Source organism: Streptomyces ovatisporus (genome assembly GCF_042653885.1).
GTDB classification, from domain to species: domain Bacteria; phylum Actinomycetota; class Actinomycetes; order Streptomycetales; family Streptomycetaceae; genus Streptomyces; species Streptomyces ovatisporus.
Genome location: NZ_JBHSFH010000011.1, coordinates 57,672 through 115,342, shown reverse-complemented (window position 1 = coordinate 115,342; position 57,671 = coordinate 57,672). Strand labels below are relative to the sequence as shown.

Genomic DNA, 57,671 nt, shown 5'->3' with positions numbered 1-57,671 from the left:
TTCACGCAGCTCGGCGTCGGCCGCATCGGCCGCATCACCGGTGACGGACAGATCGACGAGGTGCCGCTGCCCGGCGGGCCCGCCACACGTCCGCACGGCATCACCGCCGCCGCGGACGGCGGCTGCTGGTTCACCGAGTGGGGTACCTGCCGCATCGGCCGGATCGACGCCGCCGGGCGGGTGGCGACGTACGAACTCCCGCACGGCGTCAGCGAACCCCACGGGATCGCGGCCACCGGAGCGGACACGGTGTGGGCGGCCATGGAGAGCGGTGCACTGGTGAGGCTCACCCTGAACTGACCGCCCCGGAAGCGCAGTTCCTTCCGGGGCGGTCAGGTGCGTCAGGGCGTGCCGGTCGCGACCGCGCGCTCGCGGCGCACCACGGCGGCGGCCCAGCCGCAGGCCAGCACGGCCGCGACCGCGGTCAGGGTCAGGGCCGTGCCGAAGCCCTGGCCCGAGCTGCCCAGGGCGATGCCGGACAGCGCGAGGCCCACGGCTCCGCCCAGCTGCTGGCTGGAGTTGACCAGGGACGCGATGACGCCGGAGGACTGCTCGTCCGCGCCCTGCGCCGCGGCCGTGGTCGCCGCCGGCAGGCCGGCACCGACGCCGAGGGAGAACAGCAGGATGCCGGGCAGCAGTCCGACGTACGAGAGCCCCTCGGCCGCGGCGAACGCGAGCAGCAGCGCCCCCACCGCGGCACTCGCGCAAGCCGCGGTGAGCACCCGGCCCGCGCCGAACTTGACCGTGACCCGCTCGCCGCACTTCACGCCGGCCAACGACCCCAGAGCGAACGGCACATAGCCGAGTCCCGCCATCAGCGGCGACCACCGGAGCCCGTTCTGCAGGTACAGCGTCAGTACCAGGAAGCCCTGGAAGGTGGCCGCGCAGAGCAGCACGCCCGCGATCAGTGCCCGGGCACGTGCCGGAGCACTGAACACCCCTTTGGCGACCAGCGGGTTGGCGGAGCGGCGCTGGTCGGTGACGAACCCGGCGAGCAGCACCAGCGACAGTGCGGCGCAGCCCCCGGTCACGAGAGGACGGTCGCCGCCCTCGACGGACAGCAGAGCGTAGACGAGCAGCGCCAGACCGAGCGTGAGCAGGGACGCCCCCCGCCAGTTCAGCGGCTGCGTACCGCGTGCGGTGTGGACGCCCCGCAGCAGCCGGGGCAACAGGCCCAGCGCGAGCGCCGCCACCGGCAGGTTGATGAAGAAGATCCAGGGCCACGACACGAACTCGGTGATCAGGCCGGAGAGGATCAGCCCCGCCAGGGCGCCGGTCACCGCAGTCGCACCCCAGGCCGCGAACGCCTTCGCCCGCGCGGCCGGTTCACTGAACACCAGCGTCAGCAGACCGAGTACCGCGGGTGCCACCAGAGCCGCGCCCAGGCCCTGAAGGGCACGCGCCGCGATCAGCTGCCAGGGCTCGACGGCGAGCCCGCTGAAGAGCGAGGCGGCCGCGAACACCGAAGTGCCGACCATGAACGTGCGCACGAGGCCGTAACGGTCGCCCAGGCGTCCGCCGAGGACGAGGAAGCCGCCGAAGGTCAGCATGTAGGTGTTGATCACCCACACCAGGGAGGGGCCCGAGAAGCCCAGGTCCTGCTGGATCGTGGGCAGGGCGATGTTGACGACGTTGTCGTCCAGGGTCAGCAGCAGCTGCGTCAGGCAGAGGATGGTCAGCACGGCCCGCGGTCGCGAGGTGTTCGCCTGTGTTGCTTCCTGTGACGTGCTCGTCATGGATCTCAGCGGTCCTCTCGTGGACGGATGGTTACGGGTGCGGGCGAGGGCCGAAGAGGGGCGCGGCAGCACGGACAGGGGCCGTCGCGGCGGTCGCCCGCACGAGCCGGAGGGCACGGGGGAGACACGGCGGCGCCGCCTTCTGTGACGGCACCTCGCGCTGGGCGGAGGCGCTCACGGAGCGGCAGCTCGCGGGCGGGGACCGCAGTAAGGGCATAGAGCTGAGTACTCGCTTCGGCGTGCTGGAGCCGGCACGGGAAGCGTCCCGCGACGGACAGGTACCGGGCGCCGGGACGCGGGGCCTGCAGACCTGGAAAGTGCTCACAGTCTGTCATATCGCTGTCACCGGGCTCCAGTTGGCGCCGGGAAGGGGGCACTGGTCAGCGTCGTCCCGTGCGCGTCGGCGGCCACCGCGAACGAGCCGTCGCGGCGCAGCGTCCCGGCCCACGTCCGGACCTCGGCGTCGCCGTCCGGTCCCGGAGTGACGGACACCCGCACGGTCAGGCCCCGCCGGACGGCCTCCGCCACCGCGTCGGCGAGCGCGCTCCGCGGTGCCGGTCCGTCCCCGCCCGCTCCGGTGGGCGCCGCGGCTGCGGCCGTCCCGGCGCCGTCGGCGCGGTCCGTGACGTCCGCGAGCCGGGCGTGGTCGACCTTCCCGTTCGCCGTGACCGGGAGGGCGTCGGTGAGCACGAGGCGCTGCGGCACCATGTACGAGGGCACGGACTGCCGCAGCGCGTCCAGCAGTTCGGCCCGCACCGGCCCGGCGTTCCGGGCCAGCGCCCCGGGCGTCAGCGCGACGTACGCCATGAGCCGGGGGCGCCCGTCGGCCTCCCGCACCACCGAGGCGACGGCACGCCGCACGGCGGGGAGCCGGTCCAGTACGGACTCGATCTCGCCCAGTTCGATCCTGTGCCCCCTGACCTTGACCTGCCGGTCCTTGCGGCCCAGGAACTCGATGGTGCCGTCGGTCCGCCACATGCCCAGGTCACCGGTGCGGTAGACGCGTTCGCCCAGCTTCTCGTGGACGGGGAACCTGGCCGCCGTCTGCTCCTCGTCGCCGGCGTATCCGCGGGCGAGTCCCCGGCCGGCGATGTGCAGTTCGCCTTCGTGGCCCACCGGCAGCGGGCGTCCCTCGTCGTCCAGGATGTGGAAGAACTGGTCGCGCAGCGGGCGGCCGTAGGGAATGCTCCGCCAGTGCTCCGGAACGTTGCCGACCGGATGGCAGATGGACCAGATCGCCGCCTCCGTCGCACCCCCCGCGCTCACCACCTCCACCCCCGGCACGAGGGCGCGCAGCCGGTCCGGCAGCGTCACCGGGATCCAGTCGCCGGACAGCAGGACGCAGCGGAGCGAGGCCAGTTGCCGGGCCGCGGCCGCCGGATCGGCGTCGGCCAGGTCGAGGAGCATCTGCATCAGGGCCGGTGCCGTGTTCCAGAAGGTGACGCGGTGCTGCTCGATCAACTCCAGCCAGTGCTGCGGGTCCTGCTCGCCGCCCTGCTCGGGGAGGACCAGGGCCCCGCCCGCGCCGAGTACGCCGAAGACGTCGTACACGGACAGGTCGAAGCTCAGCGCCGACAGGCCGAGCACGCGGTCCTGCGGGCCGATGCGGAGCCGGTCGGTGATGTCGTCCACCGTGACGCGGGCGGCGGCGTGGTCCACGACGACGCCCTTCGGCTCCCCGGTCGAACCCGAGGTGAAGATGATGTACGCGGGGGAGCCGGGGTCGCCGCCCGGCACCCCGGCGGGCTCGTCGAGGACGCCGGTCCCCTCGCCGTCCGGGCCCCGGCCCAGGACCAACGGGGCCACGCCGCCGGGGAGTTCGGCGGGACTGCCGGGCGCGACGAGGGCGTGCGCGATACCGGCACGGCGGCACACCGCCGCGATCCGCGTACCGGGCCAGGAGACGTCCACCGGGACGTACACGGAGCCGTGCTGCGCCACGCCCGTCACCGCGGCGATCTGGTCGAAGCCCTTGGGCAGCACCACCGCGACCGGGCTGCCCGGCCGCACGCCCGCCTGCCGGAGCAGCCCGGCGACGTGCCCCGCACGTGCGGCCAGTTCGCCGTGGGTGAGGGCGGCCGAGGAGTCGAGCAGCGCGGGCGCGTGCGGGGTGCGCTCCGCCGCGGCCCTGAGCGGGCCGTCGAGCAGCGGTCCGGCGTCGGGGAACGGGCGTACGGTCAGCGGTTCCTGGAAGGCGAAGGTGGGGTCCCAGCCGAGGTCGGTCCGGCGCCATGCCTCCCGGTCGCCGGCCAGGAGCGAGACCAGCCGTCCGAAGGCGGTGCCGAGTCCCGCCTCCAGCGGCATGTCGCCCGGCGCGCCGGGCCCGCCGTACGACGCCCAGCGGGCGCCCGGCCGGGTGGCGGTGCGGTCCAGGACGAGGCTCAGGACGGTGCGGCCGGCTCCCTCGGCTCCCTCGGCGCCGGGGGCGCCGGGGTCCGGGCGCAGCCGGAGCCGGGCGGCCGCTGCGCCGGGCCGCAGCGCGGCGGCCGGTCCCGGAGCCACGGCCCGCAGGTCCCGCGCGTACGCGGCGAAGCCGGCCCAGTGCAGCACGTCGGGCGCCGGGACGCGCACGGTGTCGCCGGCCGGCTGTTCGACGGTCACCTCGAGTACGCCCGTGCCGCAGGTCCAGCGCGCGGCGGTCAGCGCGACGGCCGCGAACAGGGCGTCCTCCTGGGCGAGTCCGTGGCCCCCGGCGTGTGAGGCGAGGCGTGCCAGGAGGCTGCTGCCGAGCGGCGTGACCGGGTCCGGGGCGGGCGGGACGGGCGACGGCAGGGTGCCCGGGCGGGCGAGCAGCGCCGCGAGGGACCGCACCGAGCCGCCGCCCAGCAGCCGGCGCACCGACAGGTCGGCGTTGCCGGATTCGCGGAGCCGCTGCCGCAGCAGCGTCGCCGAACCGGGCTCCAGGCCGAGCTCCGTCAGGGGGCGGCCGGTGTCGATCTGCCGTGCGTCCACGCCGAGGACGGAGGCCAGTTGACCGGTCAGCAGGTCGGTGGGGGAAGGGGAAGTCACCATGCCTCCAGGGCGGTGGGTTCGTGGGGTCCGGACGGACGCGGCCCGGCCGCCGCGGCACCCGCCAGCGCCCGGTCGGCCTCCGCCGCGATCACCGCGGCCGTCTGCTGTGGCCGGTCGGAGAAGTAGAAGTGGTGGCCGGGCAGCAGGCGCAGACCCAGGAACGCGGGGCTGAGCCCGGCCCAGGCGGCCAGCCGCTCCGGCGCGACGAGCGGGTCGTCCCGGCCGCCGAGCACCGACAACGGCACGGGCGGCAGCGGGTCCCGCACGGCGGGACGCCAGGTCTCGGCGACCTTCAGGTCCGCGCGCAGCACCGGCTCCACCAGCGCCCACAGGGCGTCGTCGTGCAGTACGGCGTCCGGGGTGCCGCCGAGCAGCCCGACGGCCCGGCGCAGCTCGGCGGAGGGCAGCAGGTGGCGCCGTACGCCGCCGCCGTCCGTGCGGGGGACGCCGCGGGCCGACATCCCCAGCCAGCGGGGCAGGGGCAGACCCGCGCTGTGCATCCGCAGCGTCAGGTCATGGGCGAGCAGCGCGCCCATGCTGTGGCCGAAGAGCGCGAACGGCCGGTCCAGCCACAGCAGCAGTTCGTCGAGGAGCCGGGCGACGAGGGCGGCCGGGTCCTCCAGCGGCTTCTCGTGACTGAGCCGGCCCCGGCCCGGCGCGTCGACCAGGCAGACCTCCCAGTCCGCGGGCAGTGCCCGGGCCAGCGGACGGTAGGTCAGATGGGACCCGCCGGCATGGTGGAACACGAACAGCCGCAGCCGGGGCTCGGCCACGGGACGGGGACGGCTGACGGCACCGGTCACGGTCACTGCTTCCCGGCGGACACGACCGCCCTCGTGCGGACGTGCGAGGCCCGGGGTTCGTCCGGGCTCTGCCGCACGGTGCCGCGCCGTTCCCGCTCCCGCACGATCTGCCGCACCATGCCGGTCAGGACGGTGCCGCCGCCGATCTCCACGAACCGCGGCGGTTCTCCCACGGCCTCGTCCAGCAGGTATTCCACCGACTCCGTCCAGCGCACCGGGTGGTCGATCTGGGCGGTGAGGGTGCCCGCCAGCTCCTCGGACCGGTACGGGCGGCCCGTCCGGTTGGCGATCACCGGGAACCGCGGGGCGCGGAACGGCGTCGCGGCGAGCAGCGGGCCCAACTCCCGTGCGGCGGGGCTCATGTGCGGCGAGTGGAACGGTCCGCTCACCGGCAGCCTGCGGGCCGTCCGGGCCCCCGCGTCCTCCAGGATCAGCTCCATCATCTCCAGGTCGTCGCGCGGCCCGGCGAGCACCAGCTGGTCGGGGGTGTTGAGGTTGGCCAGGTGCACGGACTCGAAACCGGAGCGGTGCAGCAGGAAGCGGAGCAGTGTCTCCTTGAGGCCGATGACGACGCTCAGCCCGCCGCCCGTCACCGCGGCCATCGCCTCCGCCCGCGCCGCCACGAGCCGCAGCCCTTCGGCGAAGGTGAACACCCCTGCGGCGGCGAGGGCGTTGTACTCGCCGAGGCTGTGCCCCAGGGCCGCGTCGGGGTCGCGCTCCTCGTCCCGCAGCGCCCTGTGGGCGAGGGCGTTGACCACGTAGACGGCCGGCTGTGTGTAGCGCGTGTCGTCCAGCTGCCCGTTCCGGCCGCCGGTCAGGCACAGGTCGCGGATCGAGTAGCCCAGCACCTCGTCGGCCTCGGCGGTCAGTTCGGGGAAGCGCTCGAACAACTCACCGCCCATTCCAGGCCGTTGACTTCCCTGGCCGGCGAACATGTGCACCGTCGTCATGCGGGGTCCTCCGTACGCGCGATACGGGCGGCGAGCAGTCCGGCCAGGTCCGCCGCATGGTCGTGGGAGAGCAGGCTGATGTGGTTTCCCGGGATCTCCTCGACCGTCACGCGGGTGCAGTGGTCCTCCCAGCCCATGGCACGGCGCGCGTAGTACGTGTCCGAGGCGTCGAAGGAGCTGCCCCGGCCGAAGTCGGTCTCGGCGGCCCGCAGGACGAGCAGCGGGCCCGGGTAGGGCCCCGGCCGGTACGACTCGACCGCGCCGAGCGTCTCTCGCAGCAGCGCGAAGGGGTCCGGTCCGTCGCTCCCCATCCAGGCGGCGACCTGGGCGAGTTCGTCGAGGTACTCGTCCGGTGCCAGCCCGGCCACGGCGTTGCCGGGGCCCACGCCGTTCTCCGCGCCGGGTGCCGCGCCGTTCTCCGCGCTGTTCTCCGCGCCGGGGTCCTCCGCTGTGGCACGGCGCGAGCGTTCGTACGCCTCGACCTGCTGGAGGAAGCTGCCGTCAGCCGTGGTGTCGGTGGTACGGCCCGTCGGGGCCGCGGCGTCCAGCATGACCACGAGGTCCGGTGCCCGCCCCTCGTCGCGCAGCACCCGCGCCAGTTCGTAGGCGATGATCCCGCCCCCGGAGAACCCGCCGAGGACGATCCGCTCGCCCTCGGCAGGCCGCGGCAGGGCCTGCGCGTAGTCGCGGGCGAGTTCTTCCACGGTGCGGGGCGGTACCTCGCCCGGCAGGGCCGTGCGCACGTCCTGGATGCCGACGAGGCGGGCGGGGCCGCGGAAACGCGCGGCGAGCCCGCCGTAGCAGGCGATCTGCCCGCCCGGCGGGTGGACCAGATACATCGTCACCGGGGAGGCGTCCTCGTCCGGCTCCGGGTCGCGCAGCGGTACCAGCGGCGTCGCCGCGTCCCGGCCGGCCGACGGTGCACAGGTGCGCCGCTCGGCGACGAGCGCGGCCAGTTCGCCCGCCACCGGGTTCCGGACCAGGTCGCCCAGCGTCAGCGCCGGCGCCCCGTGGGCGGCCAGGGCCTGCAGCAGCCGGACCGAGAGCAGCGAATGGCCGCCCAGGTCGTAGAAGTTGTCGCCCGCCTCGACCTCCTCGACGCCCAGCACCTCGCGGAAGACCGCCCGGACGACGTCGGCGTCCCGCCGCGACGCCGGCCAGGACACGGTCCCGCCCGAAGCGGTGGCCCCGGGCGCCCCGCGTGGCGCGACGCGGGGCAGCTCCGCGTCGTCGATCCCGCCGACCAGGTCCCCCACCGTCAGCTCGTCGGGGGCGTCGGCGAGGCGGCTCAGACACCGGCCCCACAGCTGCGCCAGCCGTTCCGCGTCCGCCGTGCCGACCCGGCTGCCGTCCGCCACGAACTCGGTGACGAACATCCCTGATCCGCGGTGCGCGATCGCGGTCACGGCGTATCCGGTACGGGCGCCCACCGCGGTCGGCACTCCCACGTCGCATCCGGCTGCGGCGAGCCGCTCGCCGACGCCGCCGAGGGACGCCGGATAGTTCTCCACCACCAGAAGGCTGTCGAACAGCGGCTCGCGGCTGGGGAGCCGGGCCCATTCGTGGACCTGGCCGGCGCTCACCCACTCGACGTCCTGCAGGTCGAGCGCCGCCTCACGGGCCTGTTCGAGGAGGGCGGCGACGCGGTCGCCGGGGTCCACCGCGAGATCGAGCGGCAGGGTGGTGGCGAGCATCCCGGGGATGCCGCGCACCCCTTCGGGTCCGTCGGCACGCCCGGACAGCGTCACGCCGAGCCGGGGCCGCCGCGCTGCGCCGCCGCCGGCGCAGCGCCACAGCAGCGCCGCCCACACCGCTTGCAGCACGTTGCTCTCCGTCGCCGCGTGCTGCGCCGCCCACACCCGCAGCGCGTCCATGGTCGCCGCCGGCAGCTCGGTGCGCGCCTGCGCCGGCTCCGCTCCGCCGGCGGGCGCCGCGTCGGAGCCGGCCGGACGGGGCGTGCCGGGCAGCAGCGCGGCGGACGTGCCGTCCAGTCGGCCGGTGAAGTAGGCGCGCGCCCGGTCCTCGTCGCGGGCGGCGACCCACGTGGCGTGGTCGCGTGCGTCGGGCCGGTGCGGCGCCGTCTCCTCGGGGTCGGTGCCGTCCAGGTACGCCTCGTAGAGCTGCTCCAGCAGCAGCGCGACGCTCCAGCCGTCGAGGAGAGCGTGGTGGAAGGTCATCAGGATCCGGTGCCGGCCGTCCTCCCGGCGCACCGTCAGGCGAAGCAGCGGCGTACCGGGGGAGAAGCCGCGGTCGCGCTCGGCCCGCACGACCTCCTCCCACGCGGTGCCGTCCGCCTGGTCCGGGCCCTCGTCGGGCAGCCAGGTCAGCGGTGGCGCATCGTCCGGGGAGGCGGCGAGGCGGGGCGTCATGCCGTCCACCACGCGGGCGCGCAGCACGAGGTGACGCCGCATCAGCACCTGCCAGGCGCGGCTGAACCGGTCGGCGTCGAAGGCACCGCCCCACCACCAGTGGAACTGCTCCACGTGCTGACCCGGCACGGACGCCGCGAGGGCCTCCGCGACCACGCCGAGCTGCTGCGGGGTCAGCGGCCAGTCGACGGTGCCGGGTGCCGCCGCACCGGTTGCCTCCTCCGCCGGCACGTCACCGCGGCTCTCCGGCGCGGGACCGGGCGTCGGCGCGTCCGCGTCGCGTGACGCGGCGAGTTCGGTGAGGACGCCGCGGACCTGGGAGCACAGCGCGCGCACGCTGTCGCCGTCGAGGCCGTCGCTGGGCGAGGGCGACCAGACGACGCCGAACCGCAGCCGTCCGTCCCGCACCACGGCGTACAGCTCGGCGGGGTGCAGCCGCGGCGCGCCGGAGGCGCGGTTCCCGGCGGGAGGAGCGGCCGGCGCGAGCAGGTCCGAGTCCACCAGCCGGTCGGTCTGGCCGAGGTAGTTGAACGAGACGAGGGCGGGCGGCGCCGCGGTCAGCTCGTCGCGGACGGCGTCGTCGGGCGACAGCGCCCGGTACGTCAGGAAGCCCGCATGGGCGGTGCGCGCGGCCAGCGCCGGCGCCGTCTCGCGCAGGTACGCCTCCGGTCCGGCTTCCCGGGGGCCGCTGAGCACCACGGGTTCCACCGCGGTCAGCCAGCCCACGGTCCTGGACAGATCGGCCCCGGAAAGCACGTCGGGGCCCGGTTCGGACGCGCTGTCCGGACGGCCGTGCGTCTCCACGTCCAGGGTCACCAGACGGCAGCCGCGCCACCGGGCGAGGGCGAGGGCCACCGAGCCGGTGAGAACGGTGTGCACCGGCAGGCCGAACCGGTGCGGCACGTCGGTCAGGAGCAGCCGCGTCTCCTCCTCGCCCAGGGTGAACTCCTCGTGCCTGGCACCGCTTTCGGACCCGGGCGGTACGGACGCGAGCAGCCCGTCGCACTCGTGCCGGACCTGCACCACCGACTGCCAGTAGGCGGCGCCCCGGGGGTCACGCGCGGCCTCGGCGAGCAGCGCGGCCCAGGCGCGTTCCCCGGTCGCCTCGGCGGGCAGCCGGGGCAGTTCGCCCACGGCGAGTGCGCCGAGGGCGGCGTCGAGGTCGGCCAGGACGATGCCCCACGAGACGGCGTCCATCACCAAGTGGTGTGCCGTCAGGCGCAGTTCGCCGCCTTCGGAGGTCCCGTCGCGCACCAGCAGCGCCCGCAGGACGCGGCCCGCGGCCGGGTCGAGACCGCGCTGCACGGCCTGCCACTGCCGCTCTGCCTCGGTCTCGTCGCCGTCGACGACCGTGAGCATGTCCTGTGCGTCCCGGCCCGTGGGCGCCGAGCCGGGCCGCACCCGGTGTCCGGCTCCGGTGGGCTGGACACGGCAGGTGAGCGCGGGGTGGGCGTCGGCGATGCACTGCAGGGCCAGCCGCAGCAGCAGCGGATCGACGGGACGGCGCAGCCGCACCGCGACGGACAGGTTCCAGTGCTCGCGGCCCGCGGTGATCCGCTCGAAGAACCAGGACTGCACCGGGGACAGGTCCGGCGCTGTCTCCACCGCGGGTGCCGCGGGTGCCGCCGGGGACCCGGCGGGCCGTGCCTCGCCGTCCTCCCCGGCCGCGTCCCCCTCGGCGGCGTCCTCGGCGCGCCGGGCCGTGAGCAGCCGGGCCAGCGCCCTCGGCGTCGGGTTGCGGAACACGTCGCGGGCGGAGAGCCGGTGACCCGCCTTGCGCAGCCTGGTGACGAGTTGCACGACGACGATCGAGTCGCCGCCGGCGGCGAAGAAGTCGACCTCGTCCGCTCCGGTCGCGCCGGCTTCCGGCCCGGTCCCCGGGAGCAGCGCCGACCATCCCTCACGGCACGCGGACAGGACGTCCTCGTCGGCGGTGCTGCCGGAGCCGCTGGTGCCGCTGGTGCCGCCGGAGGCGCTGGCGTCGTCGTCCGAGGCGGCGCAACTGCCGGTGCCGTCCGAGGCGGCGGACGTGCTGACGGAGTCGGCGGAGCTGCCGCCGGAGACCGAGCCCCCGACGCCGTGCGGCTCCCCGGGCGCGGCACCGGCCGTGACGGTCCGCAGCGCACCGGCGAGCACCTCGGCCACCGGCTCCCCGGGCCGGGCGGCAAGCGCCCCGGACACGGCGATGATCTCGTCGGAGATGCGTACCGCAGAGGCCCGGTCGAACCGCTCCCGGTCGTACTTCAGCTGTCCGCGTATCTCGCCGCCGCGCTCCACCAGCGTGAGGTTGACGTGCCCCACGCCCGGCTGCTGTATCCCCTCGTCGATCTGTGCCCTCAGCCCCGGAGCCACGTCGCCGTCCGAGTCGCCGTGCCAGTGCTGGAAGGCGAAGGGGCAGGTGAACGGGGAGCCGTCCTCGGGGTCCGGCTCGTCGTCGAGGAGTTCGGCGATGCGGGGGAACGGCAGGGCCGCGTGGTCGAGACAGGCGGTGAGCTCTGCGCGCACAGCGCGGACGTAGTCGCCCGCCGCCACCGTGGTGCCGGTGTCTCCCGCGGGCAGCGGGGAACGGACCGGCAGCATGTTGGTGAGATATCCGACGGTGCGGTCGAAGCGCGGATCGTGCCGCATGGCCGCGGGGGTGCCGACGGCCAGCCGCCGCTGGGGGTCGTGCCGTCCGAGGACCAGCAGGTACGCCGAGAGCAGCACGGCGAACACACTGGTGCGGGCCTCCGCCGCGAAGGACTGCAGCGCCGCGGTGCGCGCGGCGCCGAACTGCACCTGCACGTGGCCCGGTTCCCGGGTACGCACCGTGGTGCCGGGCCGGTCGAAGGGCAGCACCGGTGCTCCGGTCACCCCGCCGACCCGCTCGCGCCAGAACTCGGTGAGCCGTTTCCCGCCCTCGGCGGCGTCTGCGGCGCGGTCGGCCGCGTAGACGGCGAAGGGCGCCCCCGCGGGCGGGAGACCGGCGGGCGCGTCCTCCGTGCCGTCAGTCGGTGCACCGGCAGCCTCGCCGGCGTCAGCCGCCCGGTACAGCCCCCACAGATCCTGCAGCACCACCACCGACGAGTGGCCGTCGAAGACCAGGTGGTGCACGACGAGGAGCAGATGGTGGTGGTCGGGGGCGTGCGAGAAGAGCACCGCCCGCAGCACGGCCTGCTCCAGGTCGAGCGGCCGGGCCGCCTCCTCCGTCACTGCCTGTGTCCGGGCCTCCGCGGACGTGTCGGCGGCCACTCTCTCGCGCACTTCGAGGCGCGGCGCGTCCGGGGCGGGGGCGAGCACCGGGCCGCCCGGCTCCCCCGCCACCCGGGTCGCGAGAATCGGGTGACGGCCGGTCAGCGCATCGAACGCCCGGGCGAGCCGGGCGGTGTCGAGCGGACCGCGCAGCTCCACCGCGACGGGGATGTCGTACAGCCCGGCCTCGGGGTCGAGACGGTGCAGGAACAGCAGGCCCCGCTGTTCCGGGGTCAGGGGGATTCCGGCCCGTTCCGGAGGTGGCGCGGTCGCCTGGGTACGGTCCTCCGGGCCGGCGCTTCCGCCCTTGCGCAGCAGGGACTTCAGCAGCTCACGCTTGGCCTCGACGGAGCCGTCTGTGGTGCCGTTGGTGAAGGTGCTCGACGGTGCGCTCATGTCTCCTCGGCGGATCGGGGGGCGGCGGCGTGCCGCGCCAGCAGGGCGTCCAGAGTGGATTCGTCCAGGGAGTCGATGTCCTCGTCGGACAGTGCCGGCGGGTCCGCTGCCGGTCCGCCGGTTCCCGGCCCGAAGGCGGACCGGGCGAGGACTCCGAGCACGGGCTCGGCGTAGAGCGCCGTGAGCGAGGGCGCACGGCCGCCCTCCGCGGCGATCGCGTGTGCGATCCGCACCAGGCGCAGGCTGTCCACGCCCAGGGCGATCAGGTCGGTGCTCTCGTCGAGCTGCCGTGCGTGTACGCCGGTCTCCCGGACCACGATCGCGACGAGCCGCTCCAGGGCCCGGGTACCGCCCGCCCGGCCGTCCGGCGTCCCCGTCACGGGGGACCCGCCGGTGACAGGGCCGGTGTTCGACGCGGCGGACGCGGCGGCCGTGGTGGACGTCGCGGAGGTGGTGGGCGCGGCGGCCGTGGCGGCCGTCTGCGGGAGGACCCCGGCAGCCGCGGCAGCCGCCACCGGTTCCGGCGCGCTGCCCACGGGCGCTGCGGGGCCGGTGGTTTCGGAGGGGACGGGAGTGGCGGGCAGCGCGGCACGCAGCGGGGCGACGCTCTCGGCGGGCCACGGCGCGTCCGCACCGTCCAGCCATCCCGCGGGCAGCTCCGGCTGCGTACCGGTGCCGGTGTCGTCGGCGCGTACGAACAGGCCGCCGCCCGGTGCCGTCACGTGTCCGGCCGCCTCCGCCGCCAGGGTGTGCAGGGCCCGGACCGCACCGTCCCCGGTGGTGGCCACCACCGCGGCCCGGCAGCTCCGTGCCCGGCGACCGCGGCGCAGGGCGGCGCCGACGGCGTGCAGCGGTGGCTGTTCGCGGTCCAGGTGCTCGGCGAGCTGCCGGGCGTGACGGGCCAGCTCCGCGGGCGCGTCCGCGCTGAGCGCGAGTGTCACGGGCCCGGCGTGAGCCCGGGCGGGGCCGCGACGCGGCGGTGCTTCCAGCACGACGCTGACGTAACCGCCCGTTCCGGCGAAGCTGTTGAGCAGCACCCGACGCTGAGCCGGCCAGGGCTCCACGTCCACGACGAGCCGCACCCGGCCGCCGCCGGCCGGCGGCGCCGAATCCGCGGCCACCGTCGGCAGCAGCCGGTCCTGCCTGAACTGGGCCAGGACCTTTGCCAGTTGGCCGAAGGCCGAGGCCGCCTCCATGTGGCCGAGCGATCCCTTGACGGAGCCGACCGGTACCGGCTGCGTTCCTTCGCCCTCGCCGAACACCCGTCCCAGCATGTCGAGTTCGAGGGCGTCCGCGAGCGCCGCACCCGTCGCCGACGACTCGACGTACCCGATGTCCCCGGTGGTCACTCCGGCATCGGCCAGTGCCGCGCGCACCGTCTCCTCCTGGAGCTGCGGGCTCGGCATCCCGTAGGCGCGGGTGGTGCCCGAGTGGCGGCAGGCCCCGCCGCGCAGCACCGCGTGCACCGGGTCCCCGTCTGCCAGCGCCCGCTCCAGCGGCTTGAGCAGCACGGCTCCCACACCTTCGCCCGGTATCCAGCCGTCCGAACGGCCGGAGAACGGACGGGAGTCCGCGGACTCCGCGAGCAGGCCCGCGTCAGCGAGGAACTGGAGGTGCGAACCGTCGAGGACGAGATTGACGGCCGCCGCGACGGCGGTGCTGCACTGCCCGCCGCGCAGCGCCCGCAGCGCCGCCTCGACCGCGGCGAGGCCCGAGGCGCAGCCCGCGTCGACGACCAGGCTCGCGCCGTGGAAGTCGAACGCGTGCGAGATGCGGTGTGCGAGGCCGGTCGACGTCGGTTCGGCCATCGGACCGCCGCCCGTACCGGCCCCGCCCCGCCCGTGGTCGTGCCACATGGCACCGGTGAACACGCCGACCGGACCGGCCGCGGACAGCTCTCCCGGACGTACCGCGGCGTTCTCGAGGCAGCCCCGTACGGCGGTGAGCAGCAGGTGCTCCTGCGGGTCGACGGCGGCGGCCTGGTCCCGGGGGATGCCCGACTCCGCCGGTTCGTACGCCGACACATCCGGGAGGTACGCCCCCACAGTCGCGCCGCCGCAGCGGGTGGTGGGCGCGGGCGACGGCTCCCGTCCCGGGGGTGGCGCGCCGATGGCGCTGCCGCCGCCGGCGAGCAGCCGGCCGAGCCCCGCGACGCTGTCGGCCGGGTCGGTGCCCGGCAGCAGACCGGCGAACCCGATGACGGCGACCGCGCCCTGCGGCACCTCGGACGGCCTGCCGCCGTCCTGGTCCCGGCCGGGAGCCGCCGCCGTGGTGGCCGCTCCCGTCACGTGGCCCCGGCCGGGGACGGTGGCCGGGAGGCCGTCGGTGTCCGTCCCGGCGGTGGTGTCCGTCCCGGCGGCGGTGTCCGTCCCGACGGCGGCGTCCGTGCTCGCGCCGTCCGGGGCGTCGTCCTCCCCGGGCAGCGAGCCGCCCCACAGGGACACCACGAGCTCCTGGCCGTCGTCGAGGCCGAAGTGCTCGCGCACCGACGTGAAGTCCATGTCCCCGATGGGGCACAGCCCCATCCCGAGCCTGTCCGCACGCTCGATGGCGGCCTGGCACATGTGGCCCGCCTCCACGGCGGTGTACCGCCGGCCCAGCGCCCGGCCGTACGCGGGCTCGATCGCCCTCGGTGTGGAGACGAGGAGGAAGCCGACGGCCGCGCTCTCGAACAGCGGCCGGTTGTACCGGACTTGGGACTGCTCGTCGAGCACCGCACCGTCCGCGAGCGGGACGAGGGCGCGTCCGGCCGGGTCCAGGTAGTACACGCCGGCCTCGACGCCCGACACCCTCCCGGGCTTGACGTACACGTACACCTGCACCGGGTAGAAGCCGCCGGCGGACGGATACGGGCGGCGCGTGCCGTGCTCCGGCCCCAGCTCCGTGAACGCGGCGGCCAGCAGGGAGAGCCGGCGCAGCGACAGCGGGTCCGGGGAGAATTCGCGCACCGAACCCGCGGCGGCGGGCAGGCGGCGGTCGTCCGCCAGATCGAGCGGGAGACGGGGATGCGTGGCGGCGAACCGGCGCAGAGAGCGCCGCTCCGCCTTGAAGGCGGCCTTGGCCTCCGGGTCGAGAGCGACGCTCACGTCCGGTGCGCCGTCGTCCGCACCGGGCTCGGCGGTCTGCTCCTCGGGTCCGGCGAGCCCCTCGGCCACGCCGCGTGCGCTCGGCCGGGTCACCAGCAGATCGACGGGCACCCTGGCGCCGTAGCGCTGTTCGATCGCCCTGGCCAGGCGGATCATCGTGAACGAGGTGGCGCCGAGTGCGAACAGGTCGGCGTCCGGGTCCACGGAGGCGCAGCCGAGCAGCGAGGCGGCGATGGCGGCGACCGCCTGGCTGCCGGGGCCGCCCGTGGACGAGCCGTCCTCTCCCGTCCCGGGGCGTGCGTCCTCCCCGGCCCGTCCGGCGTCGCCGCCCGCCTCCTCCGCTTCGGCAGGCGTGCACCGCGCGTCCGGCTCGCTGGCGTTCGCGGTCCCGTCCGGCGTGGCCGTGCCGGTGACGCCGCCTGTGGGGGCATCCAGCAGGCGGGTCGCCGCCTCCCGGTCGAGCTTGCCGTTGGCGGTGAGCGGCAGCGCATCGGTGAAGACCAGCCGGGACGGGATCAGATGGGCGGGCAGCGTACGCGCCAGCCGGGACCGCAGCTGCGCCACGGGCACCGGTGGCGCGCCGTCGCCCTCACCCACGCACACTGCCGCCAGCTGCGGATCGTCGCCCGTCGGCCCGCGCCAGGGCAGCACCCGGGCCTGTGCGACGCCCGCCTCCGTCAGCAGCGCGGCCTCGATCTCGCCCGCCTCCACCCGCAGTCCGCGGATCTTGAACTGGTCGTCCTCGCGCCCGAGATAGTGCAGGACGCCGTCGGCGTCGACCCGTCCCAGATCACCCGTGCGGTACAGCCGCGACGCACCGTCCCGCGCGGACGGCGGCAGCACGAAGCGCCGCGCCTCCTCCTCGGGCCTGCGGTGGTAGCCGAGGCCCACCGCGGGGCCGCCGACGCAGATCTCCCCGGGCTCCCCGGCGGCCACGGGCCGCAGTCCGGCGTCGAGGAGATGGATGACCGTGTTGTCGATGGGTCCGCCGAGCGGCACGTCGGTGCCCGACCAGCCGGGCGGAACCGCCCAGTGCGTGACGTCGACGGCCGCCTCCGTGGGGCCGTAGAGGTTGTGCAGCTCGACGGCGGGCAGCACGCGCTGGAAGGTACGCACCGTGGGGGCGGGCAGCGCTTCGCCGCTGGCCAGGACCAGCCGCAGGGTGTCCGCCCGCCCGGCCGCGGGCTCGTCCAGGAACAGCGAGAGCATCGACGGCACGAAGTGCGCGACCGTCACGCCGTTCTCGCGGAACCACCGCGCCAGATAGGCGGGTGAGCGGTGCCCGTCGGGCCGTGCCACCACCACGGCGGCCCCGGCCAGCAGCGGCCAGAAGAACTCCCAGACGGAGACGTCGAAGCCGTACGGCGTCTTCTGCGCGACCCGGTCGTCCCGCCCGAGCCGGAACGTCTCCTGCGCCCAGTTCAGCCGGTTCGACACTCCCCGGTGGGAGTTGGGGCAGCCCTTGGGGACGCCCGTGGTTCCGGAGGTGTAGATCATGTACGCGGGGTCCTCGGGTCCCGCGCCGGAATCCAGCGGGCCGTCGTCGTACGTCCGGTAGGCGTCACCGGTCGGGTCGAGGGTCACCACCGGTGCGGTGACGCCGTCCAGGTTCGCGCGGCAGCGCGCGTCGGTGAGCACGAGCGAGGCCTCGCAGTCCGAGGCGAGCAGCCGGGTGCGGGCCGGCGGGTTGGCCGGGTCGAGCGGTACGTACGCCCCGCCCGCCCGTACCACCGCGAGCAGCGCCGTCACCAGGTCCGCCGACCGCTCCATGTGCACGGCCACCCTGTCGCCCGCGTTCCGCACGCCGCTCGCACGCAGGAAGCGGGCGAGCCGGGCGCTGCGGGCGCCGAGTTCGCGGTAGCTCAGCTCTGCCTCCTCGGACAGCAGGGCGAGCCGGTCGCCGTGCGCGGCGAAGGACCGCTCCAGACGATCGGCGAGCGTCAGCTCCGGGGAGAAGTCACGCGCCGGGCCGGACAGAGGAGACTGTCGGGCACCGTCGGCCGTCCCGCTCCCGCTCCCGGACGCGGTCGCGTGGGCCGCGCCGGGACCGGTCCCCGCGAAGCTGCCGCCGGCGAGCTGCCGCAGCGCCTCCGCGTAGTCGGCGAAGAGGGAATCGAGCAGACCCTCGGGCAGCGAGCCCTCGCGCACGTCCCACTGGCAGACCAGGGTGTCCCCCACGAACATGGGCACGTGGTCGACGGCCACGCCGGAAGTGCGCGACTGGCTGTGCTGAAGCTCCACACCGGCCAGGCCGTCGGGCCGCTCGGCCGGAAGCCGCGTGAAGACCACGGGGAAGGGCGGGACGGCGCCGGGGTGGCGCTGGGAGCGGGCACGGGCCGCTGCGAGCCCGTCGGCGACAGCCGACCTGTCGAGGTCGGCCCGCAGCCGTTCGGCCACCGCCCGCACCCGCGGCCCGAACTCGCCGGGCAGCGTGTCGTCCACGACCAGCCAGCTCAGCCGGGTGAAGTCGGTGACCAGCCGCCCGGCGCCCGGCGGCTCGGCGGGCCGGTCCCAGGAGACCACCACGACGGTGAACGGCTCGCCCTGCGCGCAGGCGCGGCGCCAGACGTCGCAGTAGACCGTCAGCAGCACGACGTCGAGCGGCACCCCCCAGGCGTCGGCCCGCTCCTGGAGCGCACGCCAGCGCGGTACGTCGAGACGCCGGTGCTCGCTGCGGGCCGTCGCCGGCACCGGCGCGCGGCGGGCGGGCGCCGGCCCGTCCGGCACGCCGGCGAGGCGGACGTCCCACGCGGCGCGCGCCGCGTCGGCAGCCGGGCTGCGCAGCGCGCGCTCACGGGCCCGCAGGAACGCGGCGAACGGGGTGGGCGGCGCGCCGAGCACCTCCTCGGGCGATTTCCCGGCGTGCAGTCCGAACAGCTGCTGGAACAGCAGGGCCACGGCGCGGGCGTCGGCCACCAGGGCGTCCAGCAGTACGTGCAGGACCACCGAGCCGTCCGGCAGCGCACTGGTCTCCAGGTGCCAGAGCGGGCCCCCCTCCAGCGGCAGGGGAGTGGCGGCCAGCCGGGAGCGCCGTTCCGACTCGGCGCGCCCGGCCTCCTGCGGGGTCAGATGCGTCAGGTCGTGGTGGGGGATGCGGGGGAGGGAGGTGTCCTGCGGCGCGTCCCGCAGCGTCAGCGTCCCGTCCTCGGCGATCTCGGCGCGCAGCGCGGGGTGGCGCCGTACGAGCAGCCGCCAGGCCTCGCCCAGGCGCCGCACGTCCGGCTGGAGCAGCCGGAACTCCTGGTGCACGCGGGTCTCGCCGTCGACGCCGGGCTCCGTCATGCGCCCCACCAGGTAGGCGGTCTGCAGCGAGGTCAGCGGCAGTCCGGCGGCGGCCCCGCCGCCCTCCGTCCCGTCCGTCCCGTCCGTCCCGTCCGTCGCGTCCCTGGCATCCGCGACGGCAGAGCCGTCACCGTGGGCGCCGTCGCGCACGCTGTCCGCGGACGGACCGGGGGTGCCGCCCTCGGCCGCGCCGAACAGGGCGGCCACGTCCGTCACTTCCGCCATCTCGTCGGAGGCCAGGCCGGCCAGGGTGTCCAGCGCCTTCGACATCCGCATGGCCAGTTCTTCGGGCGCACCGCTGCCGAGTGCGTCCTCGTCGTAGTCGAGGCTGAGGTGCAGCTCTCCGTCGATCTCGTGGGCCACGCATTCGAGCCACACACCCGGCGTACGGGTCCGGCCCGCCGATGTGCTCGCGGCGGCGGCCCAGGCCCCGTCGTCCTCGTCGCCGTCGCCGCCTCCGAGGGTGCCGAGCATGCTGGTGAAGACGAACGGCGGGGCGCCCGGACCGTCACCGGCGTGCGCGGCCCGCTCGCGCAGTGCGCGCACCCCGCTGACGGAGCTGCGCTCCAGGTCCGCCCAGAGCTGCCTGCGCACCGCCCCGACCAGTCCGGACAGGGACCCGGCGGGCGGCGGCGCGAGGAAGACCGACGTGGACACGAACGGGCCGACGACGCGCGGCACATCGGGATGCAGCGGCAGCCGGTTGTACGTGGTGATCACCAGCGGCACCGGGTCCTCGGCGCCTGCCTGCGCACCCGGCACGACGTCCCGCAGCAGGCTCCCGAACAGGGTGAGCAGCAGGGCGGACGGGGTGGCCCCCAGGACCGACGCATGCCCGGTGACCCGCTGCCAGCGGTCTGCGGGCAGCCGCAGCGAGCGCCGTCCCCGCTCGGCGGAGCGCTCCGCGTGCTCCTCCCGTCCGCCGGCGGGGTCGCCCTCCGCCCGGGGTACGGGCACCCGCACCCCGGAGAGCTTCTCCCGCCAGTAGGCCAGGGCGGCCTCCGTCCTGGCCGGGTTCTCGCGGGCGCGCACCGCCTCGACGTACTCGCGGAAGCCGAAGACCGGCGCCGCCGGGACCGGCCCTCCGCGGTACAGGACGTACCAGCGGCGCAGCAGCAGGGGCACGCTCGGCCCGTCCACCACCAGCTCGTCGAGGGCCAGATGCACCCGGGCACGCCCGGGGAGCCAGGCCACCTCCACGGCGAACAGCGGTCCGGCGTGCACGTCGAAGGGCGTCTCGTGGACGCGCCTGCGCAGCCGCGTCAGTGAGTCGTCGGCCGTGCCCGGCCCGGACGTTCGCAGGTCGGTGACGGGAAGCCGGTACCGGGGCACCTCGGGGCGGATCGTCTGCCGTCCGTCCGGCAGGATCCTGGCGCGGAGCATCCCGGTCTCGGCGACCAGCCTGTTCCAGGAGTCCTCCATGGCCGCCAGGGCGTCACGGCCGTCCCCGTCCGTGAACGGGACGTCGAACTCGACGTAGATCCTGGCGGCCGAGTCGGGCTCCAGGAACCGGCCCACGTAGTAGGCCTCCTGCATGTCCGTGAGCGGGAAGGCGTCCTCCGGCACCGCAGGTCCGGCGCCGCCGGACGCCACCGGTGCCGGGGCCGCGCTGTCGGATCGGATCGGCTGCACTGCGGCTCCTCAGGAGTGGTGGCGAGGGTGATCGGAGGACAGGGCCGGGGCGCCGGGACCGGTGCCCGCGTGGGCCGCCGGGGCGTCCGTCGCGCCGATGCGGGAGGCGATCGCGGAGAGGGGGGCCTCGCCGCCCAGCAGGTCCAGCGGCAGCTCGACGTCGAACTCCTCCTCCGCCGCGAAGCGCAGGCTCATCAGGTTCAGCGAGTCCATGCCCAGCTCGATCAGGGAGTTCTCCGGATCGATATGACGCTGCGGGTCGGGGATACGGCCGCGCACCAGGTCCAGGAGACGCGCGAGGACGTCGTCGCCGCGGCTGTCCCGCGTGCCGTCGTCGCCCCACGCCGTTGCCGGTGGTGCGGGCGCCGCCGCTGTCTCAGGTGCCGCCGCGGGCTCCGGTATTTCCGGTGTCTCGGGACGCGCCTCGTGGGGCAGAGGGTCCACCGGCGGTGCGGCCGGGGGGACCGGCGACTCGACGGGGGCGGCGGGGGCGGCGGGGGAGGGCCCGGCCGGAGCGAGGCCGTCCGGGACCGTCGCGTCCACCCAGATCCGGCGGCGCAGGAAGACCGACGGAGGCAGGGACACGACCCGTCCCGCCGGGAGCAGCGTGTTCCACCGCACGGGCACGCCCTGCGCCCACAGCCGGCCGACCCGCTCGTGCTCGCCCGACGTCCAGAGCGCCCTGAGGTAGTCGCGCAGCGCCGCGTCGTCCGCGAACGACTCGGCATCGGCGGTGTGGGCCCGAACGTCGTTGACGTGCACCCCCGCCGGGAGCCGCGCACCGGCCGTGGCCCCGGCCGCGGCCACCGCGGCCAGCGCGTCGGCCAGCTCCCGCACGGTGAGCGCGGTGCAGGCCAGGCGGCAGGGCTGTCCGGCCCGGCCGCTGCGCAGCGTGTAGGCCAGGTCGTGCAGATCCGTACGGGGCCCCGGCCCGCCGGTGTCGTCGAGCCAGGCCGCCAGCCGCCCGGCCAGTGCGGCCAGATGCTGCGGGCTCGGCGCCTGGAGCAGGATCAGTGCCGCCGCATCCCCGGAGCGGGCCGCTCCGGAGGGTCGCGGGGCGCCGTGCCAGGCCGGGGCGTACTCCTCGACCACGGCGTGCGTGTTCACCCCGCCCGCGCCGAAGGAGCTGACGCCCGCCCGGCGCGGCACGTCGGAGTCCCCCGGTCCGCCGGGTCCGCCGGGTTTGCCGGATTCACGGGGCGCGGGCCACGGGGCGTGCCCGGTGGCCAGCGCGAACGGTCCCGCCGTCAGGTCCAGTGCGGGGTTGACCGTGTCGGCGTGCAGCGTCGGCAGCAGCTCGCGGTGGCGCAGTTGCAGCACGGTCTTCGTCAGTGCCGCCAGCCCGGCCACGGACTCGCCGTGCCCGATCTGCGACTTGACCGACCCGAGCGCGATCGCCCCCGTCGCGGCCCGCTCGCCGAAGACCTCGGTGAGCGCGGCCACCTCGATCGGGTCGCCCAGCTCGGTGCCGGTGCCGTGCGCCTCGATCAGGCCGACGGTCGAGGGGTCCACCCCGGCCTGGTCGAGCGCCCGCCGGAGGACCCGGACCTGCGCACGCGGACTGGGCGCGGTGTAGCCGTGCGAGCGTCCGGCGTGGCCGACGGCGGTGCCGCGGACCACCGCGTACACCTGGTCGCCGTCGACGAGCGCCCGCTCCAGTGGCTTGACGACCACGGCGCCGACGCCTTCACCCGGCCCGAAGCCGGTGCCGCCGCTGCCGAAGGAGCGGCAGCGGCCGTCGGGCGAGAGGAACCCGAACTCCCGCAGCAGCAGCAGACGGGAGGGGTGCAGGTACAGGTTGACGCCTCCGACGAGCGCGGCCGCGCACTCCCCGCGCTCGATGGCCTGCGCCGCCAGGTGCAGTGCGGTCAGCGACGAGGAGCATGCCGTGTCGACCGGCTGGCTGGGGCCCCGCAGGTCGAGCAGGTACGACACCCGGTTCGCGATGCTCCAGTAGTGCCCGGCGGGCACGGTCCGGTTGCCCCGGCCCCAGGACTCGACGCCCACCTTCTGGTAGTCGCTGGAGGTGACGCCGACGAACACCCCGACGCTGCGCGGCTCGCCCGAGTCGTCCTCCAGGGCGTCGAGCCGCTCACCGAGCGCGCCGGCGTCCTCGAGCGCCTCCACGGCGGTCTCCAGGAACAGCCTTTCCTGCGGGTCCACGAGCGCGGACTCGTACGTGCTCAGGCCGAAGAAGTCCGGGTCGAAGCGGTCGACGCCGGTCAGGAAGTGCCCGTGCACGTCGTCGGCGGCCGACGGAGTGTTCCAGCGGTCCTGCGGCACCGGCCCCGCGGTGTCACGGCCCTCGCGGAGGTTGGCCATGAACGCGGCGAGATCGGGGGCGCCGGGGTAGCGGCCGCTCATACCGACGACGGCGAGCGCTCCGGCGGACTGCCGCGGCTTCGCGCCGGCCGCCGGGTGGGCCGCGCCGGGCGCCTGGGCCGTGCCGACCGGGTCCGGGTCCGGACCCGGGGCGGACGGAACGGGTTCGGTACCGGCCGCCCGAACCTCGGCGCGAGCCGTGGCGGGCTCCCCCCGGTCCGTACGTTCGGCGACCAGCACGGCCACCTCGTCGAGCGAGTCGGCTCCGAAGATCTCCGTGGGCTCCACCCGGGCGCCCGACTCGGCGAGCCTGGCGGAGAGAGCCCGGAGCGTCAGGGAGTCGAAGCCGAGGGTCTGCAACGGCTCCGCCATCCGCACCGCGCCCTCCGGCACACCCGTCACGTCGGCCACTGCCCGCCGTACCAGGCCGGAGGCCGCGCGGCCGGACGCGGCGACCGGTGCCGGCTGTGCGGGCTGCACGGGCTGTGCGGCCGGCACCGAGGCCGGCGCGGACGGCGTTCGTCCGGCCTTTGCCCCGGGGTCCCCGGAACCCCCGGGACCACCGGAACCACCGGAACCACCGGGACCACCGGGGCGGCCCTCAGGCCCGCCGGAGTGCAGGACCGCGGCCGGAGGGCCGAGGACGGCGAAGGTGTCGAGCGACTTCTCCCAGCGGGCCCGCTCCCCGTGGAACACCGCGACGGCGGGTGCCGCGTCCGGCAGGCGCAGGAGCGCGTCGAGCGCGGCGAACCCGGGCCCGGCGGGCAGCGGTTCGGCACCGGTGCGTTCACGCATGGTGGTCAGCACCGCCTCCGGAACCGACATGCCGCCGTCCCGCCACAGCGGCCAGTCGACGGACAGCGTCCGTCCGGAGCGTTCGCCGCGTGCCACGGCGTCCCGCCGCTCCTCCGCGAAGCCGTCCAGGAAACCGTTGCCGGTCGCGTAGTCGGACTGGCCGAGGTTGCCCACGGCCCCCGACAGCGACGCGTACAGCACGAAGACGTCCAGGTCGAGACCGGCGGTCGCCGCGTCGAGCGCACGCGCGCCCAGCGCCTTCGGCGAGATCACGGTGTCCGCGTCCGAGGGCCGCTTCTTGACCAGGTAGGCGTCCCGGAGTGTGCCGGCGGCGTGGAACACCCCGTGCAGCGCGCCCTCCGTGGCGAGGATGCCGGCGACCAGCGTCCGTACCGCGGCCGCGTCGGCGACGTCCACCGACACGTAGCGCGCGGCCGTCCCGAGGTCCGCGAGCACCGCCCGGTCCGCGTCCGTGAGCGAGGTCTCCGGCCGCCTTCCGCACAGGACGACGCGGGCGCCGTACCGCTCGACGAGGTGACGTGCCGTCAGTACGCCGAGACCGCCGAGCCCCCCGGTGACCAGGTGCGTCGTGCCCCGGCGCAGCGGGGACGGAGCGACGGGCGCGGTGGCCGCGGCCTCGACACGGCTGAGCAGGCGGCGCCGCCTGCGGCCGGGGCGCAGCTCGACGATCCGGCCGGACTGCGGTGCGCGGTCGGCGCACTCCGCGGCGAGCGCGCCGGCGCGGTCGGCGGCGAGACGGTCCACCAGCACGGCCCGGCCGGTCAGGCGTGGGTTCTCGTGGGCGAGCGTCTGTACGAAGCCGGCCGCGGCGAGCGCCGAGGTCCGGTCCTCGGCCACCGCCACCAGGTGCACCTGCCGCTTCCACAGACGCGTGAGCAGTTCGCGCACCGGCCCGAAGAGCTGCGCCCACCACGGGTCGGGGGAGTCGCCGGCGCGGACGGTCACGAGGAGGGTGACGGGTTCACCCGCCGGGTACGCCGCGGGGTCGGCCGCACGCGCTGCCTCCTCACCCCCGGGCCCCACGAGCCGCACCGGTCCGGTCCAGGCGGTGGCGAGGGCGGCCCGCAGATCCTCCGCACTGCCCGCGCCGTTCCGTGCCTGCGTGCCGTGCGGCGGCGCGAGCAGCAGCAGTGTGCCGGACTCCCCGGCGGCCGGGCCGACCGGCTGCGGCTGCCACTGCGGTACGTACAGGCTGATGCCTGGCAGCTCCGGTACGCCGCCCGTGTCGCCGCTGTCCGGTGCGGCGAGCTCGTGGCTGTCCGCTCTGTCCGCACTGTCCGCACCGGGGCCGTCGGCAGCGGGGCCGTCGCCGCTCACGAGGTCCGTCCCGGGGGCACGGCGTGTGCCTTTCAGGCGGGCTGCGGCGCCGTCACCGGACGAGGGAGATCCGGCGGCGGCGTGGACGGCGGGCGGTACCGCCGGGACCGCTCGGGGCGCCGGGGTGCGTCCCGCCGCCGAGTGCTCCTCGACCCAGTAGCGCTCCGTGGCCAGGACCGAGCCGGGCAGCGCAACGGCGCGGGGCCCTCCCGCCGGGTGGATCCGCCGCCAGTCGATGTCGTGCCGCTGGGCGTAGAGCCGGCCGAGGGCCAGCAGATCGTCGCGGGCTGCCGGACCGGGGGACGAGAGCCGCTCGTAGAGCCGCTCCAGCAGCGGCTCCTGAGCCTGCCTGACGCGGTCGGCCTCGGTGCTGTCCGACGTCGAGGCCACCCACTGCTCGTCAGGGCGCCCCGCTGTGAACGACTCCAGCAGGGAACGCAGTTCGTCGCGGTCCTGGGCGACCACGGCGAGCCGGGACGGCCCGTGGGACCGGCCGAGCGCGAGGGTGCGCGCCGCCTCGTGAAGCCCGGCGCCGCTGCCGGGGCCCGCCAGCCATCCGGCCAGGGCACGGGACTGGGCCGTGAGCAGTTCGCGGTTCCGGGCCGACAGGACGACGAGCGCCGGACCGGGAGTGGTGTCCGGCTCCCGTGCCGGCGGAGCCTCGACCACCACGTGCGCGTTGGTGCCGCTCAGGCCGAACGAACTGACCGCCGCCCGCCACGGCCTGCCGCTCCTGGGCGGCAGGGCCTCCGGGCCGGACGCGACCCGGAACGGTCCCTGGCCGAACGGGATGCGCGGGTTCGGCCGGGTGAAGTGGAGCGACGGCGGGACCTGTCCGGAGGTGACCACCTCCAGCGCCTTGAACAGCCCCGCGAGTCCGGCGGCCGCCGAAGTGTGCCCGACGTTGCCCTTCACCGAGCCCACCGGTATGTGCCCGGCGGGCAGCCCCGCGTCCGCGTACGCCTCGTTGAGCGCGGAGACCTCGATGGGGTCGCCGAGAGGGGTGCCGGTGCCGTGGCACTCGACGTAGTCGATCGTCGCCGGGTCGATGCCGAACCTGCTGTACACGTCGCGGATCAGCGTCGACTGCGCGCGTGGGGAAGGCGCGGTCAGCCCGTTGGTGAAGCCGTCGTGGTTGACCCCGGACGCGCGGATCACCAGCTGTACCGGATCGCCGTCGGCCATGGCCCGGCGCAGCGTCTTCAGCAGCACCACCGCACTGCCCTCGCCGGGGACGAAGCCGTCCGCGGAGGCGTCGAAGGGGCGGCACCGTCCGGTGGGCGAGAGCATCCCCGCCTTGCTCATGTAGATGTACGGCAACTCGGTGGTGTAGAGCGTCACTCCGCCCGCGAGCATCATGTCCGCCTCGCCCAGCCACAGGGCCTGACAGGCCTGGTGAAGGGCCACCAGGGAGCTGGAGCATGCGGTGTCGACGGCTGTGACGGGGCCGGCCAGGTCGAGCAGGTAGGCGACCCGGGCGGCCAGGATCGACTGCGAGTTGCCCTGCATCACCTGCGGCAGCCGGGAGTGCGGGCTGGAGCGCTCGATGCGGTGGGCGTAGTCGTTGAGCATCACGCCCGCGTGGACGCCGCACCGCGTGCCGGCCAGGGCGGACGGCGCGTATCCCGCGTTCTCCACCGCGCGGAAGCACCCCTGCAGGAACAACCTGGCCTGCGGATCGGTGAGTTCGGCTTCTCGCGGAGTCATGCGGAACTGTTCCGCGTCGAATGCCGCCGCGTCCTCCACGAGGCCGCCCCAGCGCGACAGGGACCTGCCGGGTGCCGCCGGGTCCGCGTCGTACCAGCGCTCCGCGGGCCAGCGGTCCGGTGGCACCTCGCTCACCGTGTCCCGGCCCTCGCGGACCACCTGCCGGAAGGCGTCGAGGTCGGCCGCTCCGGGGAACCTGGCGCTGCAGCCGATGACCGCGACCGGCTCCTGCACTGTGGTCGGCTCCCGCACCGCGGCCGGCTCCTGCACTGCGGCCGGCGGTTCGGACGGGGTGTGCTCGGACGGCGCTGCCGGTGCCGTCCCGCCGGTGGAACCGGACGCGGACGCGCCGCTGTCCGCGGCGGAACGCATCAGGGCGAGGGCCTCGCTCTTCGACAGCTCGCCGGAGGTGAACCGGCCCAGGATCTCTCGGGTGTCCATGCCGTCCAGCTCTCTCTGCTCGTGGGGGTTCACCGGCTCGTCTCCAGCAGCGCGACGGCCTCGTCGAGGCCGATGCCGCCGCTCGCCAGCGCGTCGAGCACGGCGTCGGCCTCGCCGGGTGCGGGCGCTTCCGCGGGCGTGACCGCCTCCGCCGGCGCGAGTGCTTCCGCCGGCGCGAGCGCTTCCGCCTGTCCGGGCGGTCCGCCGGACGCGGGCGCGGCGTCCGCCGGGGCCACCGGCGTCCCGGACTCGGCGAGGTACCGTGCCAGCCGCGCGACGGTCGTGTACGAGAAGAGGTCGCTCACGTCGAGCTCCAGGCCGAGCCGTTCGCGCGCGGCCACGATCAGCTCCTCGGTCAGCAGCGAGTCCAGGCCCATCTCCTCGAAGGGCGCGTCCTCCCCGATCGACGCCGGGTCCTCGTAGAGCACCTCGCCGAGGGCGTCCAGGAGCGTCTCGCGGATGTGCGCCGCGTCCGGCCGCCGGATCGCGGGTGCGGGTGGGGGTTCGGGCGGCGCCTGTACGGGTGCGGGCGCGGGCACCGGCGCGGGGGTGGACAGTGCGGGGGTGGACGGTGCGGGGGTGGACTCCTCGGGCTGCGGGGTCCGTCCGAAGTCCCGGAGATGGCCGCGGACCAGGCGGTCCTCGCCGACGGGTCCGGTTCCGCCGGGTCCGGCCTGCCGTTCGAGCTGGTTGTCGTACCAGCACCGGATCCGCTCGAAGGGGTAGTGCGGCAGTGAGATCCGGCGGCCGACGTCCTGGGCGCCGGAGGCGGCCGCCAGGTCGACGCGTTTGCCGCGCAGCCACGCGTCCGCCGACGGGACGTGACCGGCGTCCTCGCCGTCCGCCGTCGCAGCCTCGGCCTGCGCCTCGATCCGGGCGAGCCCGTCCAGCAGCTCCTCCCTGGTGCTGTGCCGCACTGCCGCCCGCCGGCCCAGCTGGGCACGGCCGACGGCCAGCGTGTAGACGACGTCGGCGCGGGCCGGGCCGTCGCCGTCGGCCCAGGCGGACTGGAGATGGCTGCGCATCCGGCCTGCCAGCTCCGCCAGAGCGACGGGGGTGCGTGCGGAGAGGAAGGCCGTCAGTGTCCTTCCGTCGTCCGGCGGCGCGGGAGCACGTCGCGGGGCCTCCTCCACCACGACATGGGCGTTGGCGCCGCCCGCCCCGAACGAGCTGATGCCCGCCCGGAGCGCCGCCGCCTCCCCGTCCGGTCCGGTGGGTGTCCACGGGGCGACGTGCTGCTGCACGGTGAACGGGGTGGCCGTGAAGTCGATCTCCGGGTTCGGCGGGTCGGAGTGCAGTGACGGCACGAGCGTCCGGTGCCGGAACTGCAGCAGCACCTTGGCGAACGCGGCCATGCCGGCCGCCGATTCGAGGTGGCCGATGTTCGACTTCACCGAGCCGATCGGACAGCGGCCTGCCGCTTCCGCGGTCCAGCCGTCGCGGGCGAAGGCGGAGGTCAGGCCGCGTATCTCCAGCGGATCGCCCAGCGAGGTGCCCGTACCGTGCGTCTCCACGTAGGTCAGGTCGCGCGCCGCCAGACCGGCGTCGGCGAGCGCCTTGCCGACCAGGTTGGCCTGCGCCTTGGGGTTGGGCACGGTGTAGCCGTTGGTGCGTCCGCCGTGGTTGACGGCGCTGCCGCGGATCACGGCATGGACGGGGTCACCGTCGCGGAGAGCGTCGGCGAGCGGCTTGAGGACCACCGCGCCCACGCCCTCGCCCGGGACGTAGCCGTCGCCACCGGTGCCGAAGCTGCGGCAGCGGCCCTCACTGGCCAGGAACCGGCCCTGACTGAGCATCAGGTACTTGTTCGGGTGCACCGACACGTTCACCGCACCGGCCACGGCCACCGCGCACTCACCCGCGCGCAGCGCCTGACAGGCGAGGTGCAGCGAGCTGAGGCCGGACGAGCAGGCGGTGTCCACGGCGACGCTGGGGCCCTCGAACCCGAAGAAGTACGACGCCCGGTTGGCGATGCACCAGAAGGCGCTGTTGGCGTGCACCGCGTTCCCGCGCAGCCGCTCCTCGCCCTCGTGCACCTGGTACTCGCTGTACATCGCGCCGACGTACACCCCGACGTCCCGTGGGCGCCGCGGATCGACGTCGGGAGCCAGACCGGCGGGCGTGTACCCGGTGTCCTCGATCGCCGCCCAGCAGCTTTCGAGGAACAGGCGGGCCTGCGGGTCGATGGTGCCCGCCTCCCGCGCGGAGATGTTGAACAGCGGGGCGTCGAAGCGGTCGATGCCGTCGAGGAAACCGCCCCACTTCGCGTAGGAGGTGTTGGGCACGTCGCGTTCGGGGCGGAAGAAGCCCTCCAGCTGCCAGCGGTCCGCGGGGATTTCGGTGATGGAGTCGCGGCCGTCCAGGAGGTTCTGCCAGAACGCGTCCAGACCGTCGGCCTGCGGGAAGCGGCCTGCCAGGCCGATGACGGCGATGGCACGGGCGTCGTCCCCGGCGTCCGGCTCCGGCGCAGCGTCCGTGGAAGGGCCGACCGAGGTGCCGGGCGTGAACGCCGCGGCCGTGCTTGCGGCGGTTGTGCTTGCGGCGGTTGTGCTTGCGGCGGCGGGGATCGCCGGAGCGGCAGCCGGAGCGGCTGGGGGGACTGCGGCGGCCGTGGCGGCCGCGGTCGCCGGGGCGACAGGTTCGAGCGGCGCGTCCGACGCTGCCGGGGCGGCCGGGGCGGACTGCGGGGCGGACTCGGCGACGACCCGCTCCAGTTCGGCGGCGGGCAGCTCGGCACGGAGGTGCTCGACGATCTCCGCCGCGCAGCGGCACTCGAAGAGCAGGGTGCGCGGCAGCCGCCCGAACCGCTCCGAGAGCCGGTCCACCGCGCGTATCCCGGTGAGCGAGTCGACCCCCAAGTCGTCGAAGAGCGTGTCGGGGTCCACGTCCTCCGGTGAGTGGCCCGTCACGTCCGCCAGTACGCCGCGCACGATGCCGAGCAGCGGGTCGTCCTCCTGGTGACCGGTCCGTTCCGGCTGCGCGGTGACAGCCCCGCGCGTCCCAGCCGCGCCCTCCGTGCCCTCCGTGCCCTCTGCGGACTCGGCACCCGCGGTCGCCGCGGCGGTACCCGGCTTCGCAGCGCTGCTCGCCTCCCCGGCCGTGCCCTCCACGGTGCCCGCACCTTCGGGACGGCCGCCGGGCAGCAGCGCCGCGGGCGGCCCGGCGGGGTCGCCGTAGAACACCAGCGGGCACACCGGACCGTCCGGCGCGGCGGCCAGCAGTGCCTCCAGGGTCTCCAGACCGCGCTGCGTGGGCAGCGGCGCGGCGCCGATCTGTCCGAGGAGTTCGACCGGGTCGCCGGGCAGTGTCATGCCGCCGTCGGCCCAGTAGGGCCAGGCCACCGACAGGGTGCGGCCCGTACGGTGGCCCGCGCGCACCGCCGCGGCCCGGTCCTCGGCGAAGCGGTCCATGGCCGCGTTGGCGAAGGCGTAGTCGGCCTGGCCCTCGCTGCCCAGGGAAGCCGAGACCGATGAGTACGCGACGAAGAAGTCGAGGTCGAATCCGGCCGTCGCGGCGTCGAGTGCGACAGCTCCCAGCACCTTGGGCCGCGTCACGTCCGCTGCCGCTGCGGGGTCCTTGGTGAGCAGGAAGCCGTCGCGCAGCGTGCCCGCGCAGTGGAACACGCCGTGCGGGGCACGGCCTTGCGCCGCGACCCGTGCCGCCACCGAGGCCAGGGCGGCCGTGTCGGTGCCGTCCGCCGTCACGTGTTCCACCGATCCGCCGCCGCGCCGGGCGAGTTCACACAGCCGCTCCCACTCGGGGTCGCCGGCAGTGCGGTCCCTCCGGCCGATCAGGACCACGTCGCAGCGGTGGACGCCGACCAGATGCGCGGCGAGCAGCGCCCCCAGCCGTCCGTGTCCGTTGATCCAGTAGCGGCCCCCGTCGCGCAGTCCGGGGCCCCCGCCGGGCTGTGTGCCGGTCCTCCGGAACTCCCGGGTGCGGCGCCGGGCTTGGGCGTCCAGCAGGACGTGCCGCGTGGCAGGGGAGGGGGAGGTCTCCGCCGCGAGCAGGGTGGCGGTCTCCTGGTCCGTGAGACCTCCGGGCAGTGCCACCGCGCACAGGTCGAAGCGGGGGTTCTCCCGGGTGAGGGAGCGTCCCAGGGCCGCGAGACCCGCGCCGACGGCACCGTGTGCGGGGTCGTCGGCGAGGTACGGGACGCGGATCACGGCCCCGGTGCGTGCCAGCGGCCGCAGCAGCTCCCGCAGCAGCGCCACCGCGTCCCGTGCCCAGTCCACCGCGACGGCAGTCCCGGCCGTACCGGGCGTGTGCGCGCCCAGCCAGAGCACCGACGGCCGGGCCGGGGCACCGGATCGCTCTCCGCCGTGGCCGGCGGCCAGCTCCGCGATCCGGCGGCCGGCCTCCTCCGCGCTGCCGTCCGGCATGTCCGTGACCCGGCCCAGGCGGTCGGCCAGTGCCGCCCGCAGCGAAGGGCTGCCGCCGAGCACCACGAGCGGCCCCGGCGCTGTGGCGGTCTGCTGCGGCAGGCCCGGCGGAAGGGCTGTGTCGACGGGCGCCAGCACGTGCACCGCCGAGCCGTCACGCCCTGCCCCCGTGACCGGAGACGTGCCCGGGGATGTGACCGGGGACGTGACGTCGACCGGAGACGTGGGAGCCGTGGCGGAACTCGGGGCTGAGCCCGGGACGGTGCCCGTGCCTCCCTCCGTGCGTGCGGCCGACGACGCCTCCGTGCGTGCGGCCGACGACGCTGTGGGCCGCAGCGCGAGTCCGGCCAGCTCGGCCCGCACCGTGCCGTCGGGGGCCAGCACGGTGATGTCGAATTTGCGGATCCGGTCACCACCGCCCGCCAACTGCCGTGGTCTGGCGTGCACCAGGGCACCGGGCGGCAGCGGCCCGTACACGTCCAGGCGGTCCACCGCGAACGGCAGATAGCGCTCGCTCGCGCCGCCGTCGTGGGCGAGGAAGCCGATGACCGTCTGAAGGGCGCCGTCCAGCAGCGCCGGCGCCAGGACCTCGGCACCGGCATCGCCGTCCCCGGCGCCGGTGCTCTCCGGCGCGGGCAGCCGCACGTCGCCCTCCGCTCCGGCGAGGCGTGCCAGCACGTCCCGCTCGCCGTAGGAGAACTCCGTCACGACCTGGTACCGGGGCCCGTAGTGGACCTGGTGGCGGGCGAAGAGCGCGTAGAGCTCGTCCGGGGGGAGAGAGGCACGGCACCATTCGCGGACCTCGGCGAGCGGGGAGTGGGAGGGCGCCGCGGGCCGCGCGGTGCCCCGGGGGGACTGCGGTACGCGTGCCGTGACGTGGACGCGGCGCTCCCGCTCCCCGGCCGTGCCGTCCGGGGAGGACGAGGTGACGGTGACCTCCAGTGCACCGTCCCCGGGAGTGACTTCTGCCCGCAGCACCAGCGGCCCGCCGACCTCGGCGGACTGCTGGAGGACGAGGTCCTCGACGCGGTGCGGCGCCGTGTCGGCCGCCGCCGCGGCCGCGGCCCGTACGCACTCCACGAACGCGGCGGCGGGCAGCAGCGGACGCCCGTTCACCACGTGGTCGGCCACGAGCGGATCGCCGGGGTCCAGGTCCCGCTCGAAGGAGATGCCGTGCAGCGTCGAGGTGTTGCGGTCGAGCATGCCCCGGCGTGACGCGCCCGCCCGTGCCTGCGGACGCGGTCCGCTCAGCGGCCAGCTCCGGCTGTGGTCGAAGGGGTAGCCGGGCAGGTTCAGCCGTGGCCCGTGCTCCGCGCCGGGCAGCGGCACCTCGTCCGTCCCGCCCGCTTCCCAGGCCCGTACCGCCTGTGCCACCGCGGCGTCGCCGTCCGCGGAACCCGCCCCTCCGGGCTCGGCGCCCGTGCCGCCGGGGCTGCTGCTCGTCCCGGCGTTCCCGGCCCGCTCCCGCAGCGCGCGCACCGCCTGAGCTGCGTCCCGCGCCACCACGCCGAGCCGATGCGGCAGCCGGCTGCGGCCGTCGCGCAGCGTACGGGCCACCGCCTCCAGCGGCGCGGCCCGGCCCGGGCCCTCCAGGTGGGAGGCGAGCTGCTCCGCGAGCTTCCGCAGCGCCTCGGGGGTACGCGCCGAGAGCACCAGCGGCTGCGCGCGTCCGCTGCCGGCCGCCTGCCCGGTGTCCGGCTGCGGAGCCTGCTCGAGGACGACGTGTGTGTTGGTGCCGCCGATGCCGAACGAGCTGACAGCCGCACGGCGTGGCCCGTCGAGCACCGGCCACGGCTGCGGGGCGCCCGGCACGAAGAAGCGGCTCGCGGTGAGGTCGAGCAGCGGGTTGGGGGAGTCGAAGCCGTGTTGCGGGGGGATGAGGCCCTGCTCGAGGGCGAGCACGCATTTGACGAGCCCGGCGAGGCCCGCCGCGGTGTTCAGGTGCCCCACGACGGACTTCGCCGAGCCCAGCGCGCAGGGCCCGGCTCCGTCGCCGTAGGCCTCGCGGAGGGCGGAGAACTCCACCGGGTCGCCCAGCTGCGTCCCCGTGCCGTGCGTCTCGATCAGCCCCACCGATGCGGGCGCGACCGTTCCCACCGCCAGCGCCTCGCGCAGGGCGGCGGCCTGGCCGCCGGGCGAGGGCGCCTGGTAGTGCTGCCGGGCGGCACCGTCGTTGTTGACGGCGGAGCCGCGGATCACGGCCCGTACCGGGTCGCCGTCGCGCAGCGCGTCGGCGAGCCTGCGCAGCACGACCGCGCCACCGCCGTTGCCGAACACCGTTCCGTCGGCCCGTTCGTCGAACGGACGGCACACACCACTGGGCGAGAGGATCATGTCGGGTGAGGACGGGTAGCCCGCCTGCGGCAGGTGCAGCGACACGGCGGCGACCACCGCCGTGTCGGATTCCCCGCCCAGCAGGCTCTCCACGGCCAGATGGACGGCGACCAGCGAACTGGAGCACGCCGTCTGGACGTTCAGCGCCGGACCGGTCGTGCCGAGCTGGTGCGCGATCCGGGTGGCGGCGAAGTCGCGGTCCGCGGAGGAGAACCTGGCCATGCCCGCCGCGTCCAGCTCGGTGATGCCCACCGGCGGCAGCGTCGGGCGGGCGGAGGAGGTGAAGACCCCGGTGGCGCCCGGTGCGCCGTCCGGCGGCAGGCCGCCGTCCTCCAGGGCGGCCCACGCCAGCTCCAGCAGGATGCGCTGCTGCGGGTCGAGCCACTCGGCCTGCCGCGGGTTGAATCCGAACAGGGCGGCGTCGAAGCGGTCCGCGTCGGGCATGGTGCAGCCCGCGGGTACGAAACCGGGGCGCCCGAGGTCGGCCGGGTCATGGCCGAGGGCGACCAGCTCCTCGTCGGCGTAGCGGCGTACCGCCGTGCCGCCGCGAACGAGGAGATCCCAGTACGCGGCCGGCGAGGAGAGCGGGCCGAACCGGCACGACGCACCGGTCACCGCGACCGCGGTGGGGTCGTCCTGGGCCGGGATCGTCTCCTGGTGTGCCAATGGCATGGTCATCCTGCTTCCGTGACTGCGCTGCGCAAGGCCTGTCTGCGGGCCTGGCGGAGCTGCTGCGGAGAGAGCTGCTGCGGGGAGAACTGCTGGAGTGCGGCGGCGGCCCCGCCGTCCGCGCCGGCGGGTCCCTGCGAGTCGGCGGGACCCTCCGCGCCGGCGGGTCCGTCTCCGGCTGGACGCTCCGGGGCGCCCGCGCGGGCCTGTGCCAGGCGCTCGGTCACCAGCGCCTGCTGCCCGGCGAGGGTGGGGTGCGAGAACAGGTCGCCCAGCACGAGACGCGCGTCCGGGAAACGGGCCGTCAGACGGACGAACAGACTGCCCAGCAGCATGGAGTTGCCGCCCGTCGCGAAGAACGTCCGGTCCCGCGGTGCTCCTTCCACCCCGAGCAGCTCCCGCCATTCCCGGGCGATCTCCTCGCCGACGTCCTCGCCCGCCGCAGCGGCGGCGCCGTCCCCGGCAGCGGTACCGGCCGCAGCACCGGCACCGGGTGCGGTACCGGCACCGGCCGGGCCCGCGGCACCCGTGATCCCGGCGGCCAGGGCGCCCCGGTCCGTCTTGCCGTTGGGGGTGCGCGGCAGGGCGGTCGTGAAGACGTACTCCTGGGGGCGCATCCACTCGGGCAGGCGCCGTGCCGCGAACTCGGCGAGCTCCTGTGCGGACGGAGCCGCGCTCCCCGGCCGGGGGACCACGACCGCCACGAGGCGCGCCGCCGCGCCCTCGCCCTGGACGAGGACCACCACGCGCCCGGCGTGCGGGTGTTCGCCGAGCACGGCTTCGATCTCGCCGAGTTCGAGGCGGTGGCCGCGGATCTTCACCTGGGTGTCGGCCCGGCCCACGAAGTGCAGAGCACCGTCGGCGGCGCGCCGGACGAGGTCGCCGGTGCGGAACCACCGGCCGCCGCGGCCCGGCTCCAGCGGGTGCGCGGTGAACCGGTCCGCCGTCTGCTCCGGGCGCCGCCAGTACCCGTGCGCGACGCCCGGGCCGCCGATCCACAGCTCCCCGGCCCCGTCGGCCCCGGCGGAGACCGGGCGTCCGGCGTCGTCCGTCGCGGTGACGAGCAGTTCGGTGGCGCCCACCGGTTCGCCGAGCACGACGGGCTCCCCGGGCGACAGCCGGGCCGCGGTCGACCAGATGGTCGCCTCGGTCGGCCCGTACACGTTCCACAACGACCCGACCCGGGAGGTGAGTTGACGTGCGAGCGCGGGGGGCAGCGCCTCGCCGCCGCACAGCGCGGTGAGTCCGGCACGCCCGTCCCAGCCGCTGTCCAGGAGCAGTTGCCAGCCGCTGGGCGTGGCCTGCATGACTGTGATGCCCTCGTCGTCGAGGACACGTCCGAGGCGCGAGGTGTCCAGCACGGTGCCGCGGTCGGCGACGACCACCCGGCCGCCGGACACGAGCGGCATGAACAGCTCCAGGACGGAGATGTCGAAGCTCGCCGTGGTGACCGCGAGCAGCCGGTCGCGTCCGCTCCAGCCGGTCAGCCGGCGGAAGGCGTCGAGGGTGTGCAGGACGTTGCGGTGGCTGACGGACACGCCCTTGGGCCGCCCCGTGCTGCCGGAGGTGAACATCAGATACGCGGGTGCGTCTCCGCCCGCTGCGGTGGCGCCGTCCGTGCCGCCGGCGTCTTCCGTGGCCGCGCCGCCGGGCGGGGGCGCGTCCGCGGGCAGTTCGTCGAGCAGCACGGTGCGCAGTCCGCTGCCCGTCAGCGGCCCCGCCTCGGACCGTTCGGTCACCGCGAGCGCGCACCCCGCGTCCTCGAGGATCAGACGGATCCGCTCCGCCGGGTACGAGGCGTCCAGCGGTACGTACGGGCAGCCGGCCCGCAGCACACCGAGCAGGGCCACCGGGAGCCGGCAGCTCCGGCCGACCAGTACGGCGACCGGCTCGCCCGGTCGCACCCCGGCCGCGCGCAGTGCCCGCGCGACCGCCGCGGTGTTCCGGTCGACCTCGGCCCAGCTGAGGCTGTCGCCCGCCGTGTCCCGCACCGCCTCGGCATGCGGGTGCCGGGCGGCGAGGCGCCGGAACCGGCCGGGCAACGTCAGCGTGCCGGGGTCCGTCAACTCCCCGGCGGGGGCGTCGAGGTCGTCGGCGAGTGCGGCGGCCAGCGTGTACCAGGTGTCCACGAACGCGTCGAGTTCCGCGGGCGTGAGCGCGGTGCTGCGGTGGTTGGCGAGGATCTCGACCCCGTCGGGCCCGTCCGTCAGCTCCAGGCCCAGGTCCCATTGCCCGCCCTGGCCCTGGATGAAGACCCGTTCGCCCAGCGGGCCGCCCGATCCGCCGGGCGGGCGCGGCCAGTTCTGGTACGCGAAGGTCAGGTTCGGTACGGCGCCGTCGCCGCCCGCTGCCCGGCACAGTTCCGCGGCCGACGGGTAGGGCAGGTCGGCGAGGGCGAGCGCCGAGCGGATCTCGTCCTGAAGGGTGGTCAGCCACTGGCGCAGCGACAGTTCGGCGACGGGCCCGACCCGGACCACCACCGAGTTCACGAAGTGCCCCACGGTGTGGTCGTACTCGGCGCCCGGACGTCCGTAGGTGGGCACCGAGACGAGGAAGGAGTGCCGGCCGGTGGCGTGGCCGACCGCGAGGACGTACGCCGCGAGCTGCACGGTGAAGTCGCTCACTCCGGCCGCCGACGCGGCGGCACGCAGGCGGTCGCGCAGCGAGGCGGGCATGCGGTACTCCGCGTGCCCGGCGGCCCAGGGGTGCGCCGAGGCCGTGCCGCCGGGGAAGCGGGGGGCCGGTGGCACCGTCCGGAGCCTCTCGCTCCAGGCGCGCTGTGCTTCCGCACGGGCCCGGTCGTCCGTCTCCTCCTGGGCCAGGAACCGGCCGAACGAGGCGGTGCCGGACGGACCGGGACGGGCCGCGGGGTCTTCCAGCAGCGCGTCCAGGCTCTGGCCGATCAGCTCCACGGACCGTCCGTCCGCCACCAGGTGGTGGACCGTCAGCTGGAGGACCGCGCCGCCCGGATCCTCCTGCCACAGCACGGCGCGCAGCGCGGGCCCGGTGTCGAGCGGCAGCGGCCGTCCGGCCTCCTCGCGCAGCGCCTCGAACAGTGCGCCCTGCGGCGCCGTGCGTACGTCCAGGGTCCCGTCGGGCAGTGCCGCGCCTCCGGGACCGCCGTGGGCCGGCGGTGCGCCGGCGGGCGACGCCGGCAGGAACCGGAGCGCACCGCGTTCGGGGGCGAGACGCTTTCCGAGCGCCGGGTGGTGTCCGACGAGCGCCGCCAGGGCCGCGGCGACCTCCTCACGGCCCCTGTCCCCGGCCAGGCGCCATGCCACCGACAGGTTGTACGGCGCGTACGGGGCGGCCGCGTGCTCCGCCGTCCACAGCGGGATCTGACGTTCCGACACGGGCCAGTCGCCGGGCTCCTCGCGGGGCTCCTCGCCGGGCTCCTCGTCCGGTGCCGCGGTACCGGACGGCTCCTCGGGCCCGGTCCGGTGGCCGCCCGGCCCGGCCGGCGCCGCGACCGCCGTGAGGGCGGGCCCGTGACTGTCGAGCAGGCTGCGGGTGAGGTCGGCGATCGTGTCGTGGTCGTACAGAGTGCTGCGCGGCATATGGCCCAGCGAGCTCTCCAGGGTGCGGGCGAGCCGGGTCAGCGCGATGGAGTCCACGCCCAGCTCGGCGAGGTCGGCGTCGGGGCTCAGCGTGTGCGCGGCGAGCCCGGTGACGGTCTGCACCTGTCCGGTCAGCCACCGCACCGCGGCGTCGAAGGGGGTGGTCTGCGGCGACTGCGCCGGTGTGCTTCCGGCGTCCTGTGCGTCGGCGGCCTCGGGGGCCTCGGCAGCTTCGACGACGGCCTCGGGGGCCTCGGCGCCGAAGTCCGGGTGCTCATGTGCCTCCACGGGGTCCGGCACGGCGCTGCGCGCGCCCGTCGCCGCCGCCCACCGGTCCAGATCCCCGTGGGCCAGCACGGTGTGTGCGGGGCCGCCGCTCGCCGGGACGGAGCCCAGCAGCCGCCACAGCTCCTCGGCGGCGTCGTCGACGGGCAACGGCTCCAGGCCGTAGGTCTCCCGCAGGTGGTCGAGGGTCGAGGCCGGGGGCCGCATCCCTCCGCCCGCCAGGGCCGGCCAGCCCACCGCCAGGGTCCGTCCCGTGCGCGTGCCGAGTGCGCCCGAGGCCCGGGCCTCGGCGAAGCCGTCGAGGAAGCCGTTGGCGAAGGCGTAGGCCGACTGTCCCTGATTGCCGACGTGGACGGCGATGGAGGACGCCAGGACGAAGAAGTCCAGCGGATGGCCGGCGAGCGCAGCGTCCAGGGCCGTGGCGCCGAGCAGCTTCACCCGGCACACCTCGTCGACCGCCGCTGCCGTCTTGGTCCGCAGGAACCCGTCGCGCAGCACTCCGGCCACGCACACCACGCCGTTGACGCGCAGCCCCCGGGCGTCCAGTTCGTCGGCCAGCGCCGACACCGACTGCGGGTCGGTGACGTCGCACGGCAGATACGCCGCCCGCGCCTGCCCGGCGCCGGTCGCGCCGCCGGGACCCGGCGGGGGTGCCTGCGTGCCGCGTCCCGTGACCACCACGCGGGCACCCGGGGCGCGGCGCAGCACGGACTCGGCGACCGCTCCGCCGAGGCCGCCGGTCCCGCCGACGATCAGGTAGCACCCGTCGGGACGCAGTGGGAACGGCTGCTCCGCGCGGGCCAGCCGGGCCAGACCGGCCCGCTCGCGGGCACCGGCGGTCAGCCGCACCCAGGCCGGCGGCTCCCCGTGCGCGAGTTCGGCCCGCACCGCGGACTCCGCCTCGCCGGGGGCGCGTTCGCACCATGCACGGTCGACCGTGATCAGTCCGACGCCGAAGCGCCCTGTCTCGCCCGCGACGGTACGGACCAGACCGTGCAGCGCGTACTGGGCCGCGACCCCCGTGTCCGGACGGGCGCACAAGGCCAGGCGCACCTGCCCGGCGTCGAGGCGACGGCTGGAGACGAGCGCGCGAAGCGCCGCGAAGAGCGGCAGCACCGCCCTCGTGGCGAGCCGGCCGTAGGCGTCGTGGGCCGCGTGCGGGGTGGCCGCCGCCTCGGGGGCGGAGAGCGGGCCGTCCTCGTCGAGGGCGACCAGCACTCCCGCGTCCGGGCCCAGCCGCGCCAGGACGGAGTCGACCCGGGCTCGCGTCGCGTCGGGGTCGTCGGTCGCGACGGCGTCCCAGCTCAGCTTCGCGTCCGCGCGGTGCGCCAGCGCCCGTGCGAGCGGGCCGTCACCGCCGATCAACAGCATCCTGCGGCCCGGCTCCGCGGCCGCGGCCCGGTCCGGGGACCACCTCAGGGTGTACGGCGCGGTGCGCTCGCGGAGTGCGTCGTGCCTGGGAGACGGGGCTGCTTCGCGCCGGGACGGGGCGGTCGGGCGGGACGGCTCGGGGTCAGTGGTCCGGAGCGCCGCGGTGCGGGGCGCGGTGGTCCGGTGTGCTGTCGTGCGGGGCGCGGCGGAGGTCTCCTGCTCCAGCGGCTCCGCACGCAGCAGGAAGCCGTCCACGTCCGCGACGGCGGCGCCGGACTCGTCGAGGATGCGCAGGTCGAACAGGTGGACCCCGCGCCGGGTGTTGCCGTGGGACGGGCGCACATGGACGTACACCGGACCGACGGCGGGCCGGTGCACCACGAGCCGGTCGACGGAGAGCGGCCGCAGCCACTCCGTGGGTCGCTGCCCGTCGGGAGCCATCGCCGCGTAACCCGCTGCCTGGAACGCCCCGTCGAGCACCGCGGGGTGCAGCACCGGCCGTCCGGCAGGCCCGGCGGGGGCGTCGCACACGAGGCGGGCCAGGACCTCACCCCCGGACCGGGACACGGCGGTCACCGGCCGGTAGCCGGGCCCGTAGGTGAAGCCGTGCGCGTCGAGCACGCGGTAGAACGCGTCGGCCGAACCGGCGCCGCTGTCCGCGAGCACGGCGGACAGACGTTCCGGGGCGTAGGCGAGCAGCCCGTCGAAGAGCCCGGTGCTCGTCCTGCGCGGGCCGCCGAGTTCGACGGCGCCGCGCACCACTGCGGCGCCCGCGCTGCTGATGGCGAAGGCGTGCCGTCCGTCTGCGGGCGGACCGTCCTCGTAGGCCAGCGAGCCGGTCAGACCGGGTCCGCGCCACGGGGCGAGGAAGGTGACGTCCTCGACGGCCGCCTCGTAGGGGTTCGCCCCGTGGGCGAGCAGCGACTCGAGGACCGTCTCCAAGGCCAGGGCCCCGGGCGCTATCGCCTCTCCGTCGACCACGTGGTCGGCCACCCACGGGTGTCCGTGGGGCAGACCGACCCGCAGTGCGCCGTTCTCGGGCGCGCCCTCGACGAGGGGCAGCGCACGGCTGACGCGTGCCCCCAGCAGCGCCGCCTCGACGGCGCCGGTCGGCGGCTCCGCCACCCGGTGCGGGGAGTCGGCGAAGGGGGTGGTGGGCAGCGCGACCCTGCGATACGTGCCGGGCTCCGGCTGCCACCAGGTGCGGTCGCCCGAGCCCACCCAGGCACGGGCCCACCGCACCGCGGTGTCGCCGTGCTTCCCGTCCGCGCCGGGCGAGCGGTCCGGTGCGGACGGTGCGGGCTGCGACGGCGTGCCCTCCCCGTCAGCCGCGAACAGCGCGGGGTGGGGGTCTCCGGCCGCCAGCGCCCGGAGGGCGGCGACGGCTTCGCCGCGGTCGGCGGGGCCCGTGCACACCACCGCAGCCCGGCAGGGCCAGTCGTCCCGGCCGTGGAGCAGGGTGGCGGCCACGTCCGTCAGGGACGCCGTGCCCGTCAGGGTCTCGGCAGGCGTGCCGAGCACCGCGGCGAGGCGCTCCGCCACGCGCGCGAGCCGGTCGTGGTCCGGGGCTCCCAGCGGAAGGACCAGCGGCCCGGCCTCCCGCGACGGCGCGTCCGGGACCGGGAACTCCTCCATCACCACATGGGCGTTGGACCCGCCCGCGCCGAACGAGCTCACCGCGGAGCGCCGTACCCCGGGGGCTCCGGCAGTGCCGGCCTGCCACACCTCCGTCTCGTGCTGCACCCGCAGCGGACCGTCCGCCAGCTCCAGGCGCGGGTTCTCCGGGCGGGCGTGCAGGCTCGGCACCAGCCGCCGGTGCCACAGCTGCAGGATGGCCTTGGTCAGGCCGGCCACCCCGGCCACTGCCTCGCCGTGGCCGATGTTCGACTTCACCGAACCGATCCGCACCGACCCGGGCCGCGCTTCGGGGTCGGTGCGGAACGCCCGCGCCAGGGCCCGTACCTCGATCGGGTCGCCCAGCTCCGTCCCGGTGCCGTGCGCCTCGACGTAGCCGATGTCGTGCGGCCGCAGACCCGACCGCTCCAGTGCCCGGGTGACCAGGTCCGCCTGGGCGACGGGGCTCGGCACGGTGTAACCGCTGCCCTGTCCGCCGTGGTTGACGGCGCTTCCGGTGATGACCGCGTACACGGTGTCGCCGTCGGCGACTGCCCGCTCCAGCGGCTTGAGGACGACCGCTCCCGCGCCCTCCCCGGGGACGAAGCCGTCGCCGCCCGCACCGAACGCCCGGTTGAGCGGGCCCGGCGACGTCATGCCGACCGAGCCGAGAGCGGCGAACCGGTCCTGGTGCAGGAACAGATGCACGCCGCCGGCGAGTGCCACCTCCGCGTCCCCCGTCGCGAGCGCCTGGCAGGCGAGGTGCACCGCCGTCAGCGAGGAGGAGCACATGGTGTCGACGGCCAGGCTCGGGCCGTTCAGATCGAATGCGTAGGAGACGCGGTTGGCGATGGAGGAGTACGCGGTGATCCCGTACTCGGCGTTGTCGGCGCCGACGAGGCGGGCGTCCCGCTGTGCCAGCAGGTTGCTGTGCGAGGTCACGCCGACATAGACGCCGACCCGGTCCGCCGACACCCGCTGGGAGAGCCGCGAACGGGAGTAGCCGGCGGTCTCGAACGCCTCCCACGCCGTCTGCAGGAACTGCCGTTCCTGCGGGTCGAGTACGGCGGCGTCGCGCGGCGGGATGCGGAACAGCTCGGCGTCGAAACTGTCCCAGCCGTCGAGGAAGCAGCCCCACCTCGTGGTGGCGGCATCCAGGGTGTGTGCCACCCGCCAGTCCCACCGGTCCGCCGGCACCTCGCGCACCGTGCTGCGGCCTTCGGACAGCAGCCGCCAGAAGGAGTCCAGGTCGGGGGCGCCGGGATAGCGGCCGGCGAGGCCGATCACCGCGATCTGCCGCTGCCTGTCGCCGGGCCGGCCCGCCGGTACGGGCGCGACGGGTGCGACGGGCACGACGGGTGCGCCGGGTGCGGGGAGTTGCGTGTCTGCGGGCGCGTCCGGTCGGGCCTCGCCGCCCCCGGCCGCGGTCCCGGACGGTGGCGAACCGTTGCCGCCCGTGGAGGCCGTGTCCGTGCCGGATGCGCCGACGAACCGCCGGGCCAGCGCGCTGATCGTGCCGTACTCGTGCAGGGTCGTGCCGGGCAGCGGCCCGAAGACGCGGCTCAGGGCCGTCGTCAGTTCCACGTGCAGCAGCGAGTCCAGGCCCAGCTCGCGCCACGGCAGGTCGGCAGGGAGCGGCCGGTCCCCGGGCAGCACGTCGCGCACGACGGAACGGACGCGTTCCTCCAGTCCCTTCAGCTCCGCCGTGTCCGCCGTGTCCGCCGGGTCCGCTGAGTCCGCCGGGTCCGCTGAGTTCGCCGTCCCCATGTCCGCCGTCCCCGCGTCCGCCTGTCGCTGCTCCGGCACGTTCGGGGCCTCCTGGTCGTAGGTGTTCGCGGAGCCCTCCGCCGACGGGCCGGCGTCGGCGGCCGGGGACCCGGCGGGCGGGACCGCCTCCGGCCGGAAGGCGTCCAGCGCCCGTGGCCGGCCGCCGATCACCACCGCGGACGGGTGCGGCGCGCGTACGCACCGCTCCAGGGCCGCGCAGCCGTCCTCGGCCGTGAAGGTCTCCAGGCCGGGGAAACCGGCGAGGACGGCGTCCGTGTAGCGGCGTGCGAGGCCGGTGTCCCGCCAGAGGCCCCAGGCCACGGCCCGGGTGGGGGTGCCGGGCCCGTCGAGCGCCGCCGCGACCCGGTCGAGGCAGGCGTTCGCTGCGGCGTAGGCGAGGCCGCCCTGGCTGCCGAACGTGCCGAGGAACGACGAGAACAGCACCAGGGCCGTGCCGGGGAAGCGGGCCCGCGCCCGGTGCAGCGGCCCGAGCGCCGCGAGCTTCGCGTCGAGACGCGGATCGATCGCGTCGTCGGTGAGTTCGTGCAGCAGCGCGTCGTGAGCCGCGCCCGCCGCGTGCAGTACGGCGTCCGGTGGCCCGTACCGCTCCCGGCACTGGGCGAACGCCGCGGCGACGTCGGCCTCTTCGCGCATGTCGCCGCGTACGTAGTGCGCGCTCCCCCCGGAGTCCCGCACCGCGCGCACGACCTCGCGCACCGACGCGTCCGGTGCGGAACGGCCCACCAGGATCAGCCGGGCGCCCCGCCTGGCCGCGAGATGCCGGGCGACCGCACCGCCGACGCCGCCCGCGCCGCCGAAGACGATCAGGACGGGGGACCGGTCGGGCCACAGGGCTCCGACGCCGGTACCTCCGGTGCTCCCGGCCCCCGCCGCTCCGGCCGTGTCCGCAGGCACGAGGCATTCCACACGTCTGTGGCCGCCCGCCGCTCCGAGCGACACGAGAGGCGCCTGAGCGCCGCACGGCTCGGCCCACACCGCTGCGCACACCGAGGCGTCGGCGGACAGCGGGCCGGGCAGGTCGACGGCTGCCACGGTCAGCAGAGGTGATTCGTGCGGCAGTCCGCGGAGGGCTCCCAGCAGGGCACCCTGTTGCGCGGCCCCGGGCCCCGCCGGAGCCTCGGGTGCCGCGAGTCCGGTGGTCACGAGCGTGAGTGCGCCGGGCGTGCCGCGCGCGTCCAGCGTCCTGGCCGTCCCGACCAGGGCGGACAGCCAGCGGTGCAGCTCCTCCTGGCCGGTGGGGTCGAGCGGCCACTGTGCCCCGCCGACGAGGAACAGCACCCGCACGGGCCCCGCTCCGGTCTCCGGCAGCGCCTCGTCGCGGCCGATCGCCGACACCCGGGGTGCGTCGCCGCGTCCGCCCTGTCCGGCGCTCAGGTCCGCCGCCACGTGCCCGGCCCATGCCCGGGCTTGCTCACGGGTGGTCTCGTCGTGCACCAGCAGGACGGTGCCGGGCGCGGTGGCCGTGTCCTGCCGGGACGCGGGTGGAGCAGGCACCCAGCGCGGCACGAGGACCGACGGGGGCGCGGCGGGCGGTGCCGGGACGGCAGGGGCAGAGGTGGGTGCAGACGAGCCGTCCTGCCACAGGGGCGGCAGGCGTTTGCGGTCGAACGGGTGGCCCGGCAGCGCGATACGGCGCGGGGGACGGTCGTGCTCCGGCCAGTGCGCGGTCCAGTCGGCCCTCCCGTCCGCCAGCCACTCCTCGGCCGTACGCGCGGCGTCCCGCTCGGCACCAGCGGTCCTGTCGCGGTGACGCCCGCCCGGGGCGACGACTGCGGGGTGCGCTTCCCCTTCGGCCAGCGCGCTCAACGCCGCCCGCAGCCCGGCACGGTCGTGCACCGTCAGCAGACGCCGCACGGGGTGCGTCTCACGGCCCGTCTGCAGAGTCCACGCCCATTCGGCGAGGACGACCGGACGGCCCCGGTCCACGGTGCGGTCCAGGTGGGCGAGGAGGCGACGGGCAAGAACCGGAAGGGCCTTCGGACTCGCCACCGACAGGGGAAGCAGCCACGCGCCCGGTCCGGGGCGGGTCGCGGCGCGGGCGGGTTCCACCTGTTCGAGGACGACGTGCGCGTTGGAACCGCCGATGCCGAACGAGCTGACCGCGGCCCGGCGGGGGGCCTCCGGCGAGAGCCACGGCACTGCCCGGTCGGCGATGGCGAGGACGCTGCCGGACAGATCGATGGCCGGGTTGAGCCGGGTGAAGTGCGGGGTGCCGGGAATCGTCCCGTGCCGCATGGCCAGCAGGACCTTCACGACCCCGGCGAGGCCCGCGGCCGCCTCCAGATGGCCGATGTTGGCCTTCACGGAGCCCACCCGCAGCACACCGCCCGGGCCCGCCGCGCGAGCGCGGTGCGTACCGTCCGCCGGGTCCGGCTCGACCGCCGCCCGCAGGGCTTCCATCTCGATGGGGTCGCCGAGCGGGGTGCCGGTGCCGTGGGCCTCCACATAGCCGAGGTCCAGGCCGGAGAGCCCGGCCTGCTTCAGCCCGTCGCGGATCAGCGCCGTCTGTGCCCGGGGGTTGGGGGCGGTCGGGCCGCTGGCCCGGCCGCCGTGGTTGGCGGTGGCGCCGCGGACCACGGCGAGCAGCGGGTCGCCGTCCGCCACTGCGCGGCGGTGGGCCTTGAGGACGAGCCAGGCGGCGCCCTCCCCGCGTACGTAGCCGTCGGCACCGGCGTCGAAGGCGCGGCTCAGGCCCTGCGGAGAGAGCATCCCCGCCTGCTGGAACGCGTCCTGGTTGAAGCTGTTGCTCAGCAGGTTGACCCCGCCCACGAGGGCCGTCCCGCACTCCCCGCGCTCGATCGCGGCGACGGCGAGGGCCAGCGCGGTGAGCGAGGCGGAGCAGGCGGTGTCCACCGTGATGCTGGGCCCGGTCAGGTCGTAGTGGTACGAGATCCGGTTGGCGAGGAAGGTGGGGAACGTGCCGAGCGTGGCGTATCCGTCGGCGCCGCCCGCGGCGACCGTGTGCTCCCGGAAGTCGTAGCTGGAGGCGCCCACGAACACGCCGGTGCGGCTGCCGGCCAGGCGGTCGGGCACCAGGCCCGCGTCTTCCAGGGCGTGCCGGCTGAGTTCGAGGAGCAGGCGCTGCTGGGGGTCCATGGAACGGGCCTGGCGCAGCGGGATGCCGAAGAACTCCGCGTCGAACGCGTCCGGTTCGGCCAGGAGCCCGGCACGGTGCCGGGCCGGGCCGGCGGTCTCGCGGGCGGTCGCCGGGGCGGACCCGGCCAGCCGCTCCGGCGGCAGTTCCGTCACGGCGCACTCGCCGCGTTCCAGGAGGTCCCAGAAGGCGTCGGGGCCTTCGGCGCCCGGGAAGGAACAGGCCATGCCGATGACGGCGGCCCTGTCGCGGCCGGTCGCGGCCGGGGGGACGGCGTCCGCGGGCGCCGGCGAGACGGAGCCCGCCCCGGCGGCAGGGGAGCACGACGAGGCAGGCGCGGACTCGAACGTGGGCTCGGGCCCGGGCTCCGGGGCGGGGCGCCCGGCGGTCTCCTCGATCGCCGCGGCCAGGGAGCGGATCGTCGGGTGGTGCCAGACGGCGGTGTCCGGCAGCCGTACGCCGAAGGTCTCGTTGGCCGCCGCGACGAGCTGTACGGCGGCCTTCGACGTCAGCCCCGCTTCGCCGAGCGGGCGGTCCGGGAGCGGGGCGCCGCCGGTGATCTCCTCCACGAGTGACGTGAGGCGGCCGATCGTCGCCGAGCCGGGGGTGCGGGACGGGCGCGCACCTGCGTCCTGCCCCGCCTCCTGCCTCGCCTCGTTCCCCGTCTCCTGCCCCGTCTCCTGCTCGGCCGGCGGCGGGACGGGCGTGTCCTGGCCGGGCCTGCCCGCCGTGTCCTGGACGCGCTGCCGTACGGCCTCCAGGAAGCGCGTCGCCTCGCGGCCGTTGAGGACGCCGTGGTCGTAGGCGAGGGTGAGCAGCCGGGTCCCGTCCGGGCCCGGGTACGCCGCACCGAGCATGAGCGTGGCCACCGCGGGCGGCACGACGACGGGTGCCGCCTGGAGCGCGCCGTCGTCGTCCAGGGACGACACCAGCAGGGTGGCGGTCCCGTCGACGGTGGACCGTCCGGCTCTCGCCTCCTCCAGCCCCGCGACCCAGCGGCGCGCGAACGTTCCGAAGTCGCCCTCGTCGGCGTGCGGCAGGCCCGCCACCAGCAGGTCCGAGTCGTCGGTCGCGACGGCGACGCCGAGGGTCACGCCGTGGAAGATCCGTAGCGTGTCACGGCCCACGAGCCGGGCCCGCAGCCGGGGGTGTGCCCGCGCCGTGAGCGCGGCGAGGCGGGCGAGGGTCTGGAAGTCGCTGACGAACCCGGCCCCCGATTCCGTGCGGAGCCGGGCCGTGGCCCGGCGCAGCGACGCCGCGTCCAGGGCCACGGTGACGGTGCCGGCGGTCACCTCGGCGCGGGACCGCTCGAGGACCTGGTTCAGGCGGAGTTGGGCGGGGGAGAGGGGGACGTCGTCGAATCCGCCGGGCCGTGGGGCGCCGGCTGCGCCGCTCCCGGCCCCCCGTGGCGGCGCGTCCCCGGCATCGGCCTCCTCCGGGACCTCCGACCGCGCGGAGGCGAGATAGCGGTCGATGTCGGAGGGCGTGAGCAGCGAGCCCCGACGGGGTATGCGGGCCAGCTCCTCGGGGGCGACACCGAGCAGCCGGGCATGCTTGCGCGCCAACGGCGCCATCTGCACCTTCGGGGGCCCGCCGTCTCCCGTACGCTCCGCCTCCGCACCGCTGCCACTGCCGGCGGCCCGCGTGGGGGCGGGCGCGGCTGCGGGGGACCCGGCGGCGGGGAGGGGAGCGCGGGCGGGAGGCGTGGGGGGTTCGCCTTCCGCGGCGGGGGAGGTCCCCGGGGCGCCGGAGGCGTCGGTCCTGGGGGAGCCGTCGGGACGTACGCGGGCCACCGGAGCACCGACGGCGACGACATCGCCCTCGTCGACGAGCCACTGCGTCAACTCGCCGCTGACGGGGGCGTCGACGTCCACCGTCACCTTGTCCGTCTCGCACTCGAAAAGCGGCTCGCCCGCCGTGACGTACTCTCCGGCCCGGTGGTAGATCCTCGACAGCCGCGTCTCGGCGACGTCCTCGGCCAGTTGCGGCAGCCGCACCGTCGAGTCGTCCGTACGGCCGCCGGCGCCGCCGTCCCGGTCGTCCCCCGTCGTGCCGACTGCCATCAGGCCTCCTCGCCGGTCCGTGCTTGCCGACCCACTATGGGCGGCACGCCTGATGGCGCCCTGATGACGGACTGACGGACCGTGAACGCCCCCTCTCGCCGCGGCGCCCGGGCGAGCACACTCACTGTCGGACGAGACGAGCGGGCTTACCGGACTGTCCGCGCCGAAGGACATGGAGAGACATGGCAGCCAGCGACACGCGTCACCAGTACCCCTTCGACCGTGCGGTTCCGACAGAGATTCCGCCCCTGTACGAGGAGCTCCGCGAGACCGAGCGCGTCGCCAGGATCACCATGGCGACGGGCGACCCGGGCTTCCTGGTCACCCGGTACGAGGACGTCCGATTCGTCCTCTCCGACTCCAGGTTCAGCGTCCGTCAGGACCTGCCCGGAGCGCCGCGCCTGACCGAGATGACCTTCGAGAGCGTGATGACGACGGATCCGCCCGTCCACACGCGGCTGCGCCGCCTGCTCTCCCGGGACTTCACCGCCCGCCGGGTCGAGCGGATGCGCCCGCGGCTGCAGGAGATCGTCGACGGTCTGCTCGACGAGATGGAGAAGCAGGGCCCGCCGGCCGAGATCGTGGAGTCGCTCGCGGCGCCGTTCCCCATCACCGTGATCTGCGAGCTGCTCGGCGTCCCGATGGTCGACGTCGCCCGGTTCCGCACCTGGGCGGACATCATGGTCTCGCTCACCGGCTACTCCATGGAGGAGTGGACGGCCGCACGCGACTCCCTCGAGAACTACCTGGACGAGCTGGTCGTCGCCAAGCGCGAAGAACCGGGGGACGACCTCCTCAGCGCCCTGGTCAGGACGGCCCAGACCGAGGACGACCTCACCGAGCACGACGTGCGTTCGCTCTCGCTCATCCTGCTGCTCGCGGGGTACGAGCCGGCCTCGAACCAGCTCGGCAGCAGCATCCTCACGCTGCTGCGCTTCCCCGAGCGGCTCGAACAGCTGCGCCGCGACCCCGACCTGCTGCCGTCCGCGGTGGAAGAACTCATGCGCTACGCCCCCGCCGGCGACGGTGCGCTGTTCCGGGTCACGCTCGACGACGTCACCATCGGCGGGACGCACATCCCGGCCAACAGCGCGGTCCTCGCCTCGACCCAGGCCGCCAACTGGGATCCGCGCCGCTACGACGAGCCCGACGGACTGATCCTCGACCGCCCCGACAACCAGCACACCGCGCTGGGCCACGGCATCCACTTCTGTCTCGGCGCGGCCCTCGCCCGGGTCGAACTCCAGGTGGCCATCGGCTCGCTGCTGCGCCGCTTCCCCAAGCTCGCCCTCGGCACCGACGTGGCGAACCTCCGCTGGTCGAGCCCGGGTTCGATGCTCAGCGGCTTCTCGGAGATCCCCGTCACCTGGTGACCCGCCCGGTGACCCCGGCCGCGCGGACCCCGCGCGGCCGGCGGCTGCCCCGGAGCTCCGGCGGGGCGGCGCATGCTCGCCGCCCCGCCGGAGCCGCGTCGTCCCCGGTACGCCGCGGAGACCGCACGCTGCCGCCGCCCCGGCATGTCCTGCCGGGGCGGCCCGCTCTCACAGCGGCGCGGGACCCGCGGGCTCCGCGGCGCGCAGCACACCGTCCCGCACCTCGACGGGTTCGCCGTCGAAGCGGGCACGCAGCCGCCGGTCGTGGGAGACGATGATCACGGCTCCCTCGAACAGGGCCAGCGCGTCCTCCAGTTCCTCCATCAGCGTCAGCGCGAGGTGGTTGGTGGGCTCGTCGAGCAGCAGCAGGTCCGCGGGCTGCACGACGAGGCGCGCCAGGGCCAGCCTGCGCTGCTGACCCACCGACAGACCGCCCACGGGCACGTGGAAGGAGTCCGCCGGGAACAGGCCGAGTGAGGCCAGCTGCTCGCGGTGCTCGTCCAGGGTTCCCACCCGGCCCTCGGCGAAGGCGGCGAGCAGGGACTGTTCCGGCTTGCGGACCGTCACCTCCTGGGGCAGGTAACTGATGCCTCCCTGCCGTACGACCTCACCCGAATCGGGTTCGCACGCCCCCGCCAGGACGTTCAGGAGGGTGGTCTTCCCCGCCCCGTTGGGGCCGTGGACGAGCAGCCTGCTGTGCTTGTCGACGCTGAGCGATCCCACCCGCAGGCGGCCCTCGACCACCACGTCCGTCAGTGTCACCAGCGGGGCGTCGAACTGCTCACCGGTGCCCGAGAGGCCCGCGGAGAAGCGCAGCGGGTCGGGCGGGCGGGGCACCGGGTCCTCCTCCAGGCGGCGCAGCCGCTCCAGTGCGTTGCGGACCCGGCTGCCGACCTGACGCTCGGCCCGCAGCCCGTGGTTGTGGAACTGCAGCTTGTTGGAGTGGAAGCGGTTGGCGTAGCCGACGCGGTGCGCCGTGGTCACGCTGCGCACCCGCTGGAACTCCATGTCGTCCAGCCAGGTCTGGTACGCCTCCTCCCAGCGCCTGCGGGCCGCCGCCTTCTCCTCCAGGAACCCGGCGTAGCCGTTCCCGTACCGGTTGACCGTGTGCCGGTCGCCGTCGACCTCCAGGATCACGTCGGTGACGCGCTCCAGGAACACACGGTCGTGGGAGACCGCGACGACGGTGCCGCGGAAGCGCCGCAGCTTGTTCTCCAGCCAGTCCAGCGCCCGGTCGTCGAGGTGGTTGGAGGGCTCGTCGAGGAGCAGCAGGTCGGGTTCGGTGGCGAGCATGCAGGCGAGGGCGAGACGGCTCTGCTCGCCGCCCGACAGGGCGCTGAGCGGCCGGTCGTGGGGGATGTGCCCGACGCCGAGTTCGTCGAGCGCCGCGGCGGCGCGGGCGTCGGCTGTGTAGCCGCCGCGGGCCTCGAAGCGGGTCACCAGTTCGTCGTAGGCCTTGAGTTCGGCGGGGGACGCGGTGGCCATGTCCGCCTCGATCGCGCGGAGCCGGCGTTCCATCTCGCGCAGATCCGACAGCGCCCAGTCGATGGCGTCGCTCACGGTGTAGTACGGCGGCAGGTCGAGGGTCTGGCCGAGCAGTCCGACGCCGCCTTCGGTGTCGACGGTGACCGTGCCCTCGTCGGGGGCGTCGACACCGGCCATCAGACGCAGCAGCGTCGTCTTGCCGGCGCCGTTCTCGCCCACGACGCCGACGGTCTCACCGGGCCGGATGCTCAACGACACCTGGTCGAGCACGAGATGGTCGGCGAATCCCTTGGACACGCCGGAGAGAGTGAGCTGAGAAGGCATGTGTACGTAGATCTCCTCCGGGACACGGGAGTGCCCCACGGCCCATCGCCGGGCGTGGTCCGGCACGGGGCGCGGTGTGCGCCGACGCATGGGCGGATGGCTGGGGTGTTCGTGGAATCCCGCCGCTCCGGTCAGAAGATCATGCCTTGGAGTGTACGACCGGGAACGCGAGCGGACAACGGCAATTCCGTTCCACGGCAGCGGAGTTGTGCGTCACCCGGGTGACCCGGGTGACCCGGGTGACACGGGTGACACGGCCGCCGGGGGCGGCGTCAGAGGTGGAGCAGAAGGGTTCCGGGCAGGGTCACGGCCTCGGCGACGGAGTTGAGGAAAGCGGCGGCGGTGCCCCCGTCGCACACGCGGTGGTCGAAGGTCAGGGACAGCGGAGCGACGCTGCGCGGCACCACCGCGTCGTCGACCACCCACGGTCTGCGGATGATCCGGCCGACGCCCAGCATCGCGGTCTCGGGGTGGTTGATCAGGGGGACCGCGCCGTCGGTGCCGAGCGCGCCGTGGTTGTTGAGCGTGAAGCAGCCGCCTGTCAACTCGTGCGGGGCGAGGGTGCCTTCGCGTGCGCCGCCGACGAGCCGGCCGATCTCCGCAGCGAGCTGGGCCGTGGTGAGCCGCCCGGCGTCGTGCACGACGGGGACGACCACGCCGCGATCGGTCCGGGTGGCGATGCCGAGGCCGATGGACGCGGGGGGCCGGACGCCCGTGGCCGTGCCGTCCGCGCCGTACACCACACGGGAGCCCAGTTCCGGGTGGCGCTGAAGGGCCGCCACGCACATCCGGGCGACGAGAGCGAGCACCCCGACGCGCGGACCGGCGCCCTCGTGCGAGCCCTTGCACAGTTCGAGCAGGCCGGTGGCGTCGGCCTCCCGCCAGCAGGTCGCGGCGGGGATCTCACGGTGACTGTCCGTCACCTTGCGGGCGGCGGCGCGCTGCACTCCGTGCCAGACGACGACCCCGTGACCGGTCCCGTCATCGGACCCGTCATCGGCCGGGCCGACGGCGGGTGCGGTGCCGGTGCCCGACGCGGGGGACGCGGGGCCGTCGAGCACCGATATGGCTCGCGCGACGTCGGAACGGCCGACGAGCCCGGCCGGACCGGTGCCCGGCACCGCCCGCAGGTCGATGCCGTGCTCCCGGGCCATGCGGCGTACCAGCGGCGACACCACCGGGACCGGTCCGTCCGCGGCGCGGGGCGGTGCGGCGGCCGGTACGGGCGGCGTTGCCGCCACGGCCCCGGCGGGACGCCCGTGCCGTGCGGGAGAGCCGGCAGGGGCGGCCGCGGGCCGCCGGACGACCGGGGTGACGTCCCGCGTTCCGTAACCGACGAGGACCGGTTCCCCGGCGGAAGGCTCCCCCCGCCGACCGGGTCCGGACGGCTCCGCGATGACGACGAGGGCGGTTCCCACGGCGTGCACCGCCCCGGGAGCACCACGGCGTTCGACGACCCGGCCCGCGTACGGGCTGGGGATCTCCACCTGCGCCTTGGCCGTCTCCACCTCGACGAGCGGCTGGTCCACCTCGACGTGGTCGCCCTCCGCCACCAGCCAGCGGACGATCTCCGCCTCCGTCAGGCCCTCGCCCAGGTCGGGCAGCCGGAACTCCCGGCGCACCGCGTTCACCACTGCTCCCACTGCAACCGGGAGACCGCGTCGAGGATCCGGTCGACGCCCGGCAGGTGATGGTGTTCGAGGAGGGGCGGTGGATAGGGGATGTCGAACCCCGTGACCCGCAGCACCGGCGCCTCCAGATGGTGGAAGCACCGTTCGGTGACACGGGCGGCGATCTCCGCACCCGGCCCCGCGAACCCGCCCGCTTCGTGCACCACCACCGCACGCCCGGTCCGGCGCACCGAGGCGCACACGGTGTCGTCGTCGAAGGGCACCAGCGAACGCAGGTCGACCACCTCGAGGTCCCAGCCCTCTGCGCGTGCCGCCTCGGCCGCGTCGAGGCACACCGGCACCGACGGGCCGTACGTGATCAGTGTCGCTCCGCGCCCCGCACGCCGTACGGCGGCCCGGCCGACCGGTTCCACGGCCGCCGGGTCCTGCTCGCTCCACGGCTCTTTCGCCCAGTACAGGCGCTTGGGCTCCAGGAAGACGACAGGGTCCTCGGAGGCGATCGCCGCCCGCAGCATTCCGTACGCGTCCGCCACCGTGGCGGGTGTGAACACCTGAAGTCCGGGCGTGGCCATGTAGTACGCCTCCGACGAATCGCTGTGGTGCTCGACCCCGCCGATCCCGCCGCCGTAGGGCACCCGGACCGTCAGCGGCAGAGCCATCGCCCCGCGCGTACGGTTGCGCATCTTGGCCACGTGCGACACCAGTTGTTCGAAGGCCGGGTACGCGAAGGCGTCGAACTGCATCTCGACGACGGGCCGGAGCCCGTACATCGCCATGCCGACGGCGGTGCCCAGGATTCCCGCCTCCGCCAGCGGGGTGTCGGTGCACCGTTCCGTGCCGAACTCCGCCGTCAGGCCGTCCGTCACCCGGAAGACCCCGCCGAGGGCGCCGACGTCCTCGCCCAGAACGTGCACGGTGCTGTCGGCGTGCATCGCGTCCCGCAGCGCCCGGTTGAGGGCACGCGCCATGGTGACGGCTGCCAAGTCCCCACCGGGAGCCTCGGGTTCGCCGGGCGGTGCGGTCTCCGCCCCGGGCGGGGGACCCGTGTCCTCGAGCGTGGTCATGCCGGGACCTCCTCGGGTCCGCCCGCCGCGCGGGGCCGGGGGGCGGGTGCCGTGGCCTGTTCGCGCAGCTGGGCGGTCGGACGGGCGTACACGTGCTGGAACAGGCCGTCCGGACCGGCCGGTTGCGGGCCGGAGGGGCCGTCCGGACCGGACGGTTCGGCGAACGCGGCGCGCTGCTCGGCGGCGGTGCGCTCCGCGGCCTCCGCGGCGTCGCGCACCGTCCGCTCGTCGAGCAGCCCGGCCGCGCGAAGCTGGCCCTCCGCGAGTACGACCGGATCGTGCTCGCGCCAGGCCGCCACCTCGGACTCGGTGCGGTAGCGCCGCGGGTCGTCGGCGTTGGTGTGCGGATCGACGCGGTACGTCACGGCCTCCACCAGGACCGGTCCCGCGCCGGACCGCGCCCCGGCCACCGCCTCGTCGAGGACCTCGTGGAGTGCGAACACGTCGTTGCCGTCGACGAGCCGTCCGGGAATGCCGTAGCCGACCGCCTTGTGGGCGAGGGAGGGTGCCGCGTTCTGCCGGGCGAGCGGCACGGAGATCGCGAAGCCGTTGTTCTGCACCAGGAACACGACGGGCACCCGCAGGACGCCCGCGAAGGTGAGCGCCTCGTGGAAGTCGCCCTCGCTGGTGGCGCCGTCCCCGGCGAGGGCCAGCGCGACGGTGTCGGTGCCGCGCAGCCGGGCGGCGTGGGCGAGGCCGACGGCGTGCGGAAGGTGCGTGGCCAGGGGCGTGCACAGGGGTGCGGTGCACCAGCGCCGAGGGTCGTAGCCGCTGTGCTCGCTGCCGCGCAGCAACGCCAGGGTCTCCGCCGCGGGGACGCCCCTCAGGTGCACCGAAAGGGTGTCGCGGTAGGTGGGGAAGAGCCAGTCGGTGGATCGCAGCACGGCGGCCGCGGCCACCTGGCAGGCCTCCTGACCGGTCGAGGAGGGGTAGACGGCGAGGCGGCCCTGCCGGGCGAGGGCGGTGGCCTGCTCGTTGAAGCGCCGTCCGCGCACGAGGGAGCCGTGCAGCCGGCGGGCCAGGCCGTGATCGATGGCGGCGCCCTCCGGGGTCCCGGCGCGGCGTACGGGAGCCGGGTCGGGCAGCAGCGGCCCGGGGTCGGACAGCGGGCCGGTGGCACCGGGCCGCCATACGGCGGGGGTGTCGGCGGCGGTGTCGGTGACGGTCATCTCACGGCCTCCGGAAGTTATCCGGACCATTGCGCTCCGACCGTACGGGGCCGGGTATTCCCATTTCCTGGAATTCTCCGTCACCCGGGTATCCGCGGGAAATCCCGGGAGGTTTTCCTGTGCGTGTTCCCGGAAAGCGGGAGGACGGCCCCTCGGTGGTGATACGCATGTTACTGAGCATTTACATCACCCATCGTGTCCGGTCTCTTGTCGTGGTCGACGGGGCGCCCGTGAGAAGCCCGAGAAAGACCGGGCGGACAACCCTGACCAGTCATGACGGAACAGTCTCCGTCGTTCCGGCGAAACGGCCGCCCGCACGCCGGGCCCGGCCCGGCCGTATACGGCTCCGTCATTTCGGAGCCTAGCAGCCGGGCCCGCCCGCGGAAGGGGGCGAAAGAACCGTTCGCCGTCCCACACATCACCGCGGGCATTCCGTCAGGTTTCCGTCAGCGAGGAATCAGCGCCCTTTGTAAGGATGCTGCCCTGCGGAATCCGGAACGGCGCGGGGGGACGGCATGCACCACCGGCCGGGCGCGAGTTGAGGAGACGAAGTGACGCGTACGGGACTGACGGACGTGCTTCCGCTGTCGCCGCTCCAGGACGGGCTGCTGTTCCACGCCCTCTACGACGAGCGGGCCGCCGACGTCTACGTCGTCCAGTTCGTCCTGGACCTGCGCGGCCCCCTCGACGCCGGACGCCTGCGCTCCGCTGCCGGGGCACTGCTGCGCCGCCACCCGAACCTGCGGGCCGGTTTCTGGCAGGACGGCATGAGACGGGCCGTTCAGGTCATCCCCCGCGACGTTCAACTGCCGTGGAGCGAGCACGACTTGACCCAGGTACCCGCCGAGGAGCGGGAGGACGCCCTGGAACGGGTGCTGTCAGCCGACCGGGCCCGCAGGTTCGATCCGGCCCGCCCGCCGCTGACCCGGTGCGCGCTGGTCTCCTTCGGAGCCGAGGAGCACCGCCTGGTCCTCAGCCACCACCACCTGCTCATCGACGGCTGGTCGATGCCGCTGCTGCTCGCCGACCTGTTCGCGCTGTACGAGCACGGCGGGGACGAGTCGGCGCTGGCCCCGCCGCCCTCCTTCCGCGACCACCTGGCCTGGCTCGCGGCCCGGGACACCGAGGCCGACACCCGCGCCTGGCGCGCGGAGCTGGGCGATCTCGACCAGCCGACCATGGTGGCCCGCGCCCCCGAGTCCCGTGCCGCGGCCGGGGAGGCCGACGCCGTCCCCGCCCGGCAGGAGTGGATCGAACTCGACGGGACCACCACGGCCGCCCTCGCGGCACAGGGACGCCGCCACGGCCTGACGCTCAACAGCCTGGTGCAGGGCGCATGGGGACTGCTGCTCGGGGCGCTGACCGGAAGGGACGACGTCACCTTCGGAGCCGTCGTCTCCGGACGGCCGCCCGAGGTCGACCGTTCCGCCGAGATGGTCGGACTGTTCATCAACACGGTGCCCGTGCGGGTGCGCATCCGCCCCGGGCACAGCCTCGCCGAGAACCTGCGCCGGCTCCAGGAGACCCAGGCACGCCTGACGGACCATCAGTACGTGGGCCTGCCCGCGATCCAGCGCGCCACCGGACAGCCCGAACTCTTCGACACCCTCGTCGTCTTCGAGAACTACCCGCTCGAGGCCGACGCCCTCGCCCTGCGGGCCGCCGGCCTCCGCCTGCACGGCCTGGACGTACGCGACGCCACCCACTATCCGCTCAGTCTCGTCGTGATCCCGGGGGAGCGGCTGCGGCTGCGCGTCGAGTACCACCCCGAGCGCTGTGCCCCCGAGGTGGCGGCCGAACTGGCCCCGCGTATCCGCCGGCTGCTGCACGCCATGTCCGAGGACCTGGACGTGCCCGCCGCCCGCGTCGGCCTGCTCTCCGACGAGGAGCGCGCCGCGGTCGTACCCACCCCGCACGTCACGGAGCGCTCCTTCCCGCGTGAGCCGCTGCCGGTGCTGCTGGACAGCCAGGCCGCGCGTACCCCGGACGCCGTCGCGGTGGTCTTCGGGGAGGAGCGTCTGACGTACCGCGAACTGGCGTCCCGGTCCAACCGCCTGGCCCGGCTGCTGGTGCGGCGCGGCGCCGGCCCCGAGGCCCTGGTGGCGCTCGCCCTGCCGCGCTCCGCGGACCAGGTCGTCGCGTTCCTCGCGGTGCTGAAGGCCGGTGCCGCCTACACCCCCGTCGACACCTCCTACCCGGACGAGCGCATCCGCTTCCTGCTGGCGGACGCGGAGCCGGCGGCCGTCGTCACCACCGAGGCGGAGGCCGGCCGGCTGCCGCACGGCACCGACCCCGTCGTACTGGACGACCCGAAGTGCGCGGCCGAGCTGGCCGAGCTGGCGGACACCGCCCTCACGGACGCCGACCG

Annotated in this window: 15 protein-coding genes and 1 pseudogene (2 of these 16 cut by a window edge); 3 read left to right on the top strand and 13 right to left on the bottom strand. The window is 75.4% G+C overall.

Going from position 1 to position 57,671, the window contains the following annotated elements; genetic code table 11:
- Positions 1-300 carry the final stretch of a Vgb family protein gene (locus ACFPA8_RS20350; RefSeq protein WP_465270241.1) on the top strand. It extends 597 nt beyond the left edge of the window, so 300 of the gene's 897 nt are visible here — the last part of the coding sequence; its start codon lies beyond the left edge, outside the window; the stop codon is at positions 298-300.
- Positions 301-341: 41 nt separating this feature from the next.
- On the opposite strand, the gene ACFPA8_RS20345 is transcribed toward ACFPA8_RS20350, so the two are convergent.
- The 9 genes from ACFPA8_RS20345 to ACFPA8_RS20305 form a co-directional block, all read right to left on the bottom strand.
- Positions 342-1,736, bottom strand: coding sequence for an MFS transporter (locus ACFPA8_RS20345; protein WP_386450576.1), 1,395 nt, complete (start codon positions 1,734-1,736; stop codon positions 342-344).
- A gap of 342 nt (positions 1,737-2,078) precedes the next feature.
- Positions 2,079-4,748, bottom strand: coding sequence for an amino acid adenylation domain-containing protein (locus tag ACFPA8_RS20340; RefSeq protein ID WP_386450574.1), 2,670 nt, complete (start codon positions 4,746-4,748; stop codon positions 2,079-2,081).
- Entirely contained in the window at positions 4,742-5,551 is an 810-nt protein-coding gene (locus ACFPA8_RS20335; RefSeq protein ID WP_386450572.1) for a thioesterase II family protein, read from the bottom strand. The genes ACFPA8_RS20340 and ACFPA8_RS20335 overlap by 7 nt, the downstream gene beginning before the upstream one ends.
- Positions 5,552-5,553: 2 nt before the next feature.
- Positions 5,554-6,501, bottom strand: coding sequence for an ACP S-malonyltransferase (gene fabD, locus ACFPA8_RS20330; RefSeq protein ID WP_386450570.1), 948 nt, complete (start codon positions 6,499-6,501; stop codon positions 5,554-5,556).
- Positions 6,498-12,497, bottom strand: a complete 6,000-nt coding sequence (locus tag ACFPA8_RS20325; protein WP_386450568.1) for a condensation domain-containing protein — start codon at positions 12,495-12,497, stop codon at positions 6,498-6,500. The genes fabD and ACFPA8_RS20325 overlap by 4 nt, the downstream gene beginning before the upstream one ends.
- Entirely contained in the window at positions 12,494-20,497 is an 8,004-nt protein-coding gene (locus tag ACFPA8_RS20320) for an amino acid adenylation domain-containing protein (protein ID WP_386450566.1), read from the bottom strand. Before ACFPA8_RS20320 ends, ACFPA8_RS20325 begins: the two co-directional genes overlap by 4 nt.
- Positions 20,498-20,506: 9 nt before the next feature.
- Positions 20,507-27,133: an SDR family NAD(P)-dependent oxidoreductase gene (locus ACFPA8_RS20315; protein WP_386450564.1), complete on the bottom strand. Its 6,627-nt coding sequence runs from the start codon at positions 27,131-27,133 to the stop codon at positions 20,507-20,509.
- Entirely contained in the window at positions 27,130-34,494 is a 7,365-nt protein-coding gene (locus tag ACFPA8_RS20310) for a beta-ketoacyl synthase N-terminal-like domain-containing protein (protein ID WP_386450562.1), read from the bottom strand. Before ACFPA8_RS20310 ends, ACFPA8_RS20315 begins: the two co-directional genes overlap by 4 nt.
- Positions 34,491-48,257 (bottom strand): amino acid adenylation domain-containing protein, encoded by a 13,767-nt coding sequence (locus ACFPA8_RS20305; protein WP_386450560.1) that lies wholly within the window; start codon positions 48,255-48,257, stop codon positions 34,491-34,493. Before ACFPA8_RS20305 ends, ACFPA8_RS20310 begins: the two co-directional genes overlap by 4 nt.
- Before the next feature lie 182 nt (positions 48,258-48,439).
- Here ACFPA8_RS20305 and ACFPA8_RS20300 point away from each other — a divergent pair, with 182 nt between their 5' ends.
- Complete coding sequence (locus tag ACFPA8_RS20300; protein WP_386450558.1) at positions 48,440-49,630, top strand: cytochrome P450; 1,191 nt, start codon at positions 48,440-48,442, stop codon at positions 49,628-49,630.
- Between the two features lie 168 nt (positions 49,631-49,798).
- Here the strand turns inward: ACFPA8_RS20300 and abc-f are convergent, their stop codons facing one another.
- The 4 genes and pseudogenes from abc-f to ACFPA8_RS20280 all read right to left on the bottom strand — a co-directional run.
- The gene (abc-f, locus tag ACFPA8_RS20295) at positions 49,799-51,439 is read right to left on the bottom strand and encodes a ribosomal protection-like ABC-F family protein (RefSeq protein ID WP_386450556.1); all 1,641 of its coding nucleotides are present in this window, start codon (positions 51,437-51,439) and stop codon (positions 49,799-49,801) included.
- Between the two features lie 272 nt (positions 51,440-51,711).
- On the bottom strand, positions 51,712-53,070 hold the full coding sequence (locus ACFPA8_RS20290) for a dihydrolipoamide acetyltransferase family protein (RefSeq protein ID WP_386450554.1): 1,359 nt from the start codon (positions 53,068-53,070) through the stop codon (positions 51,712-51,714).
- Positions 53,067-54,038 carry an alpha-ketoacid dehydrogenase subunit beta gene (locus tag ACFPA8_RS20285; RefSeq protein ID WP_386450701.1) on the bottom strand — a complete coding sequence of 324 codons (972 nt, stop codon included), beginning with the start codon at positions 54,036-54,038 and terminating at the stop codon, positions 53,067-53,069. Before ACFPA8_RS20285 ends, ACFPA8_RS20290 begins: the two co-directional genes overlap by 4 nt.
- Positions 54,039-54,130: 92 nt before the next feature.
- Positions 54,131-55,281 (bottom strand): annotated as a pseudogene (locus ACFPA8_RS20280) (thiamine pyrophosphate-dependent enzyme); the annotation flags it as partial.
- Positions 55,282-55,854: 573 nt separating this feature from the next.
- Here ACFPA8_RS20280 and ACFPA8_RS20275 point away from each other — a divergent pair.
- On the top strand, positions 55,855-57,671 hold the 5' portion of the coding sequence (locus ACFPA8_RS20275) for an amino acid adenylation domain-containing protein (protein ID WP_386450552.1). Its footprint extends 2,884 nt past the window's final position; 1,817 of the gene's 4,701 nt are visible here — the first part of the coding sequence; it begins with the start codon at positions 55,855-55,857; the stop codon falls past the right edge of the window.

Bases quoted from the DNA above. Each gene is read 5' to 3' on its own strand.
- ACFPA8_RS20310 (WP_386450562.1), bottom strand. From the start codon at position 34,494: ATGACCATGCCATTGGCACACCAGGAGACGATCCCGGCCCAGGACGAC.
- ACFPA8_RS20300 (WP_386450558.1), top strand. From the start codon at position 48,440: ATGGCAGCCAGCGACACGCGTCACCAGTACCCCTTCGACCGTGCGGTT.
- ACFPA8_RS20340 (WP_386450574.1), bottom strand. From the start codon at position 4,748: ATGGTGACTTCCCCTTCCCCCACCGACCTGCTGACCGGTCAACTGGCC.
- ACFPA8_RS20345 (WP_386450576.1), bottom strand. From the start codon at position 1,736: ATGACGAGCACGTCACAGGAAGCAACACAGGCGAACACCTCGCGACCG.
- ACFPA8_RS20285 (WP_386450701.1), bottom strand. From the start codon at position 54,038: ATGGCGCGTGCCCTCAACCGGGCGCTGCGGGACGCGATGCACGCCGAC.
- ACFPA8_RS20325 (WP_386450568.1), bottom strand. From the start codon at position 12,497: ATGAGCGCACCGTCGAGCACCTTCACCAACGGCACCACAGACGGCTCC.
- abc-f (WP_386450556.1), bottom strand. From the start codon at position 51,439: ATGCCTTCTCAGCTCACTCTCTCCGGCGTGTCCAAGGGATTCGCCGAC.
- fabD (WP_386450570.1), bottom strand. From the start codon at position 6,501: ATGACGACGGTGCACATGTTCGCCGGCCAGGGAAGTCAACGGCCTGGA.
- ACFPA8_RS20305 (WP_386450560.1), bottom strand. From the start codon at position 48,257: ATGGCAGTCGGCACGACGGGGGACGACCGGGACGGCGGCGCCGGCGGC.